At 44.0% G+C, this 57,671-nt stretch carries 53 protein-coding genes (1 of these 53 running past the window's edge); 37 read left to right on the top strand and 16 right to left on the bottom strand.

Annotated elements, in window-relative coordinates; translation table 11 throughout:
• Together M3204_RS21790 and M3204_RS21785 are read right to left on the bottom strand one after the other, a co-directional pair.
• Positions 1-1,255, bottom strand: part of the annotated coding region (locus M3204_RS21790) for a hypothetical protein (RefSeq protein ID WP_251487907.1) (this coding region is incomplete at its 3' end). Its footprint begins 21 nt before the window's first position; 1,255 of its 1,276 annotated nt are in view.
• A gap of 26 nt (positions 1,256-1,281) precedes the next feature.
• Positions 1,282-2,157 (bottom strand): hypothetical protein, encoded by an 876-nt coding sequence (locus tag M3204_RS21785; RefSeq protein ID WP_251487904.1) that lies wholly within the window; start codon positions 2,155-2,157, stop codon positions 1,282-1,284.
• Between the two features lie 339 nt (positions 2,158-2,496).
• Here M3204_RS21785 and M3204_RS21780 point away from each other — a divergent pair, with 339 nt between their 5' ends.
• The 8 genes from M3204_RS21780 (at position 2,497) to M3204_RS21745 (ending at position 13,975) form a co-directional block, all read left to right on the top strand.
• Positions 2,497-3,414, top strand: a complete 918-nt coding sequence (locus M3204_RS21780; protein WP_251487901.1) for a DMT family transporter — start codon at positions 2,497-2,499, stop codon at positions 3,412-3,414.
• Between the two features lie 240 nt (positions 3,415-3,654).
• On the top strand, positions 3,655-4,422 hold the full coding sequence (locus M3204_RS21775; protein ID WP_251487898.1) for a 3-hydroxyacyl-CoA dehydrogenase: 768 nt from the start codon (positions 3,655-3,657) through the stop codon (positions 4,420-4,422).
• Positions 4,423-4,624: 202 nt separating this feature from the next.
• On the top strand, positions 4,625-6,673 hold the full coding sequence (locus M3204_RS21770) for a sigma-54-dependent Fis family transcriptional regulator (protein WP_251487895.1): 2,049 nt from the start codon (positions 4,625-4,627) through the stop codon (positions 6,671-6,673).
• Between the two features lie 235 nt (positions 6,674-6,908).
• Entirely contained in the window at positions 6,909-8,432 is a 1,524-nt protein-coding gene (locus M3204_RS21765) for a class I adenylate-forming enzyme family protein (RefSeq protein WP_251487892.1), read from the top strand.
• 28 nt (positions 8,433-8,460) lie between these two features.
• Positions 8,461-9,606 carry an acyl-CoA dehydrogenase family protein gene (locus tag M3204_RS21760; RefSeq protein WP_251487888.1) on the top strand — a complete coding sequence of 382 codons (1,146 nt, stop codon included), beginning with the start codon at positions 8,461-8,463 and terminating at the stop codon, positions 9,604-9,606.
• A 117-nt stretch (positions 9,607-9,723) separates the two neighbouring features.
• Positions 9,724-10,878 carry a thiolase family protein gene (locus tag M3204_RS21755; RefSeq protein WP_251487886.1) on the top strand — a complete coding sequence of 385 codons (1,155 nt, stop codon included), beginning with the start codon at positions 9,724-9,726 and terminating at the stop codon, positions 10,876-10,878.
• Positions 10,879-11,298: 420 nt separating this feature from the next.
• Complete coding sequence (locus tag M3204_RS21750; protein WP_251487883.1) at positions 11,299-12,870, top strand: fatty acid--CoA ligase; 1,572 nt, start codon at positions 11,299-11,301, stop codon at positions 12,868-12,870.
• Positions 12,871-12,889: 19 nt separating this feature from the next.
• Positions 12,890-13,975 (top strand): CaiB/BaiF CoA transferase family protein, encoded by a 1,086-nt coding sequence (locus tag M3204_RS21745; RefSeq protein WP_251487880.1) that lies wholly within the window; start codon positions 12,890-12,892, stop codon positions 13,973-13,975.
• A gap of 66 nt (positions 13,976-14,041) precedes the next feature.
• Here M3204_RS21745 and M3204_RS21740 read toward each other — a convergent pair whose 3' ends face one another.
• The gene (locus M3204_RS21740) at positions 14,042-14,227 is read right to left on the bottom strand and encodes a hypothetical protein (protein WP_251487877.1); all 186 of its coding nucleotides are present in this window, start codon (positions 14,225-14,227) and stop codon (positions 14,042-14,044) included.
• Positions 14,228-14,304: 77 nt separating this feature from the next.
• Between M3204_RS21740 and M3204_RS21735 the strand changes: the two genes are divergently transcribed.
• From M3204_RS21735 to M3204_RS21720, 4 genes are all read left to right on the top strand, one after another.
• A complete protein-coding gene (locus tag M3204_RS21735; RefSeq protein WP_251487873.1) occupies positions 14,305-15,924 on the top strand; it encodes a long-chain fatty acid--CoA ligase in 1,620 nt (539 codons plus the stop codon).
• Between the two features lie 246 nt (positions 15,925-16,170).
• On the top strand, positions 16,171-17,895 hold the full coding sequence (locus tag M3204_RS21730; protein ID WP_251487870.1) for an ABC transporter ATP-binding protein: 1,725 nt from the start codon (positions 16,171-16,173) through the stop codon (positions 17,893-17,895).
• Positions 17,889-19,676 carry an ABC transporter ATP-binding protein gene (locus M3204_RS21725; RefSeq protein WP_251487867.1) on the top strand — a complete coding sequence of 596 codons (1,788 nt, stop codon included), beginning with the start codon at positions 17,889-17,891 and terminating at the stop codon, positions 19,674-19,676. The genes M3204_RS21730 and M3204_RS21725 overlap by 7 nt, the downstream gene beginning before the upstream one ends.
• A gap of 194 nt (positions 19,677-19,870) precedes the next feature.
• The gene (locus M3204_RS21720; protein ID WP_353057607.1) at positions 19,871-21,169 is read left to right on the top strand and encodes an ATP-binding protein; all 1,299 of its coding nucleotides are present in this window, start codon (positions 19,871-19,873) and stop codon (positions 21,167-21,169) included.
• 440 nt (positions 21,170-21,609) lie between these two features.
• Here M3204_RS21720 and M3204_RS21715 read toward each other — a convergent pair whose 3' ends face one another.
• The 4 genes from M3204_RS21715 to M3204_RS21700 form a co-directional block, all read right to left on the bottom strand.
• Positions 21,610-21,861, bottom strand: a complete 252-nt coding sequence (locus tag M3204_RS21715) for an alpha/beta-type small acid-soluble spore protein (protein ID WP_251487853.1) — start codon at positions 21,859-21,861, stop codon at positions 21,610-21,612.
• A 545-nt stretch (positions 21,862-22,406) separates the two neighbouring features.
• Positions 22,407-22,589: a YfhD family protein gene (locus M3204_RS21710; RefSeq protein ID WP_251487838.1), complete on the bottom strand. Its 183-nt coding sequence runs from the start codon at positions 22,587-22,589 to the stop codon at positions 22,407-22,409.
• A gap of 85 nt (positions 22,590-22,674) precedes the next feature.
• Positions 22,675-22,797: a YfhE family protein gene (locus M3204_RS21705; protein ID WP_251487835.1), complete on the bottom strand. Its 123-nt coding sequence runs from the start codon at positions 22,795-22,797 to the stop codon at positions 22,675-22,677.
• A gap of 66 nt (positions 22,798-22,863) precedes the next feature.
• The gene (locus M3204_RS21700) at positions 22,864-23,766 is read right to left on the bottom strand and encodes a TIGR01777 family oxidoreductase (RefSeq protein WP_251487833.1); all 903 of its coding nucleotides are present in this window, start codon (positions 23,764-23,766) and stop codon (positions 22,864-22,866) included.
• Positions 23,767-23,866: 100 nt separating this feature from the next.
• On the opposite strand from M3204_RS21700, the gene recX reads away from it, so the two are divergent.
• Positions 23,867-24,679, top strand: coding sequence for a recombination regulator RecX (gene recX / locus M3204_RS21695; RefSeq protein WP_251487829.1), 813 nt, complete (start codon positions 23,867-23,869; stop codon positions 24,677-24,679).
• A 16-nt stretch (positions 24,680-24,695) separates the two neighbouring features.
• Here recX and M3204_RS21690 read toward each other — a convergent pair whose 3' ends face one another.
• Positions 24,696-25,373 carry an SDR family NAD(P)-dependent oxidoreductase gene (locus M3204_RS21690; RefSeq protein WP_251487811.1) on the bottom strand — a complete coding sequence of 226 codons (678 nt, stop codon included), beginning with the start codon at positions 25,371-25,373 and terminating at the stop codon, positions 24,696-24,698.
• An 88-nt stretch (positions 25,374-25,461) separates the two neighbouring features.
• Here M3204_RS21690 and M3204_RS21685 point away from each other — a divergent pair, with 88 nt between their 5' ends.
• On the top strand, positions 25,462-25,797 hold the full coding sequence (locus tag M3204_RS21685) for a YfhH family protein (protein WP_251487808.1): 336 nt from the start codon (positions 25,462-25,464) through the stop codon (positions 25,795-25,797).
• A gap of 65 nt (positions 25,798-25,862) precedes the next feature.
• Here the strand turns inward: M3204_RS21685 and M3204_RS21680 are convergent, their stop codons facing one another.
• Positions 25,863-26,045 carry a small, acid-soluble spore protein K gene (locus tag M3204_RS21680; RefSeq protein WP_251487805.1) on the bottom strand — a complete coding sequence of 61 codons (183 nt, stop codon included), beginning with the start codon at positions 26,043-26,045 and terminating at the stop codon, positions 25,863-25,865.
• 117 nt (positions 26,046-26,162) lie between these two features.
• Between M3204_RS21680 and M3204_RS21675 the strand changes: the two genes are divergently transcribed.
• Positions 26,163-26,438 (top strand): YfhJ family protein, encoded by a 276-nt coding sequence (locus M3204_RS21675; protein WP_251487802.1) that lies wholly within the window; start codon positions 26,163-26,165, stop codon positions 26,436-26,438.
• A 240-nt stretch (positions 26,439-26,678) separates the two neighbouring features.
• Here M3204_RS21675 and M3204_RS21670 read toward each other — a convergent pair whose 3' ends face one another.
• Together M3204_RS21670 and M3204_RS21665 are read right to left on the bottom strand one after the other, a co-directional pair.
• Complete coding sequence (locus tag M3204_RS21670) at positions 26,679-26,885, bottom strand: hypothetical protein (RefSeq protein ID WP_251487798.1); 207 nt, start codon at positions 26,883-26,885, stop codon at positions 26,679-26,681.
• Between the two features lie 51 nt (positions 26,886-26,936).
• The gene (locus M3204_RS21665) at positions 26,937-27,923 is read right to left on the bottom strand and encodes a metal-dependent hydrolase (RefSeq protein ID WP_251487795.1); all 987 of its coding nucleotides are present in this window, start codon (positions 27,921-27,923) and stop codon (positions 26,937-26,939) included.
• 138 nt (positions 27,924-28,061) lie between these two features.
• Here M3204_RS21665 and M3204_RS21660 point away from each other — a divergent pair, with 138 nt between their 5' ends.
• A complete protein-coding gene (locus tag M3204_RS21660; RefSeq protein ID WP_251487792.1) occupies positions 28,062-28,358 on the top strand; it encodes a hypothetical protein in 297 nt (98 codons plus the stop codon).
• An 81-nt stretch (positions 28,359-28,439) separates the two neighbouring features.
• Positions 28,440-29,513, top strand: coding sequence for an A/G-specific adenine glycosylase (mutY, locus tag M3204_RS21655; RefSeq protein WP_251487914.1), 1,074 nt, complete (start codon positions 28,440-28,442; stop codon positions 29,511-29,513).
• A 154-nt stretch (positions 29,514-29,667) separates the two neighbouring features.
• Here mutY and M3204_RS21650 read toward each other — a convergent pair whose 3' ends face one another.
• Entirely contained in the window at positions 29,668-29,892 is a 225-nt protein-coding gene (locus M3204_RS21650; RefSeq protein WP_251487789.1) for a hypothetical protein, read from the bottom strand.
• Positions 29,893-30,088: 196 nt separating this feature from the next.
• Between M3204_RS21650 and fabL the strand changes: the two genes are divergently transcribed.
• The 10 genes from fabL (at position 30,089) to M3204_RS21600 (ending at position 40,549) form a co-directional block, all read left to right on the top strand.
• Positions 30,089-30,838 (top strand): enoyl-[acyl-carrier-protein] reductase FabL, encoded by a 750-nt coding sequence (gene fabL / locus M3204_RS21645; RefSeq protein ID WP_251487786.1) that lies wholly within the window; start codon positions 30,089-30,091, stop codon positions 30,836-30,838.
• 87 nt (positions 30,839-30,925) lie between these two features.
• Positions 30,926-31,114 carry a gamma-type small acid-soluble spore protein gene (locus tag M3204_RS21640; RefSeq protein ID WP_251487783.1) on the top strand — a complete coding sequence of 63 codons (189 nt, stop codon included), beginning with the start codon at positions 30,926-30,928 and terminating at the stop codon, positions 31,112-31,114.
• 275 nt (positions 31,115-31,389) lie between these two features.
• Positions 31,390-31,644, top strand: a complete 255-nt coding sequence (locus tag M3204_RS21635) for a YgaB family protein (protein ID WP_251487781.1) — start codon at positions 31,390-31,392, stop codon at positions 31,642-31,644.
• 248 nt (positions 31,645-31,892) lie between these two features.
• Entirely contained in the window at positions 31,893-32,423 is a 531-nt protein-coding gene (gene ntdP / locus M3204_RS21630) for a nucleoside tri-diphosphate phosphatase (protein ID WP_125481814.1), read from the top strand.
• A gap of 94 nt (positions 32,424-32,517) precedes the next feature.
• The gene (locus tag M3204_RS21625) at positions 32,518-34,266 is read left to right on the top strand and encodes an ABC transporter ATP-binding protein (protein WP_251487778.1); all 1,749 of its coding nucleotides are present in this window, start codon (positions 32,518-32,520) and stop codon (positions 34,264-34,266) included.
• 378 nt (positions 34,267-34,644) lie between these two features.
• On the top strand, positions 34,645-35,658 hold the full coding sequence (locus M3204_RS21620) for an ABC transporter ATP-binding protein (protein ID WP_251487775.1): 1,014 nt from the start codon (positions 34,645-34,647) through the stop codon (positions 35,656-35,658).
• A complete protein-coding gene (locus tag M3204_RS21615; protein ID WP_251487760.1) occupies positions 35,633-36,601 on the top strand; it encodes an ABC transporter ATP-binding protein in 969 nt (322 codons plus the stop codon). Before M3204_RS21620 ends, M3204_RS21615 begins: the two co-directional genes overlap by 26 nt.
• An 89-nt stretch (positions 36,602-36,690) precedes the next feature.
• Positions 36,691-38,295, top strand: coding sequence for an ABC transporter substrate-binding protein (locus M3204_RS21610; protein WP_251487757.1), 1,605 nt, complete (start codon positions 36,691-36,693; stop codon positions 38,293-38,295).
• A gap of 332 nt (positions 38,296-38,627) precedes the next feature.
• Positions 38,628-39,632: an ABC transporter permease gene (locus M3204_RS21605; protein ID WP_251487756.1), complete on the top strand. Its 1,005-nt coding sequence runs from the start codon at positions 38,628-38,630 to the stop codon at positions 39,630-39,632.
• A gap of 17 nt (positions 39,633-39,649) precedes the next feature.
• Entirely contained in the window at positions 39,650-40,549 is a 900-nt protein-coding gene (locus M3204_RS21600) for an ABC transporter permease (RefSeq protein ID WP_251487754.1), read from the top strand.
• Positions 40,550-40,593: 44 nt separating this feature from the next.
• Here the strand turns inward: M3204_RS21600 and M3204_RS21595 are convergent, their stop codons facing one another.
• The 3 genes from M3204_RS21595 to M3204_RS21585 form a co-directional block, all read right to left on the bottom strand.
• Positions 40,594-41,676: an FUSC family protein gene (locus M3204_RS21595; protein WP_251487752.1), complete on the bottom strand. Its 1,083-nt coding sequence runs from the start codon at positions 41,674-41,676 to the stop codon at positions 40,594-40,596.
• Between the two features lie 538 nt (positions 41,677-42,214).
• Positions 42,215-46,684: a glutamate synthase-related protein gene (locus tag M3204_RS21590; protein ID WP_251487750.1), complete on the bottom strand. Its 4,470-nt coding sequence runs from the start codon at positions 46,682-46,684 to the stop codon at positions 42,215-42,217.
• 344 nt (positions 46,685-47,028) lie between these two features.
• On the bottom strand, positions 47,029-48,324 hold the full coding sequence (locus M3204_RS21585) for a glutamate-1-semialdehyde 2,1-aminomutase (RefSeq protein ID WP_251487738.1): 1,296 nt from the start codon (positions 48,322-48,324) through the stop codon (positions 47,029-47,031).
• Positions 48,325-48,650: 326 nt separating this feature from the next.
• Between M3204_RS21585 and M3204_RS21580 the strand changes: the two genes are divergently transcribed.
• The 9 genes from M3204_RS21580 (at position 48,651) to perR (ending at position 55,711) form a co-directional block, all read left to right on the top strand.
• Positions 48,651-49,655 carry an ABC transporter ATP-binding protein gene (locus M3204_RS21580; protein ID WP_251487735.1) on the top strand — a complete coding sequence of 335 codons (1,005 nt, stop codon included), beginning with the start codon at positions 48,651-48,653 and terminating at the stop codon, positions 49,653-49,655.
• A gap of 1 nt (position 49,656) precedes the next feature.
• On the top strand, positions 49,657-50,448 hold the full coding sequence (locus tag M3204_RS21575) for an ABC transporter permease (RefSeq protein WP_251487732.1): 792 nt from the start codon (positions 49,657-49,659) through the stop codon (positions 50,446-50,448).
• Positions 50,449-50,451: 3 nt separating this feature from the next.
• Positions 50,452-51,237: an ABC transporter permease gene (locus M3204_RS21570; RefSeq protein WP_251487728.1), complete on the top strand. Its 786-nt coding sequence runs from the start codon at positions 50,452-50,454 to the stop codon at positions 51,235-51,237.
• Between the two features lie 233 nt (positions 51,238-51,470).
• Positions 51,471-51,878, top strand: a complete 408-nt coding sequence (locus M3204_RS21565; protein WP_251487714.1) for a potassium channel family protein — start codon at positions 51,471-51,473, stop codon at positions 51,876-51,878.
• Positions 51,879-51,952: 74 nt separating this feature from the next.
• On the top strand, positions 51,953-52,420 hold the full coding sequence (gene bcp, locus M3204_RS21560; RefSeq protein WP_251487699.1) for a thioredoxin-dependent thiol peroxidase: 468 nt from the start codon (positions 51,953-51,955) through the stop codon (positions 52,418-52,420).
• 140 nt (positions 52,421-52,560) lie between these two features.
• Entirely contained in the window at positions 52,561-53,427 is an 867-nt protein-coding gene (locus tag M3204_RS21555) for a TetR/AcrR family transcriptional regulator (RefSeq protein ID WP_251487696.1), read from the top strand.
• Between the two features lie 221 nt (positions 53,428-53,648).
• On the top strand, positions 53,649-54,593 hold the full coding sequence (locus tag M3204_RS21550) for a D-2-hydroxyacid dehydrogenase (RefSeq protein ID WP_251487693.1): 945 nt from the start codon (positions 53,649-53,651) through the stop codon (positions 54,591-54,593).
• Between the two features lie 3 nt (positions 54,594-54,596).
• Positions 54,597-55,148 (top strand): cob(I)yrinic acid a,c-diamide adenosyltransferase, encoded by a 552-nt coding sequence (locus M3204_RS21545; protein WP_251487691.1) that lies wholly within the window; start codon positions 54,597-54,599, stop codon positions 55,146-55,148.
• A gap of 119 nt (positions 55,149-55,267) precedes the next feature.
• Positions 55,268-55,711, top strand: coding sequence for a peroxide-responsive transcriptional repressor PerR (perR, locus tag M3204_RS21540; RefSeq protein ID WP_285857007.1), 444 nt, complete (start codon positions 55,268-55,270; stop codon positions 55,709-55,711).
• A 248-nt stretch (positions 55,712-55,959) separates the two neighbouring features.
• Here perR and M3204_RS21535 read toward each other — a convergent pair whose 3' ends face one another.
• Positions 55,960-56,310, bottom strand: a complete 351-nt coding sequence (locus tag M3204_RS21535; RefSeq protein WP_251487671.1) for a YgzB family protein — start codon at positions 56,308-56,310, stop codon at positions 55,960-55,962.
• Positions 56,311-56,462: 152 nt separating this feature from the next.
• On the opposite strand from M3204_RS21535, the gene M3204_RS21530 reads away from it, so the two are divergent.
• Positions 56,463-57,338 (top strand): nucleotidyltransferase-like protein, encoded by an 876-nt coding sequence (locus tag M3204_RS21530; protein WP_251487910.1) that lies wholly within the window; start codon positions 56,463-56,465, stop codon positions 57,336-57,338.
• The last annotated feature ends 333 nt before the right edge of the window (positions 57,339-57,671 follow it).

Below are 57,671 nucleotides of genomic sequence, written 5' to 3'. Positions count from 1 at the left end.
CAGTTGCGCTTGCGTTGAAAGCTTTAGACTTCATTTTGTTAGCAATAGAAGGAGATACTTTCGTTTCTTCTTCAGTCACTTCTTCTTCAGTTACTTCTTCTTCAGTTACTTCTTCTTCAGTTACTTCTTCTTCAGTTACTTCTTCTTCAGTAACCTCTTCTTCAGTAACCTCTTCTTCAGTAACCTCTTCTTCAGTTACTTCTTCTTCAGTAACCTCTTCTTCAGTAACCTCTTCTTCAGTCACTTCTTCTTCAGTAACAACTTCTTCAGTTACTTCATCTTCAGTAATCTCTTCTTCAGTCACTTCTTCTTCAGTAACATCTTCTTCAGTAACCTCTTCTTCAGTAACATCTTCTTCAGTAGCTTCTTCTTCAGCAACTTCTTCTTCAGTAGCTTCCTCATCAGTAACTTCTACAGACAAAGCAACAGCTGAATTTTCGTTAGCTTTCTCTTTAGCAGTTTCGCTTGCGTGGAAAGCTTTAGATTTCGCTTTGTTTTCTGCAGAAGGGTTTACTTTTTCTTCGTCCTCTTCTTCTGCATCTTCATCTACAACAACTTCATCTTCTTCAGTTTTCACTGTTGCATCCGTATCAAGATCGATGTCTTCAGAATCAGAGTCATTATCTTCATCATCTTCTGTTTTTACAGTTGCATCTGTATCAAGTTCGATGTCTTCAGAATTTTCATCATCTGTTTCTTCATCATCTTCCTTTTTCATTTCTGTATCAGTATCAAGATCTGTATCTTCTTCATCATCTTCTGTTTTAGCGTCTGCCTTTAGTTCAGCAGCATCGTCTGAATCAGCCTCTTTTTCAGTGTCTTCTGTTACCACTAGTTCTGCTTCAACAACCTCTTCAACAATTGGTTCTTGAGTTACTACTTCTTCAGCTGGTATTTCTTCAGCAGGTGCTGGCTGAACAGTTGTATGAACTGCAGCATTTGGTGCTGCATGCTTTTTAGCTGTTTCGCTTGCATGAATGCTAGCCTGTGATTTCGTTGCTTTTTCTTTATCTTCAGCTTTTGGCTGAGCCTTGACAGCAGGCTTTGCTGGAACTGCAGGTGTTGCTTTTACAACAGCCTTTTTATTATTAACAGTTTGTACCTTTACTGGTTTAACTGCATGAGATTGTTCAACCTTAACTTTTTCTGGGCCGGCAGCTTGAGTGAAGTGGCCTCCAGTCAGTACTCCAATTGACAATACTCCAGCTAACATAAAAGACTTAACAACTTTAGTTCCATTAATATAATTATTCATTTAATAACGCTCCCTTTTTATTATCGTTATCCGTGGCTAATTGCGTCGGTATACGGTAAAAAAACAGGAGCTTGAAGCGGTGGCGGGGAAGGAGGGGCATTGACCCACTGGCTTCGATAAACAGCAACACGTGATGTAAATGGATGTAAGAGATTCACATTAAAATATTCATCCCAAACAAACCATTTATCGCTAAAGGCAGTGCTGGTATTTCCATTACTTGTCCGGTCGCTTGAAGACCCCCCTGAGGTCTTGGTGCGTGAAGGAAGGTTAGGCACGTTTTCACGCTTGGGAGAACTCTCCTTTTGGGATGAATCGCGTTCATCTCTTTCTGATGGAGGAGCTTGTCCACTTTCCACAGTCACGGTTCTTTTTTGGGATACTGGTGTTACTGTTGAGTCCTGTGATGGTTCAACCTTTTCCTTCAAACCAGGTGATTTACGCTTTGTATCTTTTGCGTATTCACTTTCATTATGTATGGATTTTACAGCAGCTTTATTAAGTTGCTTATTGCTACGGTCTTCAAATTCTTTTGCCGAATCTCGCTTTTCCTGGTGCGTCTTCTTAATCAAATTTACTTTGGAAGCTTTCTCATTTTTATTAACTGATTTAGCTTGTCCATTTGAGTTCCCAATCTCAGCAGGCTTCACAACGATTTTTGCCTGAGCTGGTTTGTCATTAACAGGCTTAATTTGTACCTGATGTTTTTGAACAACAGGTTCTGCTGGTTTTTTTTCAGAAGTTTTGGCATTCTCAGCCTTGTCTGGCAGAGTAGGCTGCACCGCTGTCAAAGGCTGTCCAGGCTTTTTGTCATCTGGACCCTTTTCAGCAAAAGCAATGTCTGGCATTAATATAGCTGCCCCTGCAATAAAGCCAGTGATGATCAGTTGTCGGAAGTTCATCCTTTCACCTCCTTTCCAGTATTATTCTTTCAAGGATAGCATTCCGGAATTTAAACCTCTTTTTGTCGGTTTTTGCGGATTTTTATAATAAACCGTTCTATTCGACTATATTTTTCACTTATAGATGTTTAAAGTCCTGATTCCTATTTCCTTAGTTTTTGGAACAATTTATTAAAACCAAGGAAGTCATGGAAATTTACTTCATTAGGCTGCAGGTTTTTTAAAAAGGAGAGATTCGGAATGTCCCAGCAACTTACAATTTCCTATCTCTTGCCCTTTTGTAAAAAAGTAGTAGAATGGTAGTTATGCTTTAATCGTTTAAATGAAAGAAGGATATACATGAAAAATTTGCAAATCTATCTGATTCTTACCGGAATCATGATTTTGTGGGGACTGAACGTGACAGCGCTTAAGGTGATTGTAGGGAACTTCCCGCCGATCACAATTACTTCTCTTCGCGTCTTCACGGCAGGGCTAACGGTTTTTATCATTCTCTTTTTCTTAAAAAAGGTTCGTAGGCCATCACAAAAGGAATGGCTCTATATAATCGGGGGAGGAATCCTGAATGTCACCGGGCATCACCTTTTCCTGGGCATTGGCTTAAAAGAGACATCTGCGGTCAATGGCGGGCTGATCCTTGGCCTTGGTCCATTGCTTACTGCGTTGATGGCTATTCTATTCCTCGGAAAGAAGCTGACATTTGTCCGGACGCTTGGCTTTTTATTCGGAGGGATTGGCGTTACGTTGACGGTGCTCGCAGGAAGTACAGGTTTTTCGGGCATGTCGCTAGGTGACTTTTATGTATTCCTCTCGATTCTTTCGCAGGCCATCAGCTTTATCATCATCTCAAAGGCAGCAAAAACCCTGGACCCGCGTTTGTTGACTGGATACATGCTCGTATTCGGGTCAATTTTATTATTTTTCATTGGATTGTGGAAGGAACCGGAAGGATTGTCTAGTTTGGGTAATGGCACGGTAGGTTTATGGAGTATCTTTTTCGCCTCAGCTATATTTGCAACGGCGGTCGGCCATATGCTGTACAACTACGCAATCGGCCAGGCGGGTCCTGCAGAAGCATCCATTTTCCTGAACTTAAATACATTTCTTTCAATTTTGTTCGCCGCTATCTTCCTTGGGGAAAGCATTACGTCCTCACATCTTCTTGGACTGATCTTCATCATATCTGGCGTAATTTTTGGCTCAGGAGCGCTCGAGGAATTGATGTTGAGAAACAGGGCAAAGCGGAACGCAGCTTAATAGAATGATTGGATGCAGGGCTATCGCTCTGCATTTTGTTGTTTTTAAGAACGCAAATGAAAAAATCTTTTTATCTAATTTTATACCTAGTTTAAGAATGCGCCTGTCCATTTTTCATAAACACTGTCCAGATTCTGGACACTCTAACTTCAGTATTTCTTATTTTTAAACCAAAACTGTCTTGGCATGATTCTTGCTTTCTTTAAAAATAGTATTTTTAATATAGTGGAGGTTTTGGAAATGGAAATGAGTAAAATAAGAGCGATTGTTACCGGTGGAGCGTCTGGATTGGGGGAGGCTACGGTAAGAAAGATCATCAAACAGGGCGGCAAGGCTGCGATATTGGATTTAGCAGAAGAAAGAGGGCAGTTACTTGTTGAGGAACTGGGCCAAGGTACAATATTTTTTAAAACGGATGTAACGAGCGAGGAAGATGTCTCGACTGCTATCAGTAAGGCAATCGAGTCATTCGGTTCCATTAATACTGTAGTAAACTGTGCAGGCATTGGGATTGCTGCCAAGCTGCTTTCACGAAAAGGTGTCCATTCGCTGGACATGTTTTCAAAGGTAATCTCGATCAACTTGATCGGCACATTCAATGTCATCAGGCTTGCTTCTGAGCAGATGTCCAAGAACGAGCCTAATGAACTCGGGGAGCGGGGTGTCATAATTAATACGGCATCGGTTGCCGCGTTTGACGGCCAAATCGGGCAGGCTGCCTACAGCGCTTCAAAAGGTGGAGTAGTCGGTATGACACTGCCAATCGCAAGGGAGCTGGCATCGTACGGTATCAGGGTAATGACGATTGCTCCAGGTTTATTCCATACACCAATGTTCGATTCATTGCCAGCTGAAGCAAGAAATTCCCTTGGAAAAATGGTGCCATTCCCGCAGCGGTTAGGTTACCCCGAGGAATATGCTCACCTTGCCGAAAGCATCATCACCAACCCGATGCTGAATGGAGATACAATTCGCCTGGACGGAGCGATTCGAATGCAGCCTAAGTAATTCGAATCATTGTTTTGCTAATTTTTAAGGCCCTTTCCCACCTGGAAAGGGCTATTTTTTATAAAAGAATCGTAGGGAAATTAATCTAGTGTGTACTTGGAGCAGGTTTTTTAGGGTTCTAAAAGTGTACCTTTATGAGAGGAACCATTATAATGGTAATATCAGATTGAATATTCAGAAATTTAATAAAGGAGGGAAGTGAATGATTGAATTCAGGAATATTGTCACTCCTGTTGACTGCCAAATTACTGAAGAAACATCAATGAGGGCCGCACTTGAAATTTTCAAGCAGAAGAAATGGAATCTGCTTCCTGTGACAGACAATAGCCGTAATCTGCAGGGTGTATTTACGAGGAGTGGCTTATATCAGATGATTCTTGATGGCCATCCCCTTGAGAAACCGATTCATCAATACATAAAAAAAGACGTACAGACAATCAGAGTTGATACGCCATATCGTCGAATCGAACAAATTGTAAAAACGAGCAAGGTAGGGACCGGGGTGGTTCTTGATGAAAATAACAAGGTGATAGGGCTGCTAACCAAGACAGAAATGGTGCTCGCTTTGTTAAAATCAGAGAACACGTTAAAGGACCAGCTGGAGACGGTCTTAAAGCATTCGAATATTGGGGTTTTGATGACGGATGAGAACTTTCAAATCATTTACGCAAACGAAGCATTTTCCAAAATTAGCGGACGGTCATTAAAGTCCATCAATTCAAAGCACCTCGACGAAGTGATTCCTGGCTTGCCAAACGAGAGCGATGCGCATTATCATTATGAAAAATTAAAATCCATCCTGCATATTTCTCCATATGAAACAGTCAACCACAGGCAAGGGAAAATCATTCTTTTACAGGACATTTCAGAAATTGAAAAAATGGCCGAGGAGCTGCAGACGGTTAAAAAATTGAAATTAACCATCGAAACGACGCTTGAACATGCCTATGATGGAATCCTGATGACCGATGAGCAGAATGTGATAACGATGGTAAGCCCGCCGCTGCTGGAGTTGTTTAACCTTGAAAAATCAGTAGTGTTACATAAGCCAATTGAAAAGGTACTCCCGCAGCTGAAGCTTAGCAATGTATTTAAAACAGAAACAGCTGAGGTAAGCGATTTTAATGAACGGAATGGTATTAAATATATCGTTCACAGAATCCCAATCAAGAAGGATGGCAAGGTAATCGGAGCGATCGGCAAGGTGATGTTCCGCCAGCTGAATGAAGTAAGTGACCTGTTCAAAAAGCTTCAAAAAGCTGAAAACAAGGCAAGTTTTTACCACCAGCAGCTGCAAAAATCCGAATCAGCGAGATTCACGTGGGACCATATTTTCAGTGAAGATCCCTACATGGAAAAATTGAAGAAAAGCGCCGCAAAAGCAGCCAAAGGCAGATCGACAGTGCTGATCAGAGGTGAAAGCGGGACGGGAAAAGAGCTGTTTGCGCATGCCATCCATAACAGCAGTGCCAGGAGTGATGGCAAGTTCGTCGTCGTCAATTGCGCGGCGATTCCAGAGGATTTGCTCGAATCGGAATTTTTCGGATATGAAGAAGGAGCTTTTACAGGAGCGAAGCAGAGAGGCAAAATCGGAAAGTTTGACCTTGCCAATGGCGGCACGCTTTTCCTTGATGAAATCGGGGATATGTCGCTTTCCCTTCAGGCTAAATTATTGAGAGTCCTACAGGAACGCGAATTTTACCGTGTGGGTGGAAATGTCAGAGTTAAGGTTGATGTCCGGATTATTGCCGCGACTAATCGCAATCTAGAGGAGATGGTAAAAGAAGGAGAGTTCAGGGAGGATTTATACTACCGCCTGAATGTCATCTCCTTGAACATCCCTCCATTGCGGGAGCGAGTTCAGGACGTAGAACATTTGATCACAAAATTAATGAAGGAATTGAATTCGATGCTTGGAACGAGCATCACAGGAATTTCCACGCAGGCCAAGTCGGCATTGCTCCAATACGACTGGCCGGGAAATGTACGTGAATTGAGGAATGTCCTTGAGCGTGCGATGACTTTTGCTGAGTATGGAAAAATCCAGGCCGAGGATCTGCCTGACTATTTAATCTCGCAAATTTCAAAACCTGTTATACAAAAAGTCAGCCTAGCCGAGGATGCTGAACTAGGTGCCATCATAAAGGCCTTGACCCAGGCGAATGGTAATAAAGCAAAAGCAGCCAGGCTGTTGGGAATCAGTCGCTCCGGTCTTTATGAAAAAATCAAGAAATATCAGCTGTCTGTATAGGAAGAACCATGATCTGGAATAAGGCCGAAATTCAAAATTACTGTCCGTCATCAAGAAAATTGTTCGGACTGTCCAAATAGGTGTCCATTATTTGGACACCTAACACTTTAAACACATATATCCTCCCTTGATACTAGTGTGTTTTCTGTTTTCGGAAAATTGGCATAATTTTTGCATATAGAATAATGGATACGCTTACAAACGGAGTGCGATTTTACAAAGGGGGAAATTGAGTATGGATATCGGGTCATATTTAGCTCAAAATGCAAGGAAAACTCCAGAGAAGCTTGCAATAGAATGCGATGGCAGAAGGTACACGTACAAGCAGTTTAATGAGGAAGTAAATAAACTGGCGCACGGGCTGCTTGGTCTTGGCATTCGCAAAGGTGTAAAGATTGCATTGATGATGAAGAACTCGGATCAGTTTGTGTTTGCTTTTTTTGCTGGTGCTAAAATTGGCGCCGTTATTGTACCGGTTAATTTCCGTCTTACAGCATCTGAGGTCCATTACATACTAGAGCAGTCGGGCACGGAGCTGGTCATTTGTGATGATGAATTCGAGGACATCATTACTTCTGCCAGAGAAGGAACACGGGTAGTGCATGTTATTGCGACTGGAACTCCTAAAACAGTGGGCCATCATTCTTATCATGGAGTGTTGGCTGTTAGTTCAGAAAATCCCCCGATAGAAGTCAGTGACAATGATGACCTTGAAATTTTATATACCTCGGGAACAACTGGAAAACCGAAAGGCGCGCTGTTTGACCATAAAAGAGTCTTTAATGTCGGGCTGACGATGATGATCAGCATGGGCATCAACCAGGAGGAGCGGATTCTCCATATCGCGCCGTTGTTCCATTCAGCACAGCTGAACTTATTCCTGATTTCAGGAGTGGTGCTTGGAGCAACTCATATCATTCATCGAGACTTTCATCCGGTGAAGACGCTTGAAGCAATTCAGGAGCATAAAATCACCCATTTCTTTGGAGTTCCGGCGATGTATAACTTTATGCTGCAGGTGCCGAATGCTTCAGAATACGACCTTTCTTCAATAAAAAGATGCGGCTACGGTGCGGCACCGATGGCCCCAGAGCTTGTCCGCAAAAGCATGGAGTTGTTCAGGACTGACCAGTTCTACAATCTATGCGGACTGACAGAAGCCGGGCCGGGAGGAATCCTCCTGGGACCTGATGGGCATAAAAACCATCTCGGCAAAGGTGGCAAGGCTGCTTTCCTGACTGAAGCGAGGGTTGTCAATGAAGAAGGGCAGGACATCAAACCAGGTGCCGTCGGAGAGTTCGTCATCAAGGGCGAGTCGATCATGAAGGAATATTATAAGGAACCGGAAGAAACAGCAAAAACAATCAAGGACGGCTGGCTGTATACAGGCGACCTGGCAACGATTGATGAACAAGGCTATATCACATTGGTCGACCGGAAAAAAGATATGATCATTTCTGGCGGGGAAAACGTGTATTCGATCGAGGTTGAGGAAGTTCTCTATGAACATCCTGCTGTGCTTGAAGCAGCAATTATCGGACTTCCTGATGAGGTTTGGGGAGAAGCGGTCTGCGCGGTAATTGTGCCAAAGCAGGGTTCTGTTGTAGATGAGCAGGAACTTAAGAGCTTTTGCCGCCAAAAACTAGCAGGCTATAAAGTTCCGAGAAGGATTTTTATCGAAGAAGCACTGCCCAGAAATGCTTCTGGAAAAATACTGAAATACCAGCTTCGCCAAAAACTGAATGAAGTGAAGCTTTAATAGGGTTGATAGAAAAGGGGAGATAAAAATGAAACACCCTTATTTAACTGATGACCACGAAATATTCCGCAAGTCGTTAAGGAAGTTTTTAGAGAAGGAAGCTTATCCATTTTACGAAAAATGGGAGGAGGAGCGGATGATTCCGCGCTCCTTCTGGACAAAGATGGGCGAGCAGGGTTATCTTTGCCCGGATATTGATGAACAGTATGGCGGCAGCGAGGTTGACTGGGGATTTGCGGTCGTCATCAACGAAGAACTTGAGCGTGTGGGCTCTGGTCTAGTTGGAGTTGGACTCCATAATGATATTGTTGTTCCGTACATCACTGCTTACGGGACGGATGAGCAGAAAAAACGCTGGCTGCCAAAATGCACGACAGGTGAGATGATCACTGCGATTGCAATGACTGAGCCTGGTACAGGTTCGGATTTGGCGAACATCCAGACAAACGCCATCCTTGATGGTGACCACTACATTTTAAATGGACAAAAAACATTCATTACAAACGGAATCCAGTCTGACTTGATAGTCGTTGCCTGCAAAACCGATCCAAAAGCGAACCCGAAGCATAAAGGTGTCAGTCTCCTGGTCGTTGAGCGCGATACTCCTGGCTTTTCCCGAGGGAGGAAGCTGAATAAAGTGGGCCTGCACTGCCAGGATACAGCAGAGCTCATTTTCGAGGATTGCCGTGTGCCGAAGGAAAACCTGCTCGGCGAAGAAGGAAAGGGATTCCTTTATCTGATGGAGAAGCTGCAGCAGGAGCGCCTGCTTGTCGCCATCGCCGCCCAGACCGCATCAGAGGTAATGCTGAAGCAGACGATTGAATATGTGAAAAGCAGAGAAGCCTTCGGCAAGCCGGTGAGCAAGTTCCAGAACACACAATTCAAGATTGTTGAGATGGCGACAGAAATCGAAATGGGAAGGGCATTCCTTGACCAGCTCATCGCCGAGCATATCGAAGGCAAGGATATCGTGACAAAAGTGTCAATGGCTAAGTGGAAGCTGACTGACAGCGCCCGTAAAATTGCGGCTGAATGTATGCAGCTCCATGGCGGATACGGTTATATGGAAGAATACGAAATTGCCAGAAGGTTCCGGGACATTCCAGTGGCAAGTATATACGCAGGAACGAATGAAATCATGAAGACGATCATCGCTAAAAATTTAGGATTATAGATTAACAGGTTTAACAGGCTTAACAAGTTTAACAAGTAATGGTAACAGAATAATAGAGTCCCGTTGAAATTGGGTTCGGATTAACAGATTCTATTAGCAGAAAGGGAGATGTAAACGATGCGTGAAGTAGTGATTGTGGAAGGTGTCAGGACACCAGTTGGCAGGAGAAAAGGTCTGTTGAAGGATATCAGGCCGGATGACCTTGCTGCCGAGATATTGAAAGAGGTTGTAAAACGGGCTGGCATTGATGGCGGTTTAGTAGAAGACGTAATTATGGGCTGTGTCACCCAGTCTGGCGAGCAGGCTGGAGACATTGCCAGGGTTGCAGCTTTGATTGCCGGCTTCCCGATTGAAGTTCCGGGGACGACAATAGACCGACAATGCGGATCAAGCCAGCAGGCTGTTCATTTCGCAGCTCAGGCAATTTTGGCCGGAGACATGGATGTCGTGATAGCTGGCGGTGTCGAAAATATGTCAAGAGTACCGATGGGTTCAAACTATCAAAATGCTGTTCCTTTCAGTCCAAAGCTGAAAGATCGCTATGAAGTCATCCACCAGGGGTTGTCTGCGGAAAGGATTGCCGAGAAATATGGGTTTACCCGCACTGATCTCGACGAATTCTCGGCAGAAAGCCATCGACGGGCGCTGAAAGCCCAAGCCGAGGGTTATTTTAAAAATGAAATCATGCCGATCGAGGTTACCTTCGAAAACGGCGAGAAAACATTAATGACGGAGGACTCAGGTCCAAGGGAAGGGACAACGCCTGAAGTACTTGCCGGATTGAAAACAGTATTTAAAGAAGACGGTGTCATCCATGCCGGAAACTCCAGTCAAATTAGTGATGGGGCGGCTGTGCTGCTGCTAATGAGCCGTACGAAGGCGGAAGAGTTGGGACTGAAACCACGCTTTAAGGTGCACACAAGAGTTGTCGTCGGTTCGGACCCTACGCTGATGCTGACAGGGCCAATCCCAGCCACTGAAAAAGTTCTGAAAAAAGCTGGTCTGAAGCTGGAAGACATCGATGTATTCGAAGTCAACGAAGCATTTGCCCCGGTGCCCATGGCATGGCTGAAGGAAACAGGTGCTGACCCGGCAAAGCTGAATCCAAATGGAGGTGCGATTGCTCTTGGACATCCGCTCGGTGCAAGCGGCGCCCGCCTGATGATCTCGATGATGCATGAGCTTGAACGCACTGGCGGCCGCTACGGCCTGCAGACGATGTGCGAAGGACACGGTATGGCCAACGCGACGATCATTGAGCGATTGGATTAAGAATTTTCTATTGGCGCCCGAAAAGCGCCCAGATTGGAAAAAGTGGTAACCAATAGGCCTTATTGGGGCCCAAAAAGCGCCCAGATTGGAAAAAGTGGTAACCAATAGGCCTCATTGGCGCCCAAAAAGCGCCGAGATCAGAAAAAGTGGTAACCAATACGCCTTATTGGCGCCCAAAAAGCGCCCAGATTAAAAAAGTGGTAACCAATAGGCCTCATTGGCGCCCAAAAAGCGCCGAGATCAGAAAAAGTGGTAACCAATACGCCTTATTGGCGCCCAAAAAGCGCCCAGATCGGAAAAAGCGGTAACCAATGAGCCAATCAGAAACCAAGAATTACCGACATGCATGACAGCAGCAAGCCTTTAATATAAAACAACTCAGTAAAGCAAGAAATCGACATTTTATTAGGAGGAATGCAAATGAGCACGACGATCGGCAAGATTTTTGACCTGACCGTATTGAAATTTCCGAACAAGGAAGCCCTCTATGATGTCCGCAAAAATGTCCGCTTAACTTACAGTGAATGGAATGCTGAGGTGAACAGGCTTGCCAATGCGCTTCTTGCAGAAGGAGTGAAGAAAGGCGACCGAGTATCAACCTTCACCTTCAATACGGAGGAATTAGGAACAGCGTTTTTTGCCTGTGCGAAAATCGGAGCTGTCTTCAATCCAATCAATTTCCGGCTAATGGGCGAAGAGGTCTCCTTTATTTTAAGTGATGCCGAACCAAAGGTCGTCCTGTTCGAGAAGGCTGTGGAGCCTGTCATCGCCTCTATCGAAAATCGTTTCCCACACATTTCCTTCTGGTACATTGACGAGAAAACGCCTGAGTATGCGGTGAGCTACCATGAAAAGGTGCAATCCGCAGAGCCGGTGGCAGTTGATATTGAAGTGGATGAGAATGATTTGTACGCAATCATGTACACAAGCGGGACGACAGGCCGTCCAAAGGGTGTCATGCACAAACATCGGAATATGGTCGAGCAGAGTTTGATTGTTGTCGGCTCTACAAAATTAGGAGCATCTGATGTCGGTCTTGTTACGGCACCAATGTTCCACTGCGCTGAGCTTCATTGCGCCTTCCTGCCAAGAATCCATGTTGGCGGAAGCAATGTCATCCTCCATCAATTCGCGCCGAAAAAAGTACTGGAGTTGATCGATTCTGAAAAAGTAACCAAGTTCTTTGCGGCACCAACGATGTGGAACATGCTTTTACAGGAGAATCTGGCAGACTATAACATTAAAAGTCTGAAGCTAGGCCTTTATGGTGCAGCACCTATGGCGCCTTCGCTCGTCCATGCCTGCCATGACAAGCTGGGCATCAAGCTAGTGCAGGCCTATGGGATGACGGAAATGGGTCCAGCTATCACTTTCCTTTCTGAAGACGACCAGCTTACAAAGGCAGGTGCAGCCGGGCAGGCTTGCTTGAACCATGAGATAAGGATAGTCCGGCCGAACGAAGATGGCCCATCCGATCCCGATGATGTACTGCCTCCTGGTGAAAGCGGAGAAATCATCGTCCAAGGTCCATGCATGATGTCTGGCTACTTTAATCGTGAAGAAGCTTCCGAAAAAGCGATGTATAAAGGCTGGTACCATTCCGGTGATATTGGATACCTGGACGAAGAGGGATATCTTTGGGTCAAGGACAGAGTTGACGACATGATTATCAGCGGCGGCGAAAACATTTATCCGCGTGAGGTGGAGGATGTACTCCACGCCCATGAAGGTGTCCTTGATGTCGCGATTGTTGGCCAGCCGGATGACCGCTGGGGTGAAAGCGTCACAGCCTTTGTTGTAAAAAAAGATCCGGATGTAACCGAAGAAAATTTGGATGAATGGTGCAAAGAAAGTGACAGCCTGGCAAATTACAAGCGCCCGCGGAAATATCTGTTCGTCGATGCGCTGCCTCGGAATGCGAGCGGAAAAATCCAGAAATTCATGCTTAGAAAGCAAATGGAAGAATTGTTTTCGAAAGGACAGCCGACTTAATGGAAGGGAATCTTTTATCATGTTAGAAAGTATTAAGATAGTTGATTTCACCAATTATATTCCGGGTCCCTTCGCGACATTGAGGCTTGCTGAATTTGGGGCTGACGTCATCAAAGTAGAAGCACCGGAGGGAGACCCGGCAAGGAACACAGGAGAAGGCTATGTATTCAACGCCCATAACCGCGGCAAAAAAAGCATTGTGATCAATCTTAAGCAGGCAGAAGGGAAAATGCTTGCCCTCGATTTGCTTGCCAGAGCTGATGTGGCAATTGAAAGCTTCAGGCCAGGAGTAATGGATAAGCTCGGACTCGGTTATGAAGCGGTAAAAAAGGTTAATCCTGGAATCGTCTACTGCTCGGTGACTGGCTACGGCCGTAACGGTGGGATGAGCGGACTTGGCAGCCATGATTTGAATTACATGAGCTTGAGCGGAGCGCTTTCACAGATGAAGGATGGCACAGGCAGGCCTATCCATCCAACCCATACATTTTCTGATTACATTGGGGGCATGGCGGCAAGCGAGCGAATTCTTGCTGCGCTTGTGGCCCGGGGGAAAACGGGCGAGGGCAGCTATCATTGCATTTCCATTGCTGACAGCATGGCTTCATTGATGGCCAACCACGTCCTGATCGAAAAAGAAACAGGTTATCAAAATGGTGTATCTGTCCTGAACGGGACTGTGATCGGATATGGACTGTATGAAACGAAGGATGGCCGTTATGTCAGTCTTGGAGCTCTTGAGCCGAAGTTCTGGCGCAATTTTTGCCAGGCTGTCGGCCGGGAGGATTGGCTGCGGGCCCATTTTTCGAAGCCAGAAGACTCAAATCCAATTTATCATGAGCTGGTTGAATTGTTTAAAAGCAAGCCGCTGTCGGAATGGGCAGAATTCGGCATGAAGGTGGACTGCTGTCTTGTTCCTGTCTTGGAGGCAGGAGAACTTGCTGAATATCCTTATTGGAGAGAAAAAGACTTTGTTTCACCTGCTGGCCAGATTAAAATGCACGTGGATTTGCCACCAAAAGCGGGAGCAGCACCTCCGGAAAAAGGAGAACAGACCGAAGAAATCCTGAAAAAATGGCTTAGTGCGGAGATTAGCAAATACTAGATTAGCAATGTAAGATTAATATTTTTTGAGAAAATAAGAAAATATAAAATTCACTTCGAGAATTGTCTAGCTCCAGCGCCTAGCCCCTCGAGTCGCTTGTCTAGTTTCGCCTCCTAGAAACTCCGAAACTTCAACTCCGCCGGCAGAAGCAAAAAGCGCTTCTTTGTCGGAGTCTCCAGTTTCTGCGTTTCTGTGCAGTCGGCTATACATTTCAGTTTCGGTCCGACCAATGAAGTCAAAGAACGACTTCACTGGTCGGCCCTCCAGCGCTTGTCGGGGCTGACCAAGGCGCTTGCGCTTTTCTTAGAAACGGAAGGGGAAATGTGGGTATGATGAATGTTCCATTGACAGTAGGGTCGCTATTGGAAAGAGCAGAAAAGTTTTTCCCGAAAAAGCAGGTAGTTTCAGGGACACTTTCTGGAATCCACCGTTTCACTTATAAGGAGATTGGCGAACGTACCCGCAGGCTTGCAAGTGCTCTTGAAAAGCTCGGTGTTGGCAAAGGGGACAGAGTTGGAACTTTTGCCTGGAATCACCACCGCCATTTGGAAGTCTACTTTGCTGCGCCAGGGATGGGAGCCGTGCTGCACACAATCAACATCCGCCTATCACCAGAACATGTCTCTTACATTATCAATCATGCTGAAGACAAGGTATTGCTGGTAGATGAAGATTTGCTGCCGCTGATCGAGCGGAGCAAGGACAACTTCAAATCAGTGGAAGCATACATCATCATGACCGACAAAGAGGGCCTTCCAGAAACAACGCTGGAGCCAGTATATTCTTATGAAGAATTATTGCGTGAAGCCAGCCCAAATTTCGAATTCGTGAAGGATATCGATGAAAATGAACCAGCCGGGATGTGCTATACATCGGCAACGACTGGCAATCCAAAAGGAGTGGTCTACTCTCACAGGGGAATCGTCCTTCACAGCTTCGCTTTCGGTTTGGCGGATACAGCAGCACTTTCGGAAACAGATGTCGTGCTGCCAGTTGTACCAATGTTCCATGCCAATGCATGGGGTCTGCCATTCGCAGCGACATGGTTCGGCTCGACACAAGTCTTGCCTGGTCCGCTGTTCACGCCAAAGCTGCTCGCTGATCTCATCGAACAGGAAAAAGTAACTTTTACCGCCGGTGTGCCGACAATTTGGCTAGGGTTGTTGAATGAACTAGAAAAAGGAAGCTATGATACGTCTTCATTAAGATCGATTGTCTGCGGCGGGTCGGCAGCACCGCGAGGAATGATAAAAGCCTTCGAAACGAAGTATAAAATCCCGTTCCTTCATGCTTACGGCATGACGGAGACCACACCGCTGGCGACTGTATCAAGGCTGAAGAGCTATCAGGTAGGCCTCGATGAAGAGGAATTACTCGACATCCGCTCCAAACAAGGGCTTCTTGTACCTGGACTAGAAATGAAAGTCATCGGCGGAAACGGTGAGGTGAAGTGGGACGGCGAAGAGATGGGTGAACTTCTGCTGCGCGGACCTTGGATTGCGGATGAGTATTACAAGGATGAACGCTCAAACGATGCGTTCAGGGATGGCTGGCTTTATACCGGCGATGTGGCAACGGTTGATGAGGAAGGTGTCATCAAGCTTGTCGACCGGACAAAGGATCTGATCAAGAGCGGCGGTGAGTGGATTTCATCTGTAGACCTTGAGAATGCACTTATGGCTCACGATGCTGTATTCGAAGCTAGCGTTGTTGCCGTACCGCACCAGCAGTGGCAGGAGCGCCCGATTGCCTGCGTCGTCCTGAAGGAGCAATATAAGAACAAAGTTGATAAGCAGGAGCTGCTTGATTTTATTGCCCCGCAGTTCGCCAAGTGGTGGCTTCCTGACGATATCGTGTTTATGGAGGAAATTCCAAAGACCTCTGTAGGCAAATTCCTGAAACGAGCGCTTCGTGATCAATTGAAGGACCATTTAGTGCAGAATTCTTAATATTTAAGACCGGCTGCAGCAGGTGCAGCCGGTTTTTGCTTTTTAATTATTAAAGATCTGATGTTAAAAATTTAACCTAAGAGTATTCCGCTAATTAAAAATGACCCCAAAATTATATCGAACGATACAGATAGCAACATTTTTAATCTTTCAATTCAAAAAATTCGCCAAAAGAGGTATTATAGAAGATATAAAATTCGAAGGCCGAAATAATTACAGGTGGTTTCAACTGGGGGTCCAATCTTCATGAACATATTTTCGTTTATAAAACCATACCGAATCCCTATAGCTGCGGCGCTGAGTTTGATGCTTGTTGAGTTAGCCGTTGAACTTGTCCAGCCGCTGCTGATGGCGAAGATCATCGATGAAGGAATCGCTGAGAGGGATTTGGACACGGTCATCAAATGGGGAGGAGTCATGCTGGGCATTTCGCTGCTGGCTTTTGCCTCGGGAATCACAAATTCATTTATCGCTGCCCATGCAGGCCAAAGCTTTGGTTATGATTTGCGTGAGAAGCTCTTTGCCAAGGTACAGTCTTTTTCCTTTACCAACTTTAGCAGCTTCCCTGCATCTTCTTTAATCACAAGGATTACGAATGATGTGACGCAGCTGCAAAACACATTGTTCATGAGTCTCCGGATCGCGATGCGCGCACCGCTTCTCGTCATTGGCGGAATTACTATGGCGATGCTAGTCAATGTAAAACTTGCCCTCGCATTTGTCGTCATCATTCCACCGCTCCTGATTTTTCTTGTTTGGATCATGACTAAGTCAGTTGGATTATTTAAAAGCGTACAGAAGCGCCTAGATAAAGTGAATGGTGTCATGCGTGAGAACCTTGTGGGCATGAGGCTGATCAAGGCATTCGCGAGGGGCAGCCATGAAGGAACAAGATTCCAGAAGGCAAATAATAAGCTGAAGGATAAAACGGTATTTGCGCTCAGAGTAACCGAGACAACCATCCCAATATTGTTGCTCTTCATGAATTTGAGTGTCATCGCTGTCCTTTGGTTCGGAAAAGTTGAAGTTCAGACTGGAGCAGTATCTGTAGGTGAGGTAGTGGCGATCGTCAACTATTCTACGAGGATTACGACTGCATTTTCGATGTTTTCATGGATCATCATGGTTTTTTCAAGGGCAAGAGCGTCTGCTGAGCGTATTACCGATGTTTTAAATGAAGAAATCGACTTGCAGGATTCCGCGGAAAGCCGCGAGGAATATGGGATCACTAAAGGAAAAATTGAATTTGATCATGTTTCCTTCCAGTTTCCAAATACAAACATCCCGATTTTGCGTGATTTGTCATTCTCCATTGAACCTGGAGAAACCGTTGCAGTCCTTGGTGCCACTGGTGCAGGCAAGACGGCAATGTTCCAGTTGATTCCGCGCCTGTATGATGTAACGGGCGGAGAAATTCGCATTGACGGCCGTGATATTAAAGCAATAAAGCTTAAAAGCCTTAGAGAGCAGATAGGCTATGTTCCGCAGGAAGCGTTGTTGTTCACCGGCTCAATTAAAGAGAACCTTGCGTGGGGAAAAGAAGATGCTACTTATGATGAAATGGTGGATGCGGCAGCCAATGCCCAAATCCACGAGACCATTGAAAAACTGCCAGACAAGTACGAAACACTGTTGGGCCAAAAGGGTGTGAATCTGTCAGGCGGACAAAAGCAGCGCTTGTCGATTGCGAGAGCGTTGATCAAGAATCCGAAAATCCTGCTGCTCGATGACAGCACAAGCGCACTTGATTTAAAAACTGAAGCAAAACTGTTAAATGCGATAAGCAAATACAAATGCACGACCTTGATCATTACTCAAAAAGTAAGCACAGCTAAAGAAGCGGATAAAATCCTGCTTATTGAAGATGGAGCTTTGACCGATTCCGGTGACCATGAATTTTTGTTAAAGCACTCTAAACTTTATCAAGCCATTTATGGATCACAGTTTGGGGAGGTGAAGGCAGAGTGTTAAGAAAGCAAGAAGCAAGCAAAGTTGACAATGAAAGAAAACCATCCCGCGGACTTGGGGCGACTATCAAGAGAATTTGGTCGTATCTTGCAGATCATAAAAGCTTGATGATTTTGGTGCTTATGATGGTAGTCGTCAGCTCTGCACTCGCCCTTCTCGGCCCTTTTCTGATTGGCTGGGGAATTGATGAATATTTTGCAACAAAATCAACTGATGGTTTCACCTGGCTGTTAATCGGGCTCGCTGCTGTTTATGGATTCCATTCATTATCGTTATGGCTCCAAAGCTACTGGATGATCGGGATTGCACAGAAGACAGTATATACAATGCGAAAACAGCTTTTTACCCATTTTCATAAACTGCCGATTGATTTTTTCAATAAACGCCAGCATGGCGAGTTAATGAGCAGGATAACCAATGATATAGAGAATGTCAGCGCTACTCTTAACTCCTCTGTCATCCAGATTTTTTCGAGTGTGCTGACTCTGGTGGGAACACTCGCTGTGATGATCTGGTTGAGCCCGCTGCTTACACTAGTAACAATGATCATCGTGCCTTTAATGTTCTGGGGAATGAAATGGATCACAAATAGAACAGGAAAACTCTATAAGGAACAGCAGCGCCGTCTCGGTGAGATGAATGGTTATATAGAAGAAACAATTTCCGGGCAGAAAATCATTAAATCCTTCTCGCAGGAAGCCAAGGTCATTGAAGAATTCCGAATAAAAAATGAACAATTAAAGCAATCAGGATATTGGGCACAGACATTTACTGGCTTCATTCCTAAATTGATGAATATGCTCAATAACCTCAGTTTTACCATAGTGGCTGCAGTTGGGGGCTACTTCGCCTTGAAGGGAATGGTATCGATTGGTACCATCGTCATCTTCACTGAATACTCGAGGCAATTCACAAGACCCCTGAATGACTTGTCCAATCAGTTCAACACACTGCTTTCGGCGGTGGCAGGAGCTGACAGGGTGTTTGATATCCTCGATACTGACGAGGAAGCAATCGATGAAAGCGAAGCTAGTGCACTTTCGGTTATCGCAGGAGAAGTAGAATTTAAAGCAGTCTCCTTTTCGTATGAAAAAGGCGGCGATACTGTTTCAGATTTGTCTTTTAAAGCGGAAGCGGGGGAAAGTGTTGCTCTAGTTGGGCCGACAGGAGCGGGGAAGTCAACGATCATTAATTTGATTTCACGCTTTTATGAGCCAGAAAGTGGCATAATCTTGATTGACGGGAATGACAGCAAAAAAATCACCCGGGAAAGCTTGCGCACGCAAATGGCCTTTGTCCTTCAGGATTCGTTTCTTTTTCAGGGAAGCATCAGGGAAAACATCCGATATGGAAGGCTAGATGCTACTGATGAAGAAGTTGAGCAGGCAGCTAAGGCTGCGAATGCCCATTCTTTTATTGCGAGGCTTCCAGATGGCTATGACACAGAATTAAGCCAGGATGATGCCGGAATCAGCCAGGGTCAAAAGCAGCTGTTATCAATCGCCAGAGCCATCCTTGCTGATCCATCGATTTTAATTTTGGATGAAGCAACGAGCAGTATCGATACCATTACAGAGCTTAAGATCCAGGAAGCCCTCCAGCTTTTGCTGAAGGGGAGGACCAGTTTCATCATTGCCCACAGGCTGAACACAATCAAGAATGCTGACCAGATCATCGTGATCGAAAGCGGACATATCATAGAGAAAGGCAGCCATGAAGAACTCCTTGAACAAGAAGGTTTTTACCATGGATTATATACGAGCCAGCTGGAGAAAAAATGTTAATGAATTCTTAGAAGGGGAGCCTGCGGGCCTCCTTTTCTTTTGCTCTGCAGATTATTTCAGCTCAGTTTGCGGCTGTCCAAGACGCTTGCACTTTATGTTCGTAAATGTGACAAATTTCCCGGGGAATAGAGGATTCATGACAAGTGTGTCGTATTGTATAAAGTAAAGATAGGACCTCTTCGAATGGAGAAGATATGATGCTCGTTGAGAAACTGTTATTAAATGTATTGATTATCCTTATGCCTATTTTTATTCATAGTCTCCTTTTTGATAATAAGAGGGTTGGAAAATCTCCTTACTTGTGTGGGATACTTCAAAGTATTTCCCTGATACTTAGCCTTGCTTTTTCTTTCGAAGAGGGCGGGTTGTACTGGGATTTACGTTACGTTCCATTAGTCCTGGCATTTTTATATGGAGGACCAATATCTGGCGGGATGGTGTTATTTGCTTATCTGGCAACAAGGACACTTATGGGTGGAGACCTTCTTCTTGGATACGCAAGTGGTTTTCTCGCAACGATCATCCCTTTTATCTTCATGAAAAAGTTTTGGAAGCTTGATTCAAAAAAAAGGATCAGGACAGCAGTTTTTGTTGGTTTTTGGCCATCCTTTGCCATGTTAATGATCCTCGTTATACATATTTTCACTAATGATGCACCAGCAGAAGACACTAACAAAATTATGTTGAATGTTGCCATCTTTGGAGCGATCCAAGTTTTTGCGGTCTGGGTTGCCGCGATTTTAAATGAATCGTTGATTGAGAAAGCATTGATGAGGCAAGAAATCCTGAGGGCGGAAAAATTAAATACACTGGGAGAACTGGCAGCATCAATCGCTCACGAAATCCGGAATCCGCTAACGGTTGTAAAAGGATTCCTGCAGATGATGCACAAACAAGAAAAAGGCGACAATTATTACTACTTAAGTCTGGTCCTGACAGAGCTTGGAAGGGCCGAATCCATCATAAATGATTACTTGAATTTTGCTAAGCCGCAATTTGAAAAGCTTGAGGATGCACAGCTAGCAGAAATCATTACTGAGGTTACTTTGCTCCTTGAAGCTTTTGCAGCGAAGGTGAACGTCCAGGTTAATGTTCAACTCAATTGGGGAGTGTTTGTGCAAACCGATCGGAATCAGTTAAAACAAGCACTGGTAAACATCATAAAAAATGCGATCGAAGCCACTGAAGAAGGCGGCGAAGTTACAATCAGCCAGACATCGTCAGGGTCTGAATCATACATAAAAATTACAGATACAGGAAAAGGAATGGACAGTGAGCAGATCGCCAGGCTAGGCACATTGTTTTATACAACGAAGGATAAAGGGACCGGACTGGGAACTTCCGTTTCTATAAAAATTATCGAAGCGATGGGCGGGATGATTTCCTATAGAAGCGAACTCGGTGTTGGGACAGAAGTGACCATCATTTTACCTTCGTTCAGACATTTTCCAGCGGATGAGGGTAATGAGATAAAAATGAATAATGAAATATAAAAATAGCCCCAAAAATTTTTCGGGCTGTTTTTATTTTATGAGAAAGGCTGTGTCAAAGCTGGTAGCAGAAATTTATAGACGAGATTAAAAAATTCATTAGAAAAAGCGAACCGGAATCCGGTTCGCTTTCGAGTAACTTGCTACTCCACAAGATGTATATTTTCATCAATTATAAACTGTGCCGCGGTACAAAATTCCACTTGACCATTTTTAAACCTAAACGACGCAAGCCCTACCTCTCTTGCATCCTAACGGCTCCGAAGCCGATCCAGTGTGAATAAGTTGTTACCTAAAAAATAAAAGCAGAACGCCATTAAATGTTTACATTGTCTATCGATGTGTTTCAAGTTACTTCTTCATTGGCGAAGCTTACTTATTATATTTCATTTTCCAGCTGCTGTCAACTGATTTATTGGATTTAAAATGGAAGCAGTAGACGATTATTGTTTTCGCAAGCTTTCTTGTGCCATTTTCACAAGCTCCCGCACCATGCCTCCACCAAGGCGACCGCCGACTTTTCCAGCTTCACGTGTTGTAAGCCCGCCATTATCTCCTTTTGTCAAAGGGACACCAATTTCTTTAGCTGTTTCGAATTTTGCATCCTCAGCTTTCATCGTTCCAGCAACCTGTGCCTTAAGATCATCCAATGCCTGCCTAGCTTCAGGGACTAGAATTTTATTTCTTCTCGCCATCGAAAATCCCTCCGTGTGGATAGGTAATTACCTATTTGGCTTATTATTTGCCATTTTACTGTTTATTATTGCTTTTTCTTAATCTTGGTTGCTCTTACTGCTGAAAAGACTTTATCAGTTAAGTTTGATTCAGCTGGAGAGAGGGTAAATATAGTTGAAAAAATTATCCCCACAGTTATCAACAGCTAAAAGTGTTGGTTTTTGAGTAGTCCACAGGTTTATACACATTATCCACAAAAGGGTCACTAGAAATGAATTTCTAGTTAAAAGGCTGTTAAATAAAGCTATGAACAACATTATTAACATTATCCACAGATTTGTGGATAATGTTCCGTTGTACGATGTGCTTTATCTAAATTTTTATTTTGAACAATTGGTGAAATCCATTGTTTTAATTTGAAGAAGAAGTTATAGTAGGATTATCAAAAGTTAGTGAAAACATTCACAAATTAACCTTCCCTTTACTAACTGATGACACATTTCCCCTCCCCTAAAATACAAGGAGGCAGCAGGAAAGAATCCTGCTGCCTCCTTGTATTTTAGGGTTATTTTCTTCTTTTGGCACGTCCATCAGCTGCTTTTGAACGGGCCAAGGCTTCTAGATCAGCCTGGTCGGCAAGCTCACGATTGAATTCTACATCGATTCCTTCTGATTTCATGTTTTTAGGAACCTGTGGAAGTGATGCTTTATTTCGACCGCGTGATTTTTGTCCTCTGGAACGTCCCATTCGAAAAAACCCCTTTCTAATTTAAAAAGTACGGAAATGATTATTTCCGTACTTTTATGGTCTGCCAAATGGGTTTTCTTAATGCCTATAATCTCTTTCCAGCAGTGTAACCGGCAGCCCTGTCAGCCTTTTTGAACTCGTGGCTGTATGTAACTTCCTGCATGCTTGATAAAGTACTTTTTGTCTTATCCCGTTTCTTCTTTTCCATGTTGGACACCCTTTCCAAAATGATTTACTTTACCAGTATCTCCTTCTTGAAAAGGATTAAACGGAATTATTTTCCGAAAATATCCTTTAACGCCTCCTTAAGATGGAGGTAACGGAATACAAAACCTGCCCTTAGGAGCTTTTCTGGGTGGACACGTTGTCCTTCTAGCACTAATATGCTCATTTCACCTAGCAGCATTTTTAGGATGAAGGAGGGAACCGGCATCCAATGCGGCTTTTGCAAAACTGAAGCCAAAGTTTTTCCAAACTGATCCATTGTAACAGGTGAGGGAGCTGAAAAGTTAACCGGACCTTTTAAATCTTTATTATCGATCGCAAACATGATCCCGCTGACTGCATCCTGGATGTGGATCCATGACAGCCATTGCTTTCCAGATCCAATTTTCCCTCCTCCGAAAAGTTTGTATGGAAGAACCATCCGCGGCAGGGCTCCGCCATGCTTATCCAAAATGACTCCAAATCGACAAAGAACAACGCGGACCCCAAGGTCTTCAGCCTGGCTTGCAGCCCCTTCCCACTTTTCGACTGTCTCAGCAAGAAAATCATTCCCTGCAGGTGCTTGTTCAGTAAACTCTTCAGTAAGAGATGTCCCATAGAAACCAACAGCGCTGGCATTTACAAGTACCTCAGGTTTTTTTATCAATTTTTTAAGGATCCCTTTGACTTCAGAAGTGGCCTGCAGCCGGCTGTCGAGGATTTTACGTTTGTAGTCATCTGTCCAGCGGCTGTTAATCGTCGCACCTGCTAGATTCACAATGGCGTCAATCCCCTCAAGCTCCAACTCAGGCTGGTCGCCCTCGTTAAGCCAGCTAACATATTTAGGATTTAGACTGCTATTTGAACTCGCCTTATTTCGGGTTAAAATAAACACCTCATGACCACTGTTGATCATTTCCCTGCTCAGTGCTTTCCCCACAAGACCAGTCCCGCCCGTGATCGCTATTTTCATTAAAATACCTCCCAAATGATTAGCTCTTTTTAATATAGTACTTCTTTTAAAATGATAAACCTTCTTTGAATGTGTTAAAGTTTCATTAGAGGTGAATAACATGCCGGTTATTTCTAAAATCACCGTTCAAAAGCACAATAAGGATCGATATAGTATCTTTACCGACAGCGGAAGAGGGGAAGAGTATGCCTTCAGTGTGGATGAAGATGTACTCATTAAGTATCAATTGAAAAAAGGGATGGAGCTGGATGATTTTGCGGTAACGGAAGTGCTTTTCCAGGATGATATCCGCAAGGCATATAATACGGCGATCAATTATTTGGCACACCGTATGAGGTCAGAGTACGAAGTTCGGGATTACCTGAAGAAAAAAGAAGTTGCCGACCCAGTCATAAAAGAAGCAGTCCATAAATTGTATGAATTAAAATTTTTAAATGACGAAGAATTTGCCAATGCATTTGTACGGACACAACTCAATACAACTGATAAAGGTGCAGAGGTAATAAAAATGGAGTTGAAAGAAAAGCGCATATCTCCAGAAATCATCTCCAAGGTTGTTGAGGAGGTTTCCTTTGATGATCAGCTTGAAAAGGCAATAAAACTTAGTGAAAAATATGCCCAGAAAAATAAAAAGGATTCGTCGCGGATTTTAAAGCAGAAGATTGAGCAAATGCTGCAAAGAAAAGGGTACTCTTTTGCGATCATCCGAGCCGCGTTAGATGAAACGGATGTAGAAAAAGAAAATGACGATGAAATGGATGCGCTTAGGCTGCAGGGAGAAAAGCTTCACAATAAATATAGCAAGCTGCCAGGCCGTGAGTACAGACAGAAAATGAAGATGGCGTTGTACCGAAAAGGGTTTCCAATGGAAATGATTGATGAGTTCATTTCTGAAAAGGAAAATGAAGACTAAAAAATCATGACACTCGTCATGATTTTTTTGATTCTATGACTATTTCATCTTTCTCGAGATTATTGATAATGATTGCTGCTACTTCAGCTGGTGCCCGGAACCTTGAAGGATCTGCCACATGGTCGCTGCTTTCCCAGAATGGAGTATCCATTCCTCCCATATAAGCCGCTACAAAACGGATTCCCGTTCCTTCATATTCCTTTTGCAGGCTTTCGGTAAATCCTCTTACAGCAAATTTGCTCGAGCAGTAAACGGCTTCATTTTTCTTGCCTCGCAATCCAGCAGTTGAAATAATATTGATTACCAGGCCATCTTTATTCATTTCTAAATAAGGGAGGATGGCTTTTGTCATATGGATGGTCCCGATGACATTCGTCTGGAACATTTCTTCAATTTCTTGGTCTGAGATATCCGAAAATGGACCGAAATAACCGACACCAGCATTATTGACCAGTCCGTAAATTTTATGATTCTTGTTTACAAGCAGCGCCTTTTCTTTTATATCCTCGAGGTTGCGGATATCAAGTGCAATAGTTGATGCACTTCCCCCGGATTGTTCAATTTGAGTTTGGACTTCCTTAAGCTTATCTTCAGTTCTTCCAGTTAAGATCATATGGTAGCCTTGTCCTGCTAAAAGCAGGGATAGTTCTTTACCCAAGCCGGACCCGGCCCCAGTTACGATGATTGTCTTCATGGTAGCCTCCTTAAAATAACATGCTATAATTTAGTTATATCTTAAATGTATATAGGTTAAAAGCGAGAACAATCCAGGAGTGAAAAATATGAGCAGAGAAAAACGTTACAGCGAGATGACTGACTATGAATTGAACCAGGAAATTGCCAGCCTTCGTGACAAGGCTAGAAAGGCAGAGCAGATGGGAATGATAAGTGAGCTTGCAGTTTATGAAAGGAAAATTGCCATGGCAAAATCATATATGCTGGACCCTGATGATTTTAAGTCAGGTGAAATTTATCAAATAGATGGAGACCCTGGCTCCTATTTCAAGATTGATTATATGAATGGAGTTTTCGCCTGGGGGTCACGGACTGGCGGCGAAGAAAAAGAAGAAGCTCTACCGATTTCATTATTGATAAAGCTGGAGCAAAACCAGAAATAACTTCTGGCTTTGCCCGCAAAACTTCTTCACCTGCAGTCATTGCAGTCACATAGACAGAAGTCTTTTTAATGATCCTTTATTGCGGCTGATGTATCATCTTCGCGGTGGGAGGAAGCATACATCCGTTCCTGTGGATGAGTATTGATTGTGCCATCAGCCCTTTTTGAGGCGTATTCAGCTTTTGCCCGAGGCTCGCCTTCGAACTTGTTGTTGTTCTGGTTAGGGAAGTTGGTGACTTTATTTCGCATATTGGCCTCCGTGATGGGGTAAAATTACGTGTATGCCTAATAGCTGCACGCATTTATAGTATTGGATAAACGCATCCAATGCATGACTACATAAAAAATTGGCAAAGGGTGATCTGCATGCATGAATATCATGAACGACTAGCCAACCTGCTGCTGGATAAAAACAGCGGAATCACTTATGAACAGGCTTTGACATGGGTGGAGCTTTTGTGGGGAGACTTTGAAGCAACCTACGCAAAAGCTGGCCATGATTACATGGGCAGTGAAATGACTGAAAAGGTTGTCCGACAATGGATAGAAAATTATGGAGGGCAGCTTCATGAATTTGTCGCGAGGAATCCTAAGTACAAGCATTTATTAGAACACGACTCTGACGGACCAAAACCGAATTAAACTAAAATCCCCGGCAGACTCCATGTCTGACGGGGATTTTTTACGAGATAAGAAAGTATAAATTTCACTTCGAGAAATGTCCAGCTCCAGCGCCTAGCCAGCTTTCATCCCTGAGAGTCTTCCTCGAGTATCTTGCGAGAAGCGTTAGCTTTGAGCAGCTCGAGTCGCTTGTCCAGCTGCGGCTCCTAACTCCTCGAGACGCTTCGGTCCTGTCAATGAAGTCAAAGAACGACTTCACTGTCAGGCCTTCCAGCGCTTGTCGGAGTTGAACAGTCGCCTCCGCTTTTCGAATTGTCTAGTTTCGCCTCCTAGAAACTCCGAAACTTCAACTCCGCCGGCAGAAGCAAAAAGCGCTTCTTTGTCGGAGTCTCCAGTTTCTGCGTTTCTGGGCAGTCGGCTACACATTTCGATTTCGGTCCGCCCACTGAAGTTAAAGAAAGACTTCACCGGTCGGCCCTCCAGCGCTTGTCGGGGCTGACCAAGGCGCTTGCGCTTTTCTTAACCTTCTCCTGGTATGAACTCTAATTTCTTTCTAAGCTTCTCCTCGCTGTAAATCCAGCCGGTATAGGAGCTTAGAATATTCAATTCCTTGTTGAGGTTAACGACAGCGACAAATGGATAGTGTCCATTGCTGCGATATCGTAAATCGATGAATCGGACTTCATAGTAATCATCATATTCATCGCATTCCCAGCGATAAACGGGAGAGAATGAAAGGAAAGCTGAAAGATTTTTGTCCTGCTTTGCTGCTTCCAGTACCGGGGTTTCCGGGACAGGGACACGGTTAAACTGATCTAAAACCCTTACATGGCTTTTGTGTGCGCGTCCTACAAAGAATTGATGCTTGTTCATGACTGCTACTCTCCAATGATTGAATTTCATTGTTGGAGCAATGATAATCTCAGTGGCGTCTGGAACAATCTGTTCAACTGCCCGTTTCACTCGGTGTTTCATGATGAACCGGTAAATATAGTAGAAGACCAAGATCGCGTATATCGTCAGGAATGTGTACCCTGGATGAGCGCCAAATGCCCAGAGAAATAATCCGACAACATGAATCGCAAAGATAATCGGGTCAAACGTGTTGATTATTCCCAGTGCGACCCATTTCGACGAAAAAGGCCTTAATGCCTGAGTGCCATAAGCGTTGAAAATGTCGACAAAAACATGAAGGAATACAGCAATAAATGTCCAAATCCATAAATGCAGCAGATTTGCTTCTGGATGGAAAAAATAGATTGCCCCAGTAATAAGTAATGGCCACAGAAGCACAGCCGGAATCGAATGGGTGATTCCACGATGATTCCGTATATAAACGGCATTATTTCTAAGCTTCAATACTGTATCGATATCAGGGATTTGAGAGCCAACAAGAGTTGCGATTAAGACACTGCTGGCTGTGGCGGTGCTTTCGCTGACAGCAGGATCAAGAGTAGCCAATCCGCCTAGAGCGAATCCCATTACAACGTGGGTTCCTGTATCCAAGGAAACCGCCTCCTTTTCAAAGTATTTTTTAACAGGTAAAAGTTCTTGTCACAATCGGAATAATAGTTTACTTTTAAAGGGCTGTATCGATGAGTATGCCCTTTGCGAATGAATCTTTTCATAAAGGAGCTGTACCTTATGATTCAAATGATTATCCAGTATGAAGTAAAACAAAATTTGCTTGGACAATATCGTGAGGCAATGGATAAAATCTCCGCGATGCTTCCGGATTTTGAGGCGGATATGTTTTCCTTCAGCCAATCGGATCAACGGAATATTTTCATTGAATCATTCTATGTCCCCACTGAGGCCCATTACCATGCATTGAAAAAAATGCGTCTTTCCCGGTCCCATACAGTCTTTGGACGGCTGGAGGATTTTGTACCAGGAGGCCTTGAATGTATTGGCTTTATGGCCATTAAGCAGAAACGTTAATATTATATTCCCAAATTTCCGGAAAGTTTAACACCTGGAGGAACAAAAGTGGCAACTGACATCAAGAAAAGTATAGATAAAATGGATATAAAATCCTTTCAGGATGATTTGATAGGATGGTTTGCGAGTGAGCAGCGTGAACTGCCATGGAGAAAAGACCAGGATCCTTACAAAGTTTGGGTATCTGAAATCATGCTGCAGCAAACGAGAGTAGATACCGTCATCCCATATTTTACTCGTTTTTTGGAAAATTTCCCAACGATTGAAGCGCTGGCGAATGCCGATGAAGAAAAGGTGCTGAAGGCATGGGAAGGACTCGGTTATTATTCCCGGGTTAGGAATTTGCAATCCGCCGTCAGGGAAGTCCATGAAAAATATAGCGGGATTGTGCCGGATTCACCTGAAGGGATTTCATCTTTAAAAGGCGTAGGTCCTTACACTGCCGGAGCCATATTAAGCATTGCTTATGGAAAGCCTGAACCGGCTGTTGATGGAAACGTCATGCGGGTTTTGTCGCGAATTTTATTGATATGGGATGATATTGCTAAGCCCTCAACCCGTAAAATCTTTGAAGAGGCTGTAAGAAAACTGATTTCTCATGAAAATCCTTCATTCTTCAATCAAGCGTTGATGGAGCTGGGTGCGCTCATTTGTACCCCAACATCCCCATCTTGCCTGCTCTGCCCAGTAAGGGAGCACTGCCAGGCATTTCACGAAGGTGTCCAGAAGGAATTGCCGGTAAAAACAAAAAAGAAAACTCAGAAGGCTGTCCAGCTTGCAGCGGGAATTTTTACGGATGGAAAAGGAAGGATTCTCATTCGGAAAAGACCTGAATCCGGTCTGCTCGCGAACCTTTGGGAGTTCCCGACTGTTGAGCTGACCCTCGATTTTCAGAGGCAGCGGGACCAGCTTGCAGAACACTTTGAAGAAAGCTATGGAGTTAAGCCAAATGTCAATGATTCAATTGGGCAAATAGACCATGTATTCTCGCATTTGGTTTGGAACGTTCAAGTATACAGCGGCATTTTTTCAGGGGGAGTTCCAGAAGGTCCGCAGCTAAAGCTAGTGAACCAGGAAGAAATCCAGGAGTTTGCCTTCCCTGTACCATACCAAAAAATGCTGAAGCAATACCTGGACTTTAAAAAGGCTGACTAACCATTGGGGTTAGCAGCCTTTTTCTTCTAAAATGAGGCCTTGGAAATTGTCAAACTCCAGTCCGGTCATATGGCAATCCTTCAAAACAGTTAAACAATACCTTCACACGGTTTCGCTCATGATTGTCGATGGCTGGAGGATCATTGTGAGTTTATTAATCGTAGCTCACTTTAGTGCCATGTGTGTAATCAGCTTCATGGCGGTTCAACCCGCCTCTCCGCTCGATTTCTTTAACAATTTCCCTGTGAATCGATTGTCCTTCCGCATTGAGGTATGGAACCATCTGCTGCAGCGAGTGGTGGAAGAAAGCCAATTCACTTTCTTTCCAATCTGTTTTGGACATCATCGTCAATTCTGTCATATCGCGGCCTACATACATCAGGAATCATCCTTTCATTAGATTATCAACCTACAGGTTAGTGTTTTCACCCTGGGGAGTTTTTATCAAAGTAGTTATATGCTCTGAGGATTTTTTCCTCATTGTCTTATATACCTGAAAAAGCTAAAATGAAACAAATATAGAAAGGTTAAACTTCCTTGCCAGGAAGTTTAACTGAAAAGAAGGGATTTTTTATATGACGCAAAAAGTTGCATTGATTACGGGAAGCAGCCGGGGAATCGGCAGGGCAGCTGCCATCAGGCTAGCAAAAGAGGGATATGACATCGTTGTCAATTATGCGCGGAGCAGATCGGCAGCGCAGGAAACGGCGGAGGAAATCGAAGCTCTTGGAAGAAAAGCACTTGTTATCAAAGCGAATGTTGGTGATGTCAGCAAAATCAAGGCGATGTTTGAACAAATTGATGCGGAGTTCGGACGGCTGGATGTATTCGTCAACAATGCAGCATCAGGAGTATTGCGTCCGGCAATGGAGCTCGAGGAATCTCATTGGGACTGGACGATGAACATCAACAGCAAGGCGCTTTTGTTTTGTGCCCAGGAAGCGGCCAAGCTGATGGAAAGGAATGACGGCGGCAAAATCGTCAGCATCAGTTCACTTGGTTCAATCCGCTATTTAGAGAACTACACAACTGTAGGGGTGTCAAAAGCAGCTCTTGAAGCCTTGACACGCTATCTGGCAGTCGAGCTTGCCCGCAAAAATATCGTCGTTAACGCAGTATCGGGTGGCGCTGTCGATACCGAAGCGCTGACACACTTCCCGAACAGGGAGGAGCTGCTGGCTGAGGCCAGGGAAAAAACTCCTGCTGGAAGAATGGTCGAAATTGACGATATGATTAATGCCGTCATGTTCCTGTTGAAGGATGAATCGAGCATGATCAGAGGACAGACTATTATCGTTGACGGCGGAATTTCATTGTTGGTATAAAAAATGGTTATTGGTTAATTTTGGTATAAAAAAATCGGATAGCTCACCCCACGGCTGGTTAATCTAATATTCGTGGAGGTGATAACAATGGCAAAACAACCTAATCAATCTCAAGCTGGAACAAACATTCAGCAGGTGAGACAACAGAACGCTCAATCTGCAAAAGGCCAACAATACGGCACTGAATTCGCGAGCGAAACAAACGCTCAAGAAGTTCGTCAGCAAAACCAGCAAGCTGAAGCTCGCAAAGGTCAAAACTCTGGCCAACAGAACTAATATCACCTTTAAATGAAAGGCACTCTTTATTCGAAGAGTGCCTTTTCCATTGGAATAGTTTTCAGTGCCCGCTCAAAGATTTAATTGCCTTAAGAGTGAACAACCGGGTTTCCCTTGTAAAGAAGGTACCTCGATAAAATATGACTAATCCGAGCTTTCATATTTCATGTGACTCATTCGACAAAGGTTCCGAATCCTCTACATAAATAGTCAAAGGAATTCCATTTCCATCCCCGAATACTTTAAAAGATAAATTTTACAGGCGGTGGAAGAGCATGGATAAATTTAACGAATTGGTTTCTACTCAAATGCAAACAATGGAAAAACTTCTATATCTGCAGTCTGAATTGGAACGGTGCCAGGAGATTGAAAAGCAGCTTGATGCACTTAAGCAATATGCCGAACTGGAGGAGCTTCGCACGGAAATTGACCGGAAGAAGCTGGAGCTGCAGGAAATCCACCGGATGTTTGAAAAACAGACTGAGGAAGTCATTCATACTTATCAGCAGCTTGCCGTAACTTTCCGCTAGCCATGCCAATTGATTTAATTTCTTCAATGTTCTATGAAAAAAGTGAATTTTTATAAAAATATAGGCAATTTTAATGGGTCATCGATGGAAATCGGTGGCTCTTTTGTTTTAAATTCTCTCTTTAACCGTTATAATAATAAAAAATAGGAATCGTTCTTTGTTGCCTTTTGTCGTTTTTCGATTTTTCTAGATAAATATACATTGATAGGTTGCAAAGTTTCCGGGAAAGGAAAGTAGGGGAGAAGAACATGGGCGTACCCATTGAAGGTGAATCTGTCCAAATCCATAGTTATAAGCATAATGGGCACATCCATCGAGTCTGGGAAGAAACAACCGTCTTAAAGGGAACACAAAATCTTGTGATCGGCGGTAATGACCGGACAGTCGTGACTGAGTCAGACGGCAGAACCTGGATTACTAGAGAGCCTGCAATCTGTTACTTCCACTCTCAACTGTGGTTCAACGTTATAGGCATGATTCGGGAAGATGGCGTGTATTATTATTGCAATATTAGTTCTCCATTTATTTTTGATGGAGAGGCGCTGAAATATATTGACTATGATCTCGATATTAAGGTTTTTCCTGATATGACATTTAATTTACTCGATGAAGATGAATATGAGCGCCACCGAAAGGAAATGCAATATCCTGATGTGATTGATAAAATCTTGAAATACAATGTTGAAAAACTTAAGCGCTGGATCAGACAGAGGAAGGGTCCGTTTGCGCCTGATTTCATTGACATTTATTATGAACGGTATTTGACTTATCGTCGATAACATCCAGGATAGATAAAGTTCAGCCTGTTGATTGGTTTCAACAGGTTTTTGTTTCGTAATAAAGCAAGGCCAGGCTCCATAAGGGGGAACAATATTGGGCAGCATCCGCAGATACTTAAAATTCGTAAAGCCATACCGGCTGCAGATCATTGGAACGATCATCATCGGGATTCTTAAATTTGCGATTCCATTGATGATTCCATTATTAATTAAATTTGTGCTTGATGATGTCATTGCCAATGATGATTTAAGCACGTCGGAGAAATCAGACAGGCTTCTCTGGGTGATGGGCATCATGATTGTCGTGTTCGTGGTACTTCGTCCGCCGATTGAATATTATCGCCAGTATTTTGCACAATGGACAGCGAGTAAAATTCTTTATGACATTAGGGACCGGCTTTTTACTCATATGCAGCGCCTCAGCTTCAAGTATTATTCCAATACGAGGGCAGGAGAGGTCATCTCCAGGATGATCAATGATGTTGAACAAACGAAAACCTTCGTTGTTACCGGGTTGATGAACCTGTGGCTTGACGTTGCTACTATTTTGATAGCGGCTGCTATCATGTTCACGATGGACGTGAAGCTGACGTTTGTTTCCTTAATCCTGTTTCCTTTTTACGCTTTCTCGGTCAGATACTTTTTCGGTAACCTCCGCAAGCTGACCAGGACCCGTTCACAGGCGCTTGCTGAAGTTCAAAGCTATCTGCACGAACGGGTTGCTGGAATCTCAGTCATAAAAAGCTTTGCGATCGAGGATTACGAACAGACACAATTTGACCGCCAGAACAAAAACTTTTTATCGAAAGCATTAGAGCATACAAGCTGGAATGCGAAGGCATTTGCCGCCGTCAATACAATTACGGATATTGCTCCGTTATTGGTCATCGGCTTTTCAGGCTATCAGGTCGTTCAGGGTGAATTGACCATTGGTGAAATGGTAGCGTTCATTGCCTATATTGATCGGCTTTACAATCCGCTGCGCAGGCTCGTCAACTCTTCGACAACGTTGACCCAGTCGATTGCATCTATGGACCGTGTGTTTGAATTCATGGATGAAAAATATGATATTCAGGATTCAGCAGATGCGGTTGAACTGAAAAAAGTGCATGGCGATATTTCCTTTAATAATGTTAGCTTTGCATATGACGAAGGCGGAGAGAATGTCCTCAAGAATATTAAAATCGATGTTAAGAAGGGCGAAACGATAGCTCTTGTCGGAATGAGTGGAGGCGGAAAGTCGTCATTCGTCAGCTTGATGCCAAGATTCTTTGATGTGACAGAAGGAGCAATCCTTCTCGACGGCCAGGACATCCGTTCATTCAAGGTTCGGTCTCTTCGCGATAAAATCGGCATGGTTGCGCAGGATAATATTTTATTCAGTGAATCGGTAAAATCGAATATCTTGTTAGGAAAGCCAGAAGCAAGAGATGAGGAAGTTTTTGAAGCGGCAAAGGCAGCGAATGCGCACGAATTTATTATGAATCTGTCTGAAGGGTATGATACAAAAGTCGGGGAAAGGGGCGTGAAGCTTTCCGGAGGACAAAAACAGCGTGTGGCTATTGCGCGTGTATTCCTGAAAAATCCACCAATTTTGATCCTGGATGAAGCGACTTCAGCTCTGGACCTGGAGAGCGAGCACCTCATACAGGAAGCAATTGAAAAACTGGCGAAGGACAGGACTACCTTTATCGTCGCCCATCGATTATCAACAATTACTCATGCAGATAGGATTGTCCTGATTGAGTACGGGGAAATCGTTGAAGTTGGCAGCCATGAAGAACTGATGGCAAAACAGGGTGGCTACTACAGGCTGTTCCAAGTCCAGCAGCTGGAAAATTAAATAACTAGGAATACCGAAGCATGAGTGGCTTCGGTATTTTTTTATGAGTTAATCCAAATGTGATTGGAACCGAAAGCGTGAGATTCCTCAAAAATGCATACACATGCTCTTCGTGCGTTGGCTTATTTAAGACTGAAATCACGTCGAGCCAATTCAATACATTTAATACTTTTACCGCATACCGTTAGTGTCATAATTTATCAACATTTGACATACAAATAGTACCAAATACCTACAACTATTCTAAATTTTTATTATATTTAAATAATTAAGAAAAATCAGTGGACTATTCAATACTATTTAATATAAAATGTTTAACACAGACAGAAGTTATTTTTATTCAGCAATAATATTTCGGTAATAGAAAGGAGTAGAAAAGTGGTACATGCTCCGGTTTTAGATGTAAGAAACTTAAGGACATCCTTTGTCACATCGGATGGAGAGATTCCGGCAGTAGATGATGTAAGCTTCTACGTGAATAAAGGAGAAGTTCTTGGAATCGTAGGTGAATCGGGCTGCGGCAAGAGCGTAACGTCCTTATCGATCATGAAGCTGATTCCCCAGCCGCCAGGAAAGATTGCCGGAGGAGAAATCCTTCTTAATGGTGAGGATTTGGTACATGCATCGGAAAAAAGGATGCGTCAAATTCGCGGAAATGATATTGCGATGATTTTCCAGGAACCGATGACGTCACTGAATCCGCTATTCACGATAGGAGAGCAGCTAACTGAAGCGCTGAAAATACATAAGAAACTAGGCAAAAAAGCAGCTCATCAGCAGGCGGTCGAAATGCTTAAGCTCGTCGGGCTGCCAAGGGCAGAGCAAATCATCAGGGAATATCCGCACCAGCTTTCCGGCGGGATGAGGCAGAGGGTGATGATTGCGATGGCTCTTAGCTGCCACCCTCGTGTGCTGATTGCCGATGAACCGACGACAGCTCTTGATGTAACCATCCAGGCACAGATTCTGGCTTTGATGAAGGATTTGAATGACAAGCTTGATACAGCCATTCTAATGATCACACACGACCTCGGAGTCGTGGCAGAGGTTTGCCAGAGGGTCGTCGTCATGTATGCCGGCAAAATTGTCGAGGAGGGCCTCGTGGAGGATATTTTCAAGAATCCAAAGCATCCTTACACGCTGGGCTTACTAAAATCGATTCCCGATATCCGTGATAAAAAAGAACGGCTTTACTCAATTCCAGGAAACGTGCCAAAACCTGGATCAATTAAAACAGGCTGCCGTTTTGCAGCCAGATGCGAGTTTGTCATGGATAGATGTTTGAGCGAGAATCCCGAACTCTATGAAACTGAAAGGCCGGGCCACGCTGTGCGCTGCCTGTTGCATGAGAAGGAGGGAGCAGCCAATGGCAGAAGTACTGTTAAAAGTTGATGGACTTAAAAAATACTTCCCGATTACCGGTGGCGTCTTCGGAAAACAGACTGGAAGCGTCAAAGCGGTCGACGATATCAGCTTCTGGGTTAACAAAGGTGAAACGCTAGGGCTTGTTGGCGAGTCAGGATGCGGCAAATCGACTACGGGCAGGATGCTTATGCGCCTGACTGACCCGACCGAAGGGCAAGTCGTTTTTGAAGGGAAAAACCTTGTAACCCTTTCTGACAATGAGATGCGCAAGACTCGGAAGGACATGCAGATGGTCTTCCAGGATCCTTTTGCTTCGCTGAACCCGAGACATACAGTTGAAAAAATCCTTGAAGAACCCCTGATTGTCCATGGCATCGGAAATAAGAAGGAACGGAAACAAATGGTGAAGGAGATGCTGGAGGTAGTCGGCCTAAGCAGTTACCATGCAAAGAGGTATCCTCACCAGTTCAGCGGCGGGCAGCGTCAGCGTATCGGGATTGCCCGGGCACTGATGACAAGGCCTAAGCTGATCATCGCCGATGAACCAGTATCAGCATTGGATGTATCAATCCAATCACAGGTATTGAATCTGCTGGAGGACTTGCAAAAGGAATTTCAGCTTACTTATATTTTCATAGCCCATGACCTTGGTGTCGTTAAACATATCAGCGACCGGGTTGGCGTTATGTATTTAGGAAGGCTTGTCGAGATTACAGATGCAGATAAGCTCTATGAAAAGCCGCTTCATCCTTACACGAAAGCCTTGCTGGCAGCTGTTCCGATTCCTGATCCAGATGTGAAAAGGGATAGGGAGCTGTTGACTGGGGACATTCCAAGTCCGGCAAATCCGCCGCAGGGATGTGCTTTCCATACAAGATGCAAAGAGTGCATGGAAGTTTGCAAGACTGATAGACCTGAATTGAAAGAAATTGAACCTGGTCATTTTGCTGCCTGCCATCTGTATTCTTGAGACAATCAGGAATGTCCTTTGGCAGAAAAGCATAGATGATATATAACATGGACTAAAATAACTGGTCCGAAAAAACAAGGGGGAAGAATATGAAAAGGCGATTTGGATTAATGTTTTTTGCTTTTATCCTCATCCTGAGCTTAGGGCTTGCCGGCTGCAGCAATAAAGAATCTGGCGGCACGAAAACCGGCGGGGAATCTGGTTCAGACGGCGGATCATCATCTGGAGGAACTCTGGTATTTGGCCGCGGCGGCGATTCAACTTCGCTTGATCCAGCGGTAACAACTGAAGGGGAAGCTTTTAAAGTAACAAAAAACATCTATGAAACTCTCATCGAATTTGGTGAGCAAGATACAGAAATCCATCCAGGACTTGCTGAAAGCTGGGAGGAAGCTCCAGATGGACTGAAGCACACTTTAAAGCTCCGTAAAGGTGTTAAATTCCACGATGGCACTGATTTCAATGCCGAAGCTGTAGTTTTCAACTTCGAGCGCTGGAAAGCCGGCAATAAAGAGCAATTCTATTACTACAACTCACAATTCGGTGATGTAATCAAGGAAGTTAAGGCAGTAGATGAGCATACAGTTGAATTCACGCTGAACCGTATTCTTGCTCCATTCTACAAAAACCTTGCTATGTCTCCGTTCGGTATCGCAAGCCCTGCTGCGATCGAAAAGCACGGTGATAAATTCATTGAGAATCCAGTAGGTACTGGACCATTCAAATTCAAGGAATGGAAACGAAACGACAAGGTTACTCTAGTGAAAAACGAAGATTACTGGGAAAAAGGACTTCCAAAGCTTGATGAAGTTATCTTCCGTGTAATCCCTGAAAACTCAGCTCGTTTGAATGCGTTGAATACTGGCGAAGTTGATATTATCGATGGTGTGAATTTCAGTGATGTCGATGCCATCAAAGGCAATGCAGATCTGCAAGTATTTAACCGACCATCTTTGAACGTTGCATACTTAGGATTAAACAACGAGCGTGGACCGATGAAGGACAAAAAGGTTCGCCAGGCATTGAACTATGCAGTAAATAAGCAAGCGCTCATCGATGCTTTCTATGCTGGTGCTGCTGAGCCTGCGAAAAACCCTATGCCGAAATCGGTAGCAGGTTATAATGACGAAGTTGAAGGTTATGAATATGACCCTGAGAAAGCTAAGGAGCTTCTAAAGGAAGCTGGATTTGAAGATGGTTTTGAAATGGAACTATGGGCAATGCCTGTTGCAAGACCGTATATGCCTGATGGTAAGAAAGTTGCTGAAGCACTTCAAGCTGATTTCGCCAAAATTGGCGTAAAAGCTAAGATTGTTTCTTATGAGTGGGCAACTTACCTTGAGAAAGCACGTGTTGGCGAAGCTGATACATTCCTGCTTGGCTGGACTGGCGACAATGGCGATGCTGATAACTTCCTGTATGTACTATTAGACCAGGACAATATCGACAGCAATAACTATGCACGCTACAAAAACCAAGAAGTACATGACCTGTTCATTAAAGCTCAGTCTACAAACGACCAGGCTGAACGTGAAAAACTTTATAAAGAAGCTCAATTGTTAATTAAAGAAGATGCTCCTTGGATTCCACTTGTACACTCTGAGCCTGCTCTTGCAGGAAGAGCTGACGTGACTGGTTTCAAGGCACATCCAACAGGATCTGACCTGCTTGCAACGGTTGAATTCAAAAAATAATGCATCAGGAAAAGGGAGAACATATGCATTCTCCCTTTTCTTTTGAAAAATGAAATTAATAAATTTGAGTAATGTCTAGCTCCAGCGCCTAGCCCCTCGAGTCGCTTGTCTAGTTCGCCTCCTAGAAACTCCGAAACTTCAACTCCGCCGGCAGAAGCAAAAAGCGCTTCTTTGTCGGAGTCTCCAGTTTCTGCGTTTCTGGACAGTCGGCTATACATTTCGGTTTCGGTCCGCCCAATGAAGTCAATGAACGACTTCACCGGTCGGCCCTCCAGCGCTTGTCGGGGCTGACCAAGGCGCTTACGCTTTTCATCAAGAAAAGAGGTGGGAAGGTGTTTGCCTATTCTGTCAGAAGGATTTTATCATTAGTCCCTGTCCTGTTGGGTCTTTCACTTATTGTATTTTTTATGATCAGAGCAATCCCTGGTGATCCCGCCCAAGTCATTCTCGGGCAGCTTGCCACTAAGGAAGCGATTGCGGATTTAACAAAACAGCTTGGTCTCGACCAGGCATGGTATATTCAATATTTCAACTATCTGGGCGACCTGCTGACCGGAGATTTAGGACAATCCCTGAGGACGAAATCAGATATCAACAATGAAATTTGGCCATACCTTGCTGCCACTATGGAACTATCATTTGTGGCAATGCTAGTTGCGATTGTAATTGGTGTGAATGCAGGCATCATCAGTGCGTGGTTCCAGAATTCATGGTTTGATTACGCAGCCATGGTCCTCGCTCTTATCGGTGTATCTATGCCGATCTTCTGGCTTGGATTGATGGAGCAGTGGATGTTTGCCATTAATCTGGACTGGCTGCCGACATCGGGCAGGGAAGAAGTGCGAAATCCAGTCGAAGCCATTACGAATTTTTATATTATCGACACGCTGATCCAAGGTCGTACAGACCAGCTGGTGGAGGTAATGAAGCATTTGGTGCTGCCGGCGATGGCATTGGCAACAATTCCAATGGCAATCATTGCAAGGATCACGCGTTCTACGATGCTTGAGGTGATGCGTTCAGACTTTATCAGGACTGCAAGAGCAAAGGGGTTGAGCATGTTCTGGGTTGTTTATAAGCACTCCCTGAAAAATGCTGTCATTCCTGTTCTGACTATTATCGGATTACAGACGGGTCTTCTGCTTGGCGGCGCGATTTTAACAGAAACAATTTTCAGCTGGCCAGGAATTGGCCGATATATTTATGAGGCGATCAATTATCGTGACTACCCGGTAATCCAGTCGGGGATCTTGATTATTGCGCTGCTCTTTGTACTGATCAATCTTGTCGTTGATTTATTGTACGCGGCAATTGATCCAAGGATCAAATACCGTTGATGGAAGGGGAGATTTAAATGGAGATTTCAACTCGAAAACAAATGCTGCCGCCTACCGTGCAGGTAGAAGAAAAAGTGGCGTCTCCCTGGGCAGAAGCATGGTATAGCTTTAAAAAGAACAAATTGGCCTTGGTAGGCACTGGTATCGTCTTGTTCTTCATTTTGCTTGCAATTTTTGCTCCACTTATTGCTCCAGAGGGAATAAATGACCAGAAAATGTCGGTCCGCCTCCAGGCACCTTCAGCTGAACACTGGTTTGGCACAGATGATTTTGGACGTGATATCTTGTCACGGGTCATCTATGGAGCGCGTATCTCATTGTGGGTAGGAACGTTTGCGGTAATGGGATCTATCATTGTAGGCTGTCTGCTTGGAATTCTAGCGGGTTACTATGGCAGATGGATCGATTCGCTTATCTCCAGAATTTTTGACATCATGCTTGCATTTCCAAGCATCCTGCTTGCGATTGCGATTGTTGCGGTTCTCGGGCCATCTCTCCGGAATGCGTTGATTGCGATTGCAATAATCAATATCCCGAACTTCGGGAGGCTGATCCGTTCGAGGGTTCTCAGTGTAAAAGAAGAGGAATACATCATGGCAGCCAAGGCTGTCGGAATGAAGGACAGCAGGATTTTATTCCAGCATATCCTGCCTAACAGCATGGCTCCAATCATCGTTCAAGGCACCCTAGCAATTGCTACGGCAATCATTGAAGCTGCAGCTCTTGGATTCCTTGGCCTCGGTGCAGAAGCACCCAATCCGGAATGGGGAAAGATGCTTGCTGATGCAAAGCAGTTCATGATCCAGGCACCATGGACTATGATTTTCCCTGGTCTGGCCATCATGCTGACGGTGCTTGGTTTTAACCTGATGGGTGATGGACTAAGGGATGCATTGGATCCTAGGATGAAGAGTTAGTGATAATAAGGTAAACGAAAAGCAGCTGATAAAACCAGCTGCTTTTAAATTTCTGTATTTGGTTCAATATTTACATTGCTATCGTCTTTATGGTAGGACTGGAAGCTTGTGACGAGTGTATCGAGGTGCTCAACCTGCTCGCCGTATTCCATGATGATCGAAACGAGCTGCATCACATGGTACAGCATTTGGCTGTTCGTTTCAGCGAGTTCATTTTTCTGAGCTAAAAACAGTTCGAACAGCTGCTTCTTGTTCAGGCAAACCTCGCCTTCCATATACGAAGCTTCAGCCCGTATTTTGCCTACGAACTTCAGCATCACCTGCTCGTGATGATTGATCAGGCAATCCAGCTGGTGCTGGATGACTTCCTGGAACTCTGTTGGCATCTGATTGAATTCATTTTCATAGCGATGGAGCCTTTTCAGCGTTTCCAATGATTTTTTTACAGTACTGATCATCTGCCTGTAGATTACGAGCTTCCGGGACTTAGCAAGTTTATTATTCTTAAAATAATCACGTTCTTCTTTGTACATCATATAGAGCTGATCAAGCTTGATAATTCCTTCGCGCAGATTCTCAATGTCTGCCTTCAGGAGTTGATGCTCGGATGCATGCCGGGTGCTCAACCGGATCCACTTTGTAATTTCCTCTGATAAAACAGAACTCTTGTAATACAGTTTATTCTCATACTTCGGCGGCAGGAATACGAGATTGACGATAAACGCCGACACTACCCCAAGCATGATCGTGGAGAAACGAATCAGGGCAAACTGGATAAAATCATCCCCAGGCGTTTCCATAATGGCAATCAGCGTTACGAGTGAAAGCGATATGGTGTTTCCCAGCTTCAGCTTAAGGTTTAAAGTAATCACAAGTACCGCGGCAAGGCCAATGATGAAAAAGCTATTGCCAAATGCCATAACGAACAATACGGCGGTTGCGGCTCCAATTAAATTACCCTGTACATGTTCAATAATTGATTGATAAGAGCGGTATACAGTAGGCTGCAGGGCAAAAATCGCCGCGATTCCGGCAAAAACCGGTGACGGAAGGTCAAAAATATCCGATAAAAATAAAGCGAGTATAATGGCAATTCCCGTTTTTAAAATGCGGGCACCAAGTTTCATTGAGGGTGAATTCCTTTCATTAGAGATAAAGTATCTCATCATTTAATTTATACTTTAAACCATTTTGTTCAAAACTAAACAATTATGTACTATACAACGGATAGTGAAGAAGTTCAAGCGACAATTTGACGAAAACAAGCCTGTTTTTAAATGTAAGTGGTTACAAGACTATTAGACTGGAATTCCCCTTGTTCTAGAATTATTGAAGGATATTCTAGAACAAGGGGATATATTCAAGTTGTGCTTGAGAATCTTCCTAGGAGCCCTTTTTCAAGATCCGGCTTCAATTCGGTCTTATAGAATCTTTCTATGAGCCCTTTTTCAAGATTAAGCCTCAATTCGGTCTTTTAGAATACTTCTTTAAGCCATTCTACAAAATCAAGCCTCAATTCGGGCTTATAAGCCTTATGGGCCTATTTCCAGAACGCCTGGAACGAAAATCTAATGAAATTCCACTGTATGTTATTTTTCAGTACCATTTTAAATTCTCAAAAGGTAAAATAAATGGCCCCGTTTCGGCGGGGCCACTAACTTCAAATCATTCAGTTGAAACCGCTGGGTCTGCCTGCTCTTTAACAGGAACAACCTGGATGAAGTGGTCTTCCGGATGTTCAAGCAGCAATCCAAGATTCTTTGCCTCGTCTTTTTGCCCATGGCGTTCAAGCATCTCGACATACTGGGTAAGCAATTCTTTTACATCCTGAATGCCTTTTGCGGAAAGCGTCTCGATTGATACCTTCGCGCCTTTGGCAATTCTGCGGGAGATGGCTTCTTTTGTCAGGCCCATTTCCGGTTGGTGTCTCAGGTAAACAACACCGCCAGTCATGCCGGCACAAATCCATGGTCCAGGATCGCCAAGGACAAGTCCGCGGCCGTTTGTCATGTATTCGAATGCGAATCCTTTGATATTGGCGTTTGCTCCGATATTTCCGTATTCCTTTTCTGGAATAGGCTTCTTGACAAGTCCGCCAATAATCATGTCCGCACCTGATAAACGGATTCCTGCACGTGCATCGGCATTGCCCTGAGCTACAAGAAGGCCTTTCTGCGCTCCGTAGCCAAATCCTTTTCCGACGGAGCCGTTATAGAACCCGCCATCCTTGCCAGGTGACTTGGCGATTAAAATTGTGCCGCCAAATGAAGTTTTGCCAACTCCGTCCTGGCTGCCGCCATCGATCTCGATATTAATGCCATCGGTGTTGTAGGCACCGAGTCCGTTACCAAGGATTGATCCTTTATAGCGGAGTGAGACGGGTTGAAGCTTTCTATATGAGCCATCCAGGCGTCCGCGGACGCGGTGGCAGGAAACCCTGCTTGCGAGTACGCGCTGTTCAGCAGTTACTGCCTGGAATTCGCGTGACTGATGAAGTTCTTCATCTACCGCATCAAGATACTCTGCGCCAGCCGCGACTTGGAGCTGGGCTGATGCCAGGGTAGCTGCTGCTTCTTTTTGATGAGTGATTTGGCCAATTTCCAAAGGCTTTAACAAGTACGTCAAATCCAGCAGATCTTTTCCTTTGACCTGTTCCAGCAGGTCTGAGCGGCCGACCGCCTCTTGCAGATTCTTGATTCCGGCGGATGCAGCGAGATCTTTTAGTTCGTTGCCGAATGCAGTGAACAGGTTCATGATTCCCTGGACAGCAAGGTCGAACTGGCGCGGTACGAAACGGCGCAATCCATGTTCCTTTGCCTGTGCTTCGGAATCAATCTGCGTGGCGATTCCGACATGGCAAGTATCGAGGTGGCAGCCGCGGCAAGTCGTACAGCCGATCGCAAGCATTGATAATGTACCAAAGCCAACGCGGTTCGCTCCGAGGAGCATGTACTTGATAACATCCTGGGCGCTTTTAACGCCGCCGTCGGCCCAAAGCTCGACATTGTCGCGCAAGCCTGCTTCTAACAGGGCGTTATGGGCTGCCTTGATGCCGATTTCCGCTGGAAGTCCAACGTACTGGAGCGCGTGGATACGGGCCGCACCTGTACCGCCATCGAAGCCGCTCAGAGTAATGATGTCTGCACCTGCTTTTGCGACTCCGACTGCAATCGTACCGATATTTGGTACAACTGGAACCTTCACCGCGACGCGTGCCTGATCATTGGCTGTCTTGAGCTCATGGATCATCTGCGCTAAATCTTCGATTGAATAAATATCATGGTTATTAGATGGTGAAATCAAATCCGACCCAATTGTCGCATTCCTGGCTTCTGCGATCTTGGCAGTAACCTTGGAGCCAGGCAGGTGTCCGCCCTCACCAGGCTTCGCACCCTGGCCAATTTTAATCTCAAGAAGGTTGGAAGAGTTCAGTAACTCCGCATTAACTCCGAATCGTCCTGAAGCAACCTGCTGGCCGCGGGTACGCGGGTACTTGCCGAGCATATCCTTAATTTCTCCACCTTCACCGTTCATGCTGATCATATTCAGGCGGTCAGCACCTTCAGCATAAGCGCGGAAGGCAATCTCGTTTTGCGAACCGAATGACATTGACGCAATTACAAATGGCAGGCTATGATCGCCAACACCGATTTCAACTTCTTCAGGTGAAACTGCAGCGTCAGCTGTTTTTAAGCCCGTCAAATGGCGAATCGTTGTGGGGTTGCTTTCTTCTTGCTCGGAAATTTTTTCGCGGTAGACGCTGTAATCCCCTGTAGCAGCAACCTCGCCAATCGCTTTCCAAATACGAGGGAAGAGGTGGAATGTTTTTCCAATCCGTTCTTTTTCGTTTTGGAAATCAGCAGCTCTCACAATCGCATCTTCTTTCATCGCCTCAAAACCATAAGTAAGTTCAGTGGATCCGAAGAAGTTCACAATCATTAAATAATCTGCGACTTCATCATTCAAACCAATACTTGAAAACAGGCGTCCATATCCACGCAATTCATGGATCCCGATCGTTGAGATGACTTTTTCAAGCCCTTTAGTCAATGCGCTGTATAGATTGACAAGTGGCTTGATCGACTCATCAAGTACGGTCATGAACATATAGTATGGGCTGACAACGTCTGCACCAAGCCCGAGTGCAAGAACAATATCATGCAGTGAGCGAAGGGAAGCAGAGCGAAGCAATAGTGAGCAATCGCGTCTCAAGCCTTCTTTGACAAGTGCCTGGTCTATAGCTGATATAACCAGGTGCGGATCAAGCCATAAAGCATTTTCCTGATGAGCCATTGCATCGTCGAGTACTAGCAGGGTTTTGCCGTCTTTTACAGCTTTGATTGCTTCAGCAGCAAGTCTTTCAAGAGCATCTTTCACGGTTTCATCCTTGCTGAAAACCGTTTCAAGATAAGCGGCCAATTTGTCATCCTGATAGCACTGGATGACCTGGTCCATGCTCGGCTGAGCTGTTTGCAATGAAACTTCGTAGCCCGCTTTACCTTCAACAAGAAGAGGGGTAAGCAATTCAACCACTTTCCCTGTCGCGCTCTTACCAAATAAGGAAGGTCGCTTTCCTAAAACCGTCCTTGTCGAGAAATGCTCTGCTTCGCGGTCGCGGTCAATTGCCGGGTTTGTGACTACTGCTACGCTTTCTTTGATAAAATCAGCAATGTTTTTCCGTTCGGGATTCATCGCTGCAAGCGGAGCATCATGCCCAAGGGAACGGATTGGTTCCGCGCCTTTTTCAGCCATCTGTTCGACAAGCTGGACGTGATCACGTTCCCAGCCAAATGCTTTGTATTGTCCGTTATGGATTTTATCCGGATAAGTCATAGTAACGGTCTTGGCTAGTTTAGGAGCTGCAAGGCGATGGCGCGCATCTTCGAATGCCAGGCGCTGTGAGAAACGTTTGTAAACTTCACCCTGGAAATTTCCATGTTCAAAGACCTCAATTGAATCGCCATTCCATTTCAAGCCGACTTTTTCACCAGGAGCCAATGGTTTTGGATCGCCAGTATACTCGGTTGAAGGGATGATGCCCGGTTCAGATGAAAACAGATAAGAACTGGTCGTTTCAACCATCCATAAAGGACGAAGGCCCAATGCATCAACACTGAAAACTGCCTCATCGGCAAAGCGTGAAATAATGCCTGCCGGTCCCTGGGCAAAGTGTCCCCACGCTTCACGGATGTACGTATACAAATCCTGGAGGTGTTCCGGGTAAGCCTTGATTTCATTGATGATTGGCGGGAACATCATGTCCATTGCCTCAAACAATGAATAGCCATCACGGCAAATAAACGTTTCCAGCGTACGGCTTAAATCCTGAGAATCACTGCCGTCTTTTACAAGCGGCACATCCACCATGCGGGCCTCGTCGCGAAGCCTGGCAATCGTGTTGATTTCCCCGTTATGTCCAAGTACGCTGAACGGCTGGACACGGAAAAAGCTTGATAGAGTATTAGTTGAGTAGCGGTTATGACCAAGAGTCATGGTAGAGGCTACATTCGGGCTTGCAAGATCATGATAGTATTTTGGCAGGATGTCTCCCGCGCCCATCACCTTATAAACAGCGTGGTATTGGCTAAGAGAAGCGACGTGAACCTGCTCATTTTTCTCAAAATCTACAATCATATTAAACAATCTTTTCGAAAGTTCTCTGCCGGATTGGTCAGCAAGGCAGGCAAATTGCCAGAACACTGGGTTTTCCTGAATGGCAATCGGTCCAAGTGCTTCTGGATTGGTAACATCAACAGATGAAAATAAAAGCTTCAGGTTTTGCTCTGCCAACTTCGCTTCAAGTTCGTCTTGAAAGACCTTTGCCTGTTCAGTCCTTGAAATAAAAACATGTCCGACAACAAAGTTTTCTGCGTCAACTGTATCGGCAGCCACTCCTGCAGCAGTGAGTTTTTCTTTCCAGAGGGCACGAGGGATATCAATATGGATTCCAACTCCATCACCCTCGCCATTAATAAACCCTGCCCGGTGATTCATCGTGACAAGACCATCAATGCAGTGAAAGATATTCTCGCGAGTAGGAATCTTCTTTTTTTCTATGCTTGCAACAATTCCGCAGGCATCATGTTCAAATCGTGAAAAGTCTTTAAATTGGGAAGGGGTCCATCGTAAAGTCATAATATTCGGCTTGTAAAAGGAGATCCTTTAAGCCGGTCACCTCCTGATAAATAATCTATGGTTTGATAGTTTGATAGCTAAGTGCATGAGGGTAAAACATTTTGACGGGTGTTTTTTAGCAGGGAGTTAATTGTCCATATGAATGGCGAATTTTAAGAATATTAAGCACAATCATATCATAAGAATTTTCAGAAATCAATTAATTATACATAACTTTGGATAGTGGGAAAATCAGGGGATTTTTATATATTTTAAAAACATCTTATTTTGTAAACGTTTTCATAGAAAAGTTAAAAAATAACAGGAGACAAGCTGCCTCCTGTTATGTATAAAAACTTGTATTTTTATTCATTTTTCAGTGAATAAAAGGCTTGGTCCACGGCGTGGAGTGTTGCTTCTATATCTTCCTGAGTATGGGCGATCGTAACAAACCAAGCTTCATATTTCGAAGGAGCAAGGTTGATGCCCTGTTCGAGCATCAGATTAAAGAAACGGGCAAACATTTCTCCATCTGTGTTTTCTGCCTGTTCATAGTTCTCGATCTTTTCGGAAGTAAAGTAGATGGTCAATGCGCCTTTTAAGCGATTAATCGTGATTGGAACACCGTGCTTGCTTGCTGATGCAGTAATCCCTTCCTCAAGCATCGCTCCCAGCTGGTCAAGATATTCATATACTCCATCCTGCTTTAAAACTTCAAGGCAAGCAATTCCTGAAAGGATTGAAGCAGGGTTTCCTGCCATTGTACCAGCCTGGTAAGCTGGTCCGAGCGGTGCTACTGTTTCCATGATTTCCGCCCGGCCGCCGTAAGCCCCAATAGGCAGGCCTCCACCGATAATTTTACCCATTGCTGTCAAATCAGGTGTGATGCCCAGCATATCCTGGGCACCTCCGTACATGAAGCGGAAGGCAGTAATGACCTCATCGAAAATGATCAATGCTCCTGCCTGATGGGTAATTTCCTTTACTTCCTCCAAAAAGCCTGGTTTAGGCTCGACGATTCCGAAGTTCCCAACGATTGGCTCGACCAGAACAGCGGCGATTTGGTCGCCCCATTTTTCAAGAGCTTCCCTGAAAGGTTCAATATCATTGAATGGGACAGTAATCACTTCCTGGGCGATACTCTTTGGCACGCCAGCTGAGTCTGGAGTTCCCAGAGTAGAAGGGCCTGAACCTGCAGCGACGAGCACGAGGTCTGAGTGTCCATGGTAGCAGCCAGCAAATTTGATGATCTTATCGCGTCCTGTATAGGCACGGGCAACGCGTATTGTCGTCATGACAGCTTCAGTGCCGGAATTCACGAACCGTACCTTATCCAGTGCCGGCATGGCTTCTTTCAGCATTTTAGCGAACTTGACTTCATGCGGTGTAGGTGTTCCATATAAGACACCAGTTTCTGCTGCCTTTTTGATTGCTTCGGTTATATGTGGATGGGCATGGCCCGTAATTATCGGCCCATAAGCTGCCAAATAATCGATATATTGATTTCCATCCACGTCCCAGAAGTAAGCACCCTTGGCGCGTTCCATTACGACCGGGGCGCCGCCGCCGACCGCTTTAAATGAGCGGGATGGACTGTTAACGCCGCCGACAATATGTTCAAGTGCATCATTATGTATTCGTTCTGAATTGGTTCTTTGCATCGTAAAACCTCCTATATGTTACTGCTTTTCTATTTTATCATTATTTCTGTTTTTTACAGATTGTTTCACTTGTCAAAAAACAGACGTCCGCACTTATCAATCTGTTTCTGGATTTAACTGCAACAAAAAGCTGATCCATTAAAGAGCATCAAGCTGCATCTAGCTAGGCTCCGGATGAGAAATATCTTGTCCTCGGCCGGTTTCTCCTTTTTGCGGTTAACATACCCTTCTGGCTCTTGGGAAATTCTATTGAAGATACAGGCATAGCAGTTGTTTTAAACGCAAGGATTGGCTAAACTGTTTGAGGGATTAAAGGAGGAATTATAATGAACGCCATTGAAGTGAACGGGCTGCGAAAGGAATTTAAGGCATATTCAAGCCGATCCGGACTATCGGGAGCTTTTCGCGACCTATTTACACGCAACTATAAAATTGTGCCGGCAGTCAACGATATCAGTTTTAACGTCAAGCAGGGCGAGATGGTTGGCTATATTGGTGAAAATGGTGCGGGAAAATCGACGACCATTAAAATGCTGACAGGTATACTGACACCAACAACTGGAGGAATTATCGTTAATGGAATGAACCCGCATAAGGAACGTGAAAGATTTGTCCAGACAATCGGGGTCGTGTTCGGGCAGCGCTCCCAGCTCTGGTGGGACATCGCCGTCCAGGAGTCGTTCCGCTTGTTGAAAAAAGTATATAAGGTTTCGGACGCGCACTATAACGAGCATATGGACCATGTGATTAAAACGCTTGATATTGAACCGCTGCTCGACAAGCCTGTCAGGAAGCTTTCGCTAGGGCAGAGAATGAGGTGCGAGCTTGCGGCAGCGTTGATCCACAACCCGCCGCTGCTTTTCCTTGATGAACCAACAATCGGTTTGGACGTTCTGGTCAAATTGAAAATCAGGGAGTTCTTAAAGGAAATCAATGAAAAGTACAATACGACGATTTTGCTCACCACCCATGACCTAACCGATATCGAAGCGCTATGCGAACGGGTAATCATGCTTGATGAAGGAAACATCATTTATGATGGAGCCTTGAAGAGTCTTAAAGAAAAATGGGGTGAAGGGAAGGAAATCAGCTTTGAGTTCCTTGAAAAAGCAGACCTCCAACATCTTGAAGCTTTGACGAACGACCTTGAGGCCAAATGGGAGCTGGATGAGAAAGACCAAATCTTTACTGCTGTTACCGGCGACGATGAAGAAGCAGTTTCCCAGATTATCGCCAGGACAGTCGCTGCATACAAGGTCAGGGATGTCAAAATCAATGAGCCATCCACAGAAGAAATCATCCGTAATATTTATGAAAAAGGGATGGCGTAATATGGATAAGTACCTAGAGATGATCCGCATCCGCTTTTTGATGATGCTTGCGTACAGGACTAATTACTACACTGGGATCTTAATTTACAGTATTAATATTGGGGCTTATTACTTCTTATGGAATGCGATTTATGGCGGCAAAAGTGAAATAGAAGGGCTGTCTGCTTTGCAGATGACGACCTATGTCGCGGTTGCCTGGATGGCGAGAGCGTTTTATTTTAACAACATCGACCGTGAGATGGCAATGGAAATTAAGGAAGGCAAGGTAGCGGTTGAGCTGATCAGGCCATATAACTATCTGGGGATGAAAACAATGCAAGGCCTAGGTGAAGGAATCTTCAGGCTGTTTTTCTTCTCGGTTCCTGGTATGCTGATCGTTGCGCTCATTTTTCCGCTCGAGTTCTCGGCTGATTTTACGACGTGGGTATTATTCGCGGTCTCAATCGTATTGAGCTTTTTCATTAATACACAATTGAACCTGCTTACCGGAATTACCACTTTCTTCTTATATAATAATACAGGCCTCATCCGGGCCAAGCGTGTCCTGATTGACCTTTTTTCAGGGCTGCTGCTGCCGATCAGTTTTTTCCCTGGCTGGTCTCAGGAAATCATGAAGTACCTTCCCTTCCAGGGAATCAGCTATATCCCGAGCATGATTTTTACGAATGGATTCACTGGCAGCCAGGCTATGGAAGGGTTGTTGCTTCAGGCGGCATGGGTGTTGATCCTTATCATTCCGGTCCAGGTACTTTGGGTCATTGCTAAAAAACAGCTGATCATACAAGGAGGGTGACGAGTGTTTTACGTTAGGATGTTTTTTCAATATGTCGCCCAATATATGAAGACGAGGCTCGAATATCGGGCGGATTTGGTTGTTGAGCTATTTTCAGATTTGTTATTTCAGGCAGTAAACCTGATTTTTATCCTGGTGGTGTTCGACCATACAGAATTCCTGAACGGATGGAGCCGGGATGAAATCATTTTTATCTACGGGTTTTTCCTCGTCCCGTTTGCGCTTTTCTCGTCCTTTTTCAACATATGGGACTTTAATGAACGCTATATCGTCAAGGGGGAGATGGACCGGATTCTGACAAGGCCGATTCACAGCCTTTTCCAGGTCATACTTGAGCGTATGGAGCTTGAGTCTTTGTTTGGTGCCGTAACCGGGCTTGCTGTCATGTTTTATGCAGGGAGCCGGCTGAATCTTGAGTTTAACTGGTATGATCCTTTGTTGTTTGTGGTTCTTGTGCTTGGTGGAGTCCTGGTTTACGCAGGCATTTTCGTGATGATTGCCTGTATTAGCTTCTGGGCAGATGCACGCACGTCGATCATGCCAATGATGTACAATATCGGAAATTATGGACGTTACCCAGTTGATATTTATAATAAGGCAATCCGGTTTGTGTTGACGTGGATATTGCCGTTCGCCTTTGTAGGTGTTTATCCGGCAGCTTATTTCCTTGGCAGGGAAGAGTGGTACGGCTACTCGTACATGACACCGGTAATCGGAATCGTCTTTTTCACCCTGTCTGTCTTTATCTGGAATGAAGGCGTGAAAAGATACCGGGGTGCCGGGAATTAAATATCTTTATAATTAGCCGCGGCCGTTATTGCCGCGGTTTATTCTATGGCTTTTCAGTGGATAGAAAAGTGGTTAGATTCACCGGGTGTCAAGGTTAAGCACGGTGCAGTAAGCGGGGATTTTCTGGGGAAAAGTAAAGTGCTCTAAAAATTAGGCCAGCATGGACTTGCTTGCATACTCTTTTATCTCTGAGCGTATAGATGGAGTGAGAGCTGCAGAAATGAGGCTGGACTATGCATTTTTATCTATCAATCACTCTTATTGTTCTGGCTATAACTATGAGCCTTAAAACATTGTTCGTACCGCAAAAGATTAAAGGGAAGCAAGTTTCACTTGAAAATTTTATTACACTCGCCCTCATTTATGCTACGGTGATGGCGGGATTCGGCTTGCTTTATTATCTGCTGGACCTGAAGGGGACATGGGTGCTTTCAGACGTGAGCATGCGCCCCAGCACTTCTTCATATGAACGAATGTCAACGAGTATGTATTTCAGTGCCATCACTCTTTTTTCAGTAGGATATGGCGATATTGCCCCTGTGGGAGTCGGGCGAGTTATTGCTGTAATAGAAGCGCTTGTCGGATACACGATTCCCGCTGCATTTGTCACAAGGGCAGTGTTTGACCAGAAACGGTCGTAAGGATTCCTATTTGTATTCCTCGCTAAAATTAGATAGGCTATTAATAATCGCAACTAATTTTGGAGGGATTCGGGATGTCGTTAGTAATAGGGGAAAAAGCGCCGGAATTTGAATTGCCGGCAAGCAACGGGCAAACGGTAAAACTTTCTGATTTTAAAGGCAAGAACGTGGTGCTTTATTTTTATCCGAAAGATATGACACCAGGATGCACGACAGAAGCTTGTGACTTCAGGGACCACCATGAGAGCTTCGAAGGCTTGAATGCTGTTGTTCTAGGCGTCAGTTCAGATCCGATTAACAGGCATGAAAAATTCATCGAAAAACACGGATTGCCATTCTTGCTTTTAGCAGATGAGGATCATAAAACTGCTGAGGATTATGGCGTTTGGACCTTAAAGAAGAACTTCGGTAAAGAGTATATGGGGATTGAACGTTCAACTTTCATTATTGATAAAGATGGGAACCTCGCGAAGGAGTGGCGGAAAGTCAAAGTGAAGGGCCATGTAGTAGAAGCCTTTGAATTTATAAAAGAAAATCTTTAAGACAGGAGACAGCCCATTCCATCGGCTGTCTTTTTCGCTTATTTGACCGTAGTCGGAAACTATAATACGATATGACTAATTAGTCAATTTGTATCGTGTGACCAGTCAGTCATAGGATTTAGTATTGGGAGGCTTTTAAGGTGAAGGAAAAGGAAAAAGCAATTATTGAAGCGGCCATAAAGCTCTATGCAACGAAAGGATTCGCAGCCACCTCCATCCAGGAAATCGTCTCGGAAAGCGGGATTTCCAAAGGGGCTTTTTATTTATACTTCAAATCCAAGGATGCATTGCTGATCGCAATACTCGAATATTACTTTGATCATATTCAAAAAAATATTGAAATACATGACCATGAAAACCTGCCTCCAAGAGAAAAATTCGCTAAGCAGCTCACTGCTTTATTCAGCACGATGATAGAGCATAAAGAGTTTATCATCATGCAATCAAGAGAGCAGGCGATTCCCTTGAATGAAGAGGTAAAAACGCTTATGTTCCGCAAGCACTATGAAGCACAGAAATTTTATCAAAACAGCCTTCGTGCGATCTATGGAGAAATTGCTGAACCGCATCTATGGGATTTAGCATTTATGCTTGAAGGGTTCTTTAATTCTTACATAAGGCTGCTGCTTTTCAACGAGGAAGGATTCAGGATTAGTGAGCTGGTGGAATATATTTTGAGAAGAATGGATTCTCTTATCGATGGCCTAAAAGGGGAGGAGCCTATAGCCACGGAAGAGAAGATGGAGGATCTTTTTAAAAAAACAAAGGCTTTCTTCCTCGCGAATAACCATGATATTAAACTTGTCATTGAAAAGATGAAGAAAGTGATTTCCGGGATGGAGAACAGTGAGGATTTCAACATCTCATTGGAAGTCCTTCAGAGTGAAATCGAAAAGGAAACGCCAAGGCTCCCGGTAATCCAGGGAATGCTGTCCAATTTTAGGAATGAACCAAAGCTTGACACATACCGTGAAGAAATCGCTAAAATCTATAATATAAAACGATAAATTTCCGCCGCCTATTTTTTACAATACAGGCTATTGTCCATTCATTTTCGTTCTAATTGAATATCATTGTATTAGGGCATACCTCCTCAAACAATTTAGCGGGCTGAATAATAGCCCGCCTTTTTTATGCGATTTTTTTGGAGTAAAGCTTTGGAGTTGTTTAAAAGAGTGAAAATTATTACAATTATTAAAACAACTAATGAGCGAAGGGTTTGATCCAGGTGAATATTTATTCTTCAATCCTGCCGGCGGAATCGCTGCAGGCCGATGTGAAAAAAGAGTTTCCTCAGTTTAATTTTGAATTCCATAAAGGCATAAAGGAAGATTTGTTTTTTGAGTCTGAGGTCTTGCTTACATATGGCGAGGATTTGACGGAAGAGCTGATCTACAAAACAGAAAAGTTAAAATGGATTATGGTAATGTCCGCCGGTTTGGATAAAATGCCATTTGAGGCATGCAAAAAGCGCGGGATTTTAGTAACCAATGTTAGAGGGATCCATAAAATTCCGATGGCAGAGTTTACGATTGGCATGATGCTTCAGCATGTTAAGCAAATGCGGACACTTTGGGAAAATGAAAGGAATCTCACGTGGGAACGTAAATTGCCAATGGGGGAATTGTACGGCAAGACTTTGCTCATTCTAGGTATAGGAGCTATTGGCGGTGAAGTAGCAAGGCTTGCCAAGGCTTTCAATATGAAAACGATTGGTGTTAACAGAAGTGGCAGTAATGCAGAATGGGCTGATGAAATCTATACAATGAAGAATTTTTCTGATGCGCTGCCAGCGGCGGATTTTATTGTCTCCGTACTTCCAAGCACAGAAGAAACAAAGCATCTTCTTGATGACATCCATTTCGAGCTGATGAAGGATACAGCCGTATTCATTAATATAGGCCGTGGATATTTAGTCAAGGATGAGGTTTTAGTGGCTGCGCTAGAGGAAAAAAAGATAGCACATGCATATTTGGACGTTTTTTATACTGAACCACTCGCTGAAGATCACCCGTTTTGGAAGATGGAAAATGTAACGGTCACTCCACACATTTCCAGCCTGACTAAAAACTATATGCCAAGATCCTTCGAAATTTTTAAACATAATCTGCATACATATATTAAAAAGGGCGCTGACTATATTAATGTAATTGACAAGGACAGGGGGTACTAAGAAATGAAAATATACACGAAGACAGGTGATAAGGGTACCACATCTCTTATTTACGGAACAAGAGTCAGTAAAAACGATGCCCGGGTTGAAGCCTATGGCACATGTGATGAAGCGAATTCTATGATTGGCTTAGCATTAAGTTATTTGCAAGTGGAGTATTTTACCGGAAAAGAAGAACTTTTCAGCATCTTCCATAAAATCCAGACAGTACTTTTCCATGTAGGAGCAGAGCTTGCAACTCCGTCGGGAAAAGAAGTGAAATGGACTCTCGAGGAAAAGGATCTCGAGGAACTGGAGAAGACAATCGATTCATGGGATGCGTCACTTCCTGCCTTAACAAACTTCATCCTGCCTGGTGGACATCAAGCTGGAGCGGCACTGCATGTAGCGAGAACAGTGGCAAGAAGAGCTGAACGCCAGGCTGTTGTGCTTGGAGACGAAGTGAATCCACTTGTTCTCTCCTACCTGAATCGATTGTCAGATTTCTTGTTCGTTGCTGCTAGATATATAAATATGCATTTGGGGTCAAAGGAGCAAACATTGCACCAGGATTGATGAAACCCTGGATTGTAAAGGTTTGTGAGTTAGTAATATTGACAAAAGTGGAATGAAATTAGTACACTAATTATAAATATTATAAAATAAGAATAATAATCTAAAGAAAAGTGAGGTGCATGGCGGTGGTACAGAGTCAGTTGAAAGAAGCCTTGGATACCTTGAAGGATACAGGAGTCCGTATTACTCCGCAACGTCATGCGATACTCGAATATTTAATAAACGCCATGTCGCACCCAACAGCAGACGAAATCTATAAAGCGCTTGAAGGGAAATTCCCTAACATGAGCGTGGCGACAGTTTATAACAATCTGAGAGTATTCCGTGAAGTTGGATTAGTAAAGGAACTAACGTATGGAGATGCCTCAAGTCGTTTTGATTATGTGACTACCCATCATTACCACGTGATTTGTGAAAAGTGCGGGAAGATTGTTGATTTTCACTACCCTGGCCTGGATGAGGTCGAACACCTTGCTTCCCATGTAACGGGATTTAAAGTCGGCAACCACAGAATGGAGATTTACGGTACCTGCCCGGATTGTTCTGCAAAAGAAGCACATTAATCATAATCATCATCATCATCATGCTGATGGCTCAGGCTATCAGTTTTCTTTTTTATGAAGGCTCTTTTGTAAACTTTGTTGCTTTTACAACAAAAAGAGAATTATAAGTTGTTCCTTGTACAGAAACCTCCTTCGAAAAGAACTAGAAGTCAAGAGATATACTTTAACCCTGTGATATTTGATACTCACTCCGAATATAACGGGAAATAACTGATGGAAAATGAAAAAAACTCGGCCAGCAGCCGAGTTTATTTTTGTTTCCGATTATAGCTTTCATCAAAATCCTTGTCTTCTAAGTCTCGGTCAAGGGTCAAAGGTTCATTGCAATACATACACATGTCTACCCTTCCGAGTACTTTAGTCTGCTTTCCACAGTTGGGACAGACAACCTGGACGGTCTTCGTCGACAACATGCCAATCCAGAAATAAACGGCCGTACTGGCGATGATAAAAAGCAGGCCAAGCAGCATGAAGATAATCATGATGACTGGGGAATTGCGAAAGAAGATACCTGCATACATTACGATGAAGCCAATAAAAATCAGGCTTAATGCGAAGGTTCGTATTTTATTTATTTTACTAGAATATTTAGCCATCAATTTCCCTCCCTAAAAACTAACTATATCATACCATTTGCGGCATGATAAAACATAAAAAGCATCGGGTTTGTCGAAAATTGTCTAGAGTTATTGCAGGAGATTTTATATAATTGTCGAACATATATGCTAACAAACAAATGGAGGAGTTTAATATGGAGGATATCCTTCGTTCGATATATCAAGAACGGGCAAGCCATTCTAATACAATTGGAGTAGTGATGGTCGAGAAAAGGCAAAAAGCCATCCCAACCACCGATACATTTGATGTAATTTTACTTATTATAGTAAAAGAAAACGACGATCCCGTATTTGTTAAACATTATTCCTATAAAGACAAGAAGGCAGCGATGCACATAGTGACTGAAAAGCAGATCCATGATTGGCTGCTTATTGGGAATAACAAAAAAATCTTTGATTGGCTTTATAATGGCAAAATAATTTTTGATCGAAACGAAAGTATCGCGAACCTCAAGCACGAATTAAAGGAGTTTCCGTTCTTCGGCAGAAAAATCAAAATGGGACTCGAATTTGCCAAGCTTATAAGAAGATATACAGATGGGAAAGCATTTTTTGACAACTATCATTATCTTGATGCCTATAACCATGTTGTCCATTCTTTGCATCATTTAGCAAGGCTGGCGGTCATCGAAAACGGATTTCACCCGGAAGTGACAGTTTGGCACCAGGTGAAACAAATTGAGCCCGAAATTTATAAGTTATATGAAGAGCTGATTTGCAGTGAGGAAACGATTGAAAAAAGATTGGAGCTTTTATTCCTGGCAAGTGAATTCCTTATTCATAAAAGAACTAAGATAGGTACACAGCACCTTCTTGAAGTTCTGGAGGAAAAAGAACATTGGTCGTTTAATGATATGATGGCTCACCCTGAGCTTGGCGCTTACTCAGTTGATCTTGGAATTCTTACGGAGTATTTAATTGAAAAGAAAATCCTTTCTGTTGTAAATGTTGAAACGAAGGGTCAAGGTATATATCACCGATATTATAAAGCTCCGGAAAAACTATCGTAAAAAAACAAAAAAAGCTATTGACCATTCGTGAAATACTTGGTATATTAATAACCGTCGCTGCGGAACACAGCAAAAACATTTTCGCGGCAGACGGTTGAATCTATTGAAAGTGTTTTTCAAGCAAAAACATTTCTTCAAAAAAATGTTGACAAGAAAAACACCAAATGGTATATTGGTAAAGTCGCTTCTAGGCGATACGCTAACTAAATTGCTCTTTGAAAACTAAACAAACAAGCGTCAACAAACAATATTTTATAGTGACTTCTATTATATAGATGATCACTAGCCAACGTTTTAACTTTATGAGCTAACTCATAACTCTTTATTGGAGAG

Source organism: Mesobacillus subterraneus (assembly GCF_023715485.1).
Lineage (GTDB): Bacteria > Bacillota > Bacilli > Bacillales > Cytobacillaceae > Mesobacillus > Mesobacillus subterraneus_B.
Note: the sequence above shows the minus strand (reverse complement) of the source record. Positions and strands in the feature narration are given on the sequence as shown.

Coding starts and splice junctions, on each gene's coding strand:
- M3204_RS21710 (WP_251487838.1), bottom strand. CDS start 22,589: ATGGGACGTTCCAGAGGACAAAAATCACGCGGTCGAAATAAAGCATCA.
- M3204_RS21765 (WP_251487892.1), top strand. CDS start 6,909: ATGGATATCGGGTCATATTTAGCTCAAAATGCAAGGAAAACTCCAGAG.
- M3204_RS21600 (WP_251487754.1), top strand. CDS start 39,650: ATGGAGATTTCAACTCGAAAACAAATGCTGCCGCCTACCGTGCAGGTA.
- M3204_RS21565 (WP_251487714.1), top strand. CDS start 51,471: ATGCATTTTTATCTATCAATCACTCTTATTGTTCTGGCTATAACTATG.
- M3204_RS21590 (WP_251487750.1), bottom strand. CDS start 46,684: ATGACTTTACGATGGACCCCTTCCCAATTTAAAGACTTTTCACGATTT.
- M3204_RS21730 (WP_251487870.1), top strand. CDS start 16,171: ATGAACATATTTTCGTTTATAAAACCATACCGAATCCCTATAGCTGCG.
- M3204_RS21650 (WP_251487789.1), bottom strand. CDS start 29,892: ATGTATGTAGGCCGCGATATGACAGAATTGACGATGATGTCCAAAACA.
- M3204_RS21690 (WP_251487811.1), bottom strand. CDS start 25,373: ATGAAGACAATCATCGTAACTGGGGCCGGGTCCGGCTTGGGTAAAGAA.
- perR (WP_285857007.1), top strand. CDS start 55,268: ATGGCGGTGGTACAGAGTCAGTTGAAAGAAGCCTTGGATACCTTGAAG.
- M3204_RS21580 (WP_251487735.1), top strand. CDS start 48,651: ATGAACGCCATTGAAGTGAACGGGCTGCGAAAGGAATTTAAGGCATAT.
- recX (WP_251487829.1), top strand. CDS start 23,867: ATGCCGGTTATTTCTAAAATCACCGTTCAAAAGCACAATAAGGATCGA.
- M3204_RS21705 (WP_251487835.1), bottom strand. CDS start 22,797: ATGGAAAAGAAGAAACGGGATAAGACAAAAAGTACTTTATCAAGCATG.
- M3204_RS21575 (WP_251487732.1), top strand. CDS start 49,657: ATGGATAAGTACCTAGAGATGATCCGCATCCGCTTTTTGATGATGCTT.
- M3204_RS21610 (WP_251487757.1), top strand. CDS start 36,691: ATGAAAAGGCGATTTGGATTAATGTTTTTTGCTTTTATCCTCATCCTG.
- M3204_RS21680 (WP_251487805.1), bottom strand. CDS start 26,045: ATGCGAAATAAAGTCACCAACTTCCCTAACCAGAACAACAACAAGTTC.
- M3204_RS21585 (WP_251487738.1), bottom strand. CDS start 48,324: ATGCAAAGAACCAATTCAGAACGAATACATAATGATGCACTTGAACAT.
- M3204_RS21545 (WP_251487691.1), top strand. CDS start 54,597: ATGAAAATATACACGAAGACAGGTGATAAGGGTACCACATCTCTTATT.
- M3204_RS21775 (WP_251487898.1), top strand. CDS start 3,655: ATGGAAATGAGTAAAATAAGAGCGATTGTTACCGGTGGAGCGTCTGGA.
- M3204_RS21715 (WP_251487853.1), bottom strand. CDS start 21,861: ATGGCGAGAAGAAATAAAATTCTAGTCCCTGAAGCTAGGCAGGCATTG.
- M3204_RS21755 (WP_251487886.1), top strand. CDS start 9,724: ATGCGTGAAGTAGTGATTGTGGAAGGTGTCAGGACACCAGTTGGCAGG.
- M3204_RS21685 (WP_251487808.1), top strand. CDS start 25,462: ATGAGCAGAGAAAAACGTTACAGCGAGATGACTGACTATGAATTGAAC.
- M3204_RS21635 (WP_251487781.1), top strand. CDS start 31,390: ATGGATAAATTTAACGAATTGGTTTCTACTCAAATGCAAACAATGGAA.
- M3204_RS21720 (WP_353057607.1), top strand. CDS start 19,871: ATGATGCTCGTTGAGAAACTGTTATTAAATGTATTGATTATCCTTATG.
- M3204_RS21615 (WP_251487760.1), top strand. CDS start 35,633: ATGGCAGAAGTACTGTTAAAAGTTGATGGACTTAAAAAATACTTCCCG.
- M3204_RS21770 (WP_251487895.1), top strand. CDS start 4,625: ATGATTGAATTCAGGAATATTGTCACTCCTGTTGACTGCCAAATTACT.
- M3204_RS21745 (WP_251487880.1), top strand. CDS start 12,890: ATGTTAGAAAGTATTAAGATAGTTGATTTCACCAATTATATTCCGGGT.
- M3204_RS21735 (WP_251487873.1), top strand. CDS start 14,305: ATGATGAATGTTCCATTGACAGTAGGGTCGCTATTGGAAAGAGCAGAA.
- M3204_RS21595 (WP_251487752.1), bottom strand. CDS start 41,676: ATGAAACTTGGTGCCCGCATTTTAAAAACGGGAATTGCCATTATACTC.
- fabL (WP_251487786.1), top strand. CDS start 30,089: ATGACGCAAAAAGTTGCATTGATTACGGGAAGCAGCCGGGGAATCGGC.
- M3204_RS21700 (WP_251487833.1), bottom strand. CDS start 23,766: ATGAAAATAGCGATCACGGGCGGGACTGGTCTTGTGGGGAAAGCACTG.
- M3204_RS21750 (WP_251487883.1), top strand. CDS start 11,299: ATGAGCACGACGATCGGCAAGATTTTTGACCTGACCGTATTGAAATTT.
- M3204_RS21660 (WP_251487792.1), top strand. CDS start 28,062: ATGATTCAAATGATTATCCAGTATGAAGTAAAACAAAATTTGCTTGGA.
- M3204_RS21675 (WP_251487802.1), top strand. CDS start 26,163: ATGCATGAATATCATGAACGACTAGCCAACCTGCTGCTGGATAAAAAC.
- bcp (WP_251487699.1), top strand. CDS start 51,953: ATGTCGTTAGTAATAGGGGAAAAAGCGCCGGAATTTGAATTGCCGGCA.
- mutY (WP_251487914.1), top strand. CDS start 28,440: ATGGATATAAAATCCTTTCAGGATGATTTGATAGGATGGTTTGCGAGT.
- ntdP (WP_125481814.1), top strand. CDS start 31,893: ATGGGCGTACCCATTGAAGGTGAATCTGTCCAAATCCATAGTTATAAG.
- M3204_RS21785 (WP_251487904.1), bottom strand. CDS start 2,157: ATGAACTTCCGACAACTGATCATCACTGGCTTTATTGCAGGGGCAGCT.
- M3204_RS21530 (WP_251487910.1), top strand. CDS start 56,463: ATGGAGGATATCCTTCGTTCGATATATCAAGAACGGGCAAGCCATTCT.
- M3204_RS21640 (WP_251487783.1), top strand. CDS start 30,926: ATGGCAAAACAACCTAATCAATCTCAAGCTGGAACAAACATTCAGCAG.
- M3204_RS21760 (WP_251487888.1), top strand. CDS start 8,461: ATGAAACACCCTTATTTAACTGATGACCACGAAATATTCCGCAAGTCG.
- M3204_RS21780 (WP_251487901.1), top strand. CDS start 2,497: ATGAAAAATTTGCAAATCTATCTGATTCTTACCGGAATCATGATTTTG.